32 protein-coding genes and 1 tRNA gene are annotated in these 44,184 nt (G+C 70.4%); 19 read left to right on the top strand and 14 right to left on the bottom strand.

Annotated features, from left to right (window positions below; all coding sequences use genetic code 11):
• Positions 1-274 precede the first annotated feature (274 nt).
• Positions 275-347 (top strand) — tRNA-Thr (locus tag ACFVX4_RS35115).
• A 64-nt stretch (positions 348-411) separates the two neighbouring features.
• On the opposite strand, the gene ACFVX4_RS35120 is transcribed toward ACFVX4_RS35115, so the two are convergent.
• Positions 412-3,045 carry a SpoIIE family protein phosphatase gene (locus tag ACFVX4_RS35120; protein ID WP_389985525.1) on the bottom strand — a complete coding sequence of 878 codons (2,634 nt, stop codon included), beginning with the start codon at positions 3,043-3,045 and terminating at the stop codon, positions 412-414.
• Between the two features lie 413 nt (positions 3,046-3,458).
• Between ACFVX4_RS35120 and ACFVX4_RS35125 the strand changes: the two genes are divergently transcribed.
• From ACFVX4_RS35125 to ACFVX4_RS35165, 9 genes are all read left to right on the top strand, one after another.
• Positions 3,459-8,612: a HAMP domain-containing protein gene (locus ACFVX4_RS35125; protein ID WP_389985528.1), complete on the top strand. Its 5,154-nt coding sequence runs from the start codon at positions 3,459-3,461 to the stop codon at positions 8,610-8,612.
• 244 nt (positions 8,613-8,856) lie between these two features.
• On the top strand, positions 8,857-9,525 hold the full coding sequence (locus ACFVX4_RS35130; RefSeq protein ID WP_389985531.1) for a two-component system response regulator: 669 nt from the start codon (positions 8,857-8,859) through the stop codon (positions 9,523-9,525).
• Positions 9,526-9,786: 261 nt separating this feature from the next.
• Entirely contained in the window at positions 9,787-12,552 is a 2,766-nt protein-coding gene (locus tag ACFVX4_RS35135) for a DNA translocase FtsK (RefSeq protein ID WP_389985534.1), read from the top strand.
• Between the two features lie 204 nt (positions 12,553-12,756).
• Positions 12,757-13,557, top strand: a complete 801-nt coding sequence (locus ACFVX4_RS35140) for a helix-turn-helix domain-containing protein (protein ID WP_389985537.1) — start codon at positions 12,757-12,759, stop codon at positions 13,555-13,557.
• 147 nt (positions 13,558-13,704) lie between these two features.
• Positions 13,705-15,180, top strand: coding sequence for a 30S ribosomal protein S12 methylthiotransferase RimO (gene rimO / locus ACFVX4_RS35145; RefSeq protein ID WP_389985540.1), 1,476 nt, complete (start codon positions 13,705-13,707; stop codon positions 15,178-15,180).
• On the top strand, positions 15,177-15,905 hold the full coding sequence (gene pgsA, locus ACFVX4_RS35150; protein WP_389985543.1) for a CDP-diacylglycerol--glycerol-3-phosphate 3-phosphatidyltransferase: 729 nt from the start codon (positions 15,177-15,179) through the stop codon (positions 15,903-15,905). The genes rimO and pgsA overlap by 4 nt, the downstream gene beginning before the upstream one ends.
• Positions 15,902-16,411, top strand: a complete 510-nt coding sequence (locus ACFVX4_RS35155) for a CinA family protein (RefSeq protein ID WP_389985546.1) — start codon at positions 15,902-15,904, stop codon at positions 16,409-16,411. Before pgsA ends, ACFVX4_RS35155 begins: the two co-directional genes overlap by 4 nt.
• Before the next feature lie 109 nt (positions 16,412-16,520).
• Positions 16,521-16,904, top strand: a complete 384-nt coding sequence (locus tag ACFVX4_RS35160) for a helix-turn-helix domain-containing protein (protein WP_018105285.1) — start codon at positions 16,521-16,523, stop codon at positions 16,902-16,904.
• Between the two features lie 262 nt (positions 16,905-17,166).
• A complete protein-coding gene (locus ACFVX4_RS35165) occupies positions 17,167-17,361 on the top strand; it encodes a CsbD family protein (RefSeq protein WP_389985548.1) in 195 nt (64 codons plus the stop codon).
• Positions 17,362-17,991: 630 nt separating this feature from the next.
• On the opposite strand, the gene ACFVX4_RS35170 is transcribed toward ACFVX4_RS35165, so the two are convergent.
• The 3 genes from ACFVX4_RS35170 to ACFVX4_RS35180 form a co-directional block, all read right to left on the bottom strand.
• Positions 17,992-18,756 (bottom strand): SDR family NAD(P)-dependent oxidoreductase, encoded by a 765-nt coding sequence (locus tag ACFVX4_RS35170; protein ID WP_389985551.1) that lies wholly within the window; start codon positions 18,754-18,756, stop codon positions 17,992-17,994.
• Positions 18,757-18,792: 36 nt separating this feature from the next.
• Positions 18,793-19,599 carry a DNA-formamidopyrimidine glycosylase family protein gene (locus ACFVX4_RS35175; protein ID WP_389985554.1) on the bottom strand — a complete coding sequence of 269 codons (807 nt, stop codon included), beginning with the start codon at positions 19,597-19,599 and terminating at the stop codon, positions 18,793-18,795.
• A gap of 95 nt (positions 19,600-19,694) precedes the next feature.
• A complete protein-coding gene (locus ACFVX4_RS35180; protein WP_389985557.1) occupies positions 19,695-24,362 on the bottom strand; it encodes a DEAD/DEAH box helicase in 4,668 nt (1,555 codons plus the stop codon).
• Positions 24,363-24,443: 81 nt separating this feature from the next.
• Between ACFVX4_RS35180 and ACFVX4_RS35185 the strand changes: the two genes are divergently transcribed.
• Genes ACFVX4_RS35185 through ACFVX4_RS35195 form a run of 3 tightly spaced genes read left to right on the top strand, consistent with a single transcriptional unit; the run spans position 24,444 to position 26,408 of the window.
• Positions 24,444-25,313 (top strand): AraC family transcriptional regulator, encoded by an 870-nt coding sequence (locus ACFVX4_RS35185; RefSeq protein ID WP_389985560.1) that lies wholly within the window; start codon positions 24,444-24,446, stop codon positions 25,311-25,313.
• 10 nt (positions 25,314-25,323) lie between these two features.
• A complete protein-coding gene (locus ACFVX4_RS35190) occupies positions 25,324-26,106 on the top strand; it encodes an AzlC family ABC transporter permease (RefSeq protein WP_389985563.1) in 783 nt (260 codons plus the stop codon).
• A complete protein-coding gene (locus tag ACFVX4_RS35195; RefSeq protein WP_093539376.1) occupies positions 26,103-26,408 on the top strand; it encodes an AzlD domain-containing protein in 306 nt (101 codons plus the stop codon). Before ACFVX4_RS35190 ends, ACFVX4_RS35195 begins: the two co-directional genes overlap by 4 nt.
• A 205-nt stretch (positions 26,409-26,613) precedes the next feature.
• On the opposite strand, the gene ACFVX4_RS35200 is transcribed toward ACFVX4_RS35195, so the two are convergent.
• Both ACFVX4_RS35200 and ACFVX4_RS35205 read right to left on the bottom strand, forming a co-directional pair.
• Positions 26,614-27,966: an MFS transporter gene (locus ACFVX4_RS35200; protein WP_389985566.1), complete on the bottom strand. Its 1,353-nt coding sequence runs from the start codon at positions 27,964-27,966 to the stop codon at positions 26,614-26,616.
• Positions 27,963-29,360 carry an alkyl sulfatase dimerization domain-containing protein gene (locus ACFVX4_RS35205; RefSeq protein ID WP_389985569.1) on the bottom strand — a complete coding sequence of 466 codons (1,398 nt, stop codon included), beginning with the start codon at positions 29,358-29,360 and terminating at the stop codon, positions 27,963-27,965. The genes ACFVX4_RS35200 and ACFVX4_RS35205 overlap by 4 nt, the downstream gene beginning before the upstream one ends.
• 151 nt (positions 29,361-29,511) lie before the next feature.
• On the opposite strand from ACFVX4_RS35205, the gene ACFVX4_RS35210 reads away from it, so the two are divergent.
• Positions 29,512-30,789, top strand: a complete 1,278-nt coding sequence (locus ACFVX4_RS35210; RefSeq protein ID WP_389985572.1) for a PucR family transcriptional regulator — start codon at positions 29,512-29,514, stop codon at positions 30,787-30,789.
• Between the two features lie 29 nt (positions 30,790-30,818).
• Here ACFVX4_RS35210 and ACFVX4_RS35215 read toward each other — a convergent pair whose 3' ends face one another.
• On the bottom strand, positions 30,819-31,733 hold the full coding sequence (locus ACFVX4_RS35215) for a hypothetical protein (RefSeq protein WP_389985575.1): 915 nt from the start codon (positions 31,731-31,733) through the stop codon (positions 30,819-30,821).
• Positions 31,734-31,812: 79 nt separating this feature from the next.
• Here ACFVX4_RS35215 and ACFVX4_RS35220 point away from each other — a divergent pair, with 79 nt between their 5' ends.
• From ACFVX4_RS35220 to recX, 4 genes are all read left to right on the top strand, one after another.
• Positions 31,813-32,007, top strand: coding sequence for a DUF3046 domain-containing protein (locus ACFVX4_RS35220; RefSeq protein WP_114247022.1), 195 nt, complete (start codon positions 31,813-31,815; stop codon positions 32,005-32,007).
• A 263-nt stretch (positions 32,008-32,270) separates the two neighbouring features.
• On the top strand, positions 32,271-33,443 hold the full coding sequence (locus ACFVX4_RS35225) for an AI-2E family transporter (protein WP_389985596.1): 1,173 nt from the start codon (positions 32,271-32,273) through the stop codon (positions 33,441-33,443).
• A 407-nt stretch (positions 33,444-33,850) separates the two neighbouring features.
• Entirely contained in the window at positions 33,851-34,978 is a 1,128-nt protein-coding gene (gene recA / locus ACFVX4_RS35230; protein WP_266427597.1) for a recombinase RecA, read from the top strand.
• A gap of 3 nt (positions 34,979-34,981) precedes the next feature.
• Positions 34,982-35,713, top strand: a complete 732-nt coding sequence (gene recX / locus ACFVX4_RS35235; protein WP_389985578.1) for a recombination regulator RecX — start codon at positions 34,982-34,984, stop codon at positions 35,711-35,713.
• Between the two features lie 207 nt (positions 35,714-35,920).
• Here the strand turns inward: recX and ACFVX4_RS35240 are convergent, their stop codons facing one another.
• On the bottom strand, positions 35,921-36,583 hold the full coding sequence (locus ACFVX4_RS35240) for a hypothetical protein (protein ID WP_389985581.1): 663 nt from the start codon (positions 36,581-36,583) through the stop codon (positions 35,921-35,923).
• Positions 36,584-36,894: 311 nt separating this feature from the next.
• Between ACFVX4_RS35240 and ACFVX4_RS35245 the strand changes: the two genes are divergently transcribed.
• The gene (locus ACFVX4_RS35245) at positions 36,895-39,501 is read left to right on the top strand and encodes an FtsX-like permease family protein (RefSeq protein ID WP_389985584.1); all 2,607 of its coding nucleotides are present in this window, start codon (positions 36,895-36,897) and stop codon (positions 39,499-39,501) included.
• 114 nt (positions 39,502-39,615) lie between these two features.
• On the opposite strand, the gene ACFVX4_RS35250 is transcribed toward ACFVX4_RS35245, so the two are convergent.
• The 6 genes from ACFVX4_RS35250 to ACFVX4_RS35275 form a co-directional block, all read right to left on the bottom strand.
• Positions 39,616-40,023: a rhodanese-like domain-containing protein gene (locus ACFVX4_RS35250; protein ID WP_389985587.1), complete on the bottom strand. Its 408-nt coding sequence runs from the start codon at positions 40,021-40,023 to the stop codon at positions 39,616-39,618.
• On the bottom strand, positions 40,020-40,541 hold the full coding sequence (locus ACFVX4_RS35255; RefSeq protein ID WP_389985590.1) for a cysteine dioxygenase: 522 nt from the start codon (positions 40,539-40,541) through the stop codon (positions 40,020-40,022). The genes ACFVX4_RS35250 and ACFVX4_RS35255 overlap by 4 nt, the downstream gene beginning before the upstream one ends.
• Before the next feature lie 103 nt (positions 40,542-40,644).
• Positions 40,645-40,731, bottom strand: coding sequence for a putative leader peptide (locus ACFVX4_RS35260; protein WP_311605579.1), 87 nt, complete (start codon positions 40,729-40,731; stop codon positions 40,645-40,647).
• A 32-nt stretch (positions 40,732-40,763) separates the two neighbouring features.
• The gene (locus ACFVX4_RS35265) at positions 40,764-42,377 is read right to left on the bottom strand and encodes an FAD-dependent monooxygenase (RefSeq protein WP_389985593.1); all 1,614 of its coding nucleotides are present in this window, start codon (positions 42,375-42,377) and stop codon (positions 40,764-40,766) included.
• Between the two features lie 209 nt (positions 42,378-42,586).
• Positions 42,587-43,498 carry an amino acid ABC transporter permease gene (locus tag ACFVX4_RS35270; RefSeq protein ID WP_266800116.1) on the bottom strand — a complete coding sequence of 304 codons (912 nt, stop codon included), beginning with the start codon at positions 43,496-43,498 and terminating at the stop codon, positions 42,587-42,589.
• Positions 43,495-44,109, bottom strand: a complete 615-nt coding sequence (locus tag ACFVX4_RS35275; RefSeq protein WP_389985599.1) for an amino acid ABC transporter permease — start codon at positions 44,107-44,109, stop codon at positions 43,495-43,497. The genes ACFVX4_RS35270 and ACFVX4_RS35275 overlap by 4 nt, the downstream gene beginning before the upstream one ends.
• Positions 44,110-44,184: the final 75 nt, after the last annotated feature.

The raw sequence follows: 44,184 nt of genomic DNA on the forward strand, positions 1-44,184 counted from the left end.
TACTGCAGGGGGGACCCTGTGGGAGAGTAGGACGCCGCCGAACTCCTTTTACGGGAAAGCCCCGTGCCCTTGTGGCACGGGGCTTTTCTGCGTTTACGGTCGGCTGCCCGATGGAGTCGTACGGCCGGGGCCGGCCTTGTCGGGGCAGGCCCCGCGTCGTGATGGGAAGGACGGCGCGGGGTCCCGTGAGAGCCCGTCAGAGTCTTCTGTGGTCAGTGGTTTTGAGCATCCCTGAGTTCGGGGTATGCTTTACCTCGTTGCCACAGCGCAGCAGGCCCCAATAGCTCAGTCGGTAGAGCGTCTCCATGGTAAGGAGAAGGTCTGCGGTTCGATTCCGCATTGGGGCTCAGAAGAACAGGAAAGGCCCCCGCCAGCTGGCGGGGGCCTTTCCTGTTTGTTGGTGCCGCCGTATTAGGCGGTGGGGGGTTCAGGCACACGCATGGCGAGGATGGCCATGTCGTCCGAGGCCGGCTCGGCGGCAAAGCGCTCCACCGCTCGTAGGATGCGAGCCGCCACCGCACCCGCCGTGAGGCCGGTGCAGGTTGCCAGGACGTCCGCCAGACCGTCGTCGCCCAGCATGCGAGTGCCCTCCCGGCGTTCCGTGACGCCATCGGTGACGCACAGCAGGACATCGCCCGGGGCGAGGGTGAACGTCTGCTCGTACAGCTCGAGTTCCTCGATGACGCCCAGCAGGGGCTGAGGCTCGGCCGCTGCCTCCACCGAACCGTCCTGACGCAGGCGCAGCGGCAGCGGGTGCCCTGCGCACACCACCTTCAGAAGGGCGCTGCCGTCCTCCTGGGGCCACAGCTCGCCGTACAGGAGGGTCAGGAAGCGGCTGCGGGCGCCCTCGTCCAGGATGGCGGCGTTGAGGCGCTCCAGGACGGCGGGGCCGCCGAAGCCCTCGCGGGCGAGGAGGCGCAGGGCGTGGCGGGCGAGGCCCGTGACGGCCGCGGCCTCCGGGCCCGTACCGCATACGTCGCCGATGGCGAAGCCGTAGGCGCCGTCGCGGATCGGGAAGACGTCGTAGAAGTCGCCGCCGACCTCGTTGCCCTCGCCGGCCGCGCGGTAGATGACCTCGATCTCGACATTGGGGACCTCGGGCAGCCCCGGCGGCAGCAGACTGCGCTGCAGGGACTGGCTGATCGCCATGCGTTCCGAGTAGAGGCGGGCGTTGTCGAGGGCGAGTGCGGCGCGGCGGGAGAGGTCCTCGGCCAGTTCCAGGATCTCCTGGCGGAAATGGTCGTCGGAGGGCTTGCCGAGCGTCAGCATGCCGATGACGCGGTTGCGGGCCACGAGTGGCAGGACCACCGTCTCCCCGCCGACGGCGGCCGCGGTGGCGAGCGTCGTACGGATGCCGGAGCCGAGCCTGCCCGGTTCGCCGAGCCTGCCGTTCTCACCGAGGCCGAGGGTGCGCATCGAACTGCGCAGGGCCGCCTGGTGGGCGGCCTCGGACGGGGCGGCCCAGACACGGGCGCCGGGGGTCGGCACGGGGTCCGGCGGTGCGATCTTGGAGAGCAGGGCCTTGAGGCCGTCGATGCGCTCCTCGTCCTCGTGCAGGACGTAGGAGAGATACGGCTCGGACGACTGGTCGGCGATCGTGTACACGGCGCACCAGGTGGCCAGGGTGGGGACCGTCATCTGGGCCATCAGCGCCAGGGTCTGGTCCCGGTCGAGGGTGCCGGCCAGCAGGTCGGAAGCCTCGACGAGGAAGGAGAGGGAGCCGCGGCGGAGGCGTTCCAGCTCGCCCAGGCGGGCCGACTCGACCGCCAGCGCGATCCGGTCCGCGGCGAACTGCAGGCGCAGGGCCTCCTCGTTCGAGTAGCGGCCGGCTGCTTCGGCGGCGACGCCCAGCGAGCCCGTGAGCCGCCCTTCGACCTTCAGCGGGACGGTGACGACGGAACGCATCCCGGTCCCGCCGAGCAGCGGGACGGCGCCCGGAACGTTGTCGAGGTCTTCGTGGACGGCGGGCATCCGGGCGGATCCGTATCGTCCGGTACCGGCTTCCACCGGGACGCGGGCGAAACGCTGGCGGGCGGAGGGCAGACCTGTGGTGGCCCGTACCTCCAGTTCCGTTTCGTCGTCCGTCGCCAGCAGCAGAAAGGCCGCATCGGCGTCGAGCATGTCGCGGGCCCGTTCGACCGTGCGCTGGAGCAGGCCGTCGAGGTCGTCGGGGGCGGGGGAGCCGATGAAGATCTCGAACGGGTCGGTCTTGCCGCTCTCGGCGTTCGTGTCGGACACCGGTGTGCGGGCCGGCGACTGGAGCACGGCGCGTTCGTAGTCGCGGACGAGCAGACAGACGGTCGAGGGCTCGCCGTGGGTGTCGCGGACCCTCAGGTGCGAGGCGTAGACGGGGATGATCCGGCCGTCGGCGCCCCGGATTCCGTAACTCCCCTCCCAGCGCGAGAGCTGGAGGGCGTCGACGATGCCCGTGTTGGTGCCGGGAGTCTGGGGCCAGGCGGTGAAGTCGGTGAGCTGCTTCCCGGTGACCTGATCCGCGGTATGGCCGAATAGGAACGAGGAGTCCTCGTTCCAGGCCGCGATGGAGCCGGCGCTGTCGATCTGGACGACCGCCACCCGGACGCGCTCGTCGGCGACGGGGAGCAGCCCCACGGGCAGCAGCGGGCCCGCCGAGCGAATGCCCACCGGGCGTTCGGGGAGATCGAGCTGGAACCAGACATGTTTATGGGTGGGCGAGTACTCCACGCCCCACCGGGTGGCGAGTGCCGCGCAGAGCAGCAAGCCGCGGCCATTCTCGCGGTCCGGGCTGCCGAAGTCCGGGCCCGCGCTCTGGAGCGGGATCTCGCGCTCCGGATAGTGGTCGGAGACCTCGATGCGGACGCCGTCCTCCGTACGCAGGCACAGCACGTCCGCGGCGGTGCCCGCGTGGACCACGGCATTGGTCACCAGCTCGCTGGTGAGGACGACCGCGTCGTCGACGACGTCCGTGTAGCCCCACCCCTGGAGGGTGTCGCGGACAAAGGCGCGGGCGGTCGCGACGGAGCGTCCGACCGGGTCGAAGGTGGCGGCCGCGCGCGCGGTGATCACAGCACTCCCCATATGGTGTCTCGTCGCTTCCCCGAGTCCTGTGCCCGTTTCTCGCCGCTTCGATTCGCCTGCCAGGCTAGACGCTCGGTCTTGGTGCCGGATACACGAGGGGCGACTTCGGGCAGGAGCGACCCGGAACCGACCTGTGACCGGACAAGTGTGGGCTTCTCAACAGAGGGATGTGGGACAACCCTTGGAGGTTGCACCCCGGCTGCTTCGGGCCTGGTACGTTTCAACGATTTGACGTCCCCATGGTCACCCGTCGACGGTGGGCTGTGGCGGTGAGCCAAAGAAGAACTGGGCAAGCTCCCAGATAAGGCCCGAGCGATACGGTCAACCCCTGCGGGAGGGACACGGTGGAGTCTGGCGTGGCGGCGCGGGGATCAGGCACGCGCACAAAAGGCGGACAGTCCGTGAAGAAACAGCGCAATGGAACCATCGACGTCGACGCGGCGGTGCTCAACAGACTGCTGGCGGGCCTGGTGGCGATGCGCGACGGGAATTTCCGCAGGCGTCTGACCGTCTCGGGCGACGGTGTGATGGCGGAGATCGCGGCAGTCTTCAACGAGGTCGCCGACCGTAATCTGCATCTCACCGGTGAGCTGGCCCGGGTGCGGCGGGTGGTCGGACGCGAGGGGAAGCTCACCGAGCGGCTGGAGACGGGCGCGTGCGAGGGCTCCTGGGCCGCCGCGATCGACGCCTCGAACGAGCTGGTCGACGATCTGGCACGCCCGGTCTCGGAGGTCGGGCGGGTGCTGTCGGCGGTGGCCGACGGTGATCTCGAACAGCGGATGGAACTGCGGTCGCACACGTCCGACGAGACGGTACGGCCGCTGCGCGGCGAGTTCCTGAAGGTCGCCCGTACGGTCAACAGCCTCGTCGACCAGCTGTCGGCGTTCACCGAGCAGGTGACGCGGGTCGCGGTCGAGGTGGGTACCGAGGGCAAGCTGGGCGGTCAGGCCCAGGTGCGCGGGATGTCCGGGTCGTGGAAGGACCTCACGGACTCCGTGAACACCATGGCGTACCGGCTGACCGCGCAGGTGCGCGACATCGCCCTGGTGACGACGGCGGTCGCCAAGGGGGATCTGTCGCGGAAGGTCACGGTCCATGTGGCCGGCGAGATGCTCCAGCTGAAGAACACCGTCAACACGATGGTCGACCAGCTGTCGTCGTTCTCCTCCGAGGTGACCCGGGTCGCCCGTGAGGTGGGTACGGAGGGCGAGCTCGGCGGGCAGGCGACCGTGCCGGGTGTGGCCGGGGTGTGGAAGGACCTCACCGACTCCGTCAACACGATGGCCGGGAACCTCACGTCCCAGGTGCGCGGGATCGCCGAGGTGACCACGGCCGTCGCCAATGGCGACCTGTCCCAGAAGGTCACGGTGAGCGCCCGCGGCGAGGTCGCGCAGCTGGCCGAGACGATCAATCAGATGACCGACACGCTGCGGCTCTTCGCGGACGAAGTGACCCGGGTGGCCAGCGAGGTCGGTGGCGAGGGTCTGCTCGGCGGTCAGGCGAAGGTGCCGGGTGCGGCGGGGACCTGGAAGGACCTCACCGACTCGGTGAACACGGTCTTCAGGAACCTGACGACCCAGGTGCGGGACATCGCGCAGGTGACCACGGCGGTGGCCAACGGTGACATGACGCAGAAGGTCACCGTGGACGTGGCCGGCGAGATGCTGGAGCTGAAGAACACCGTCAACACGATGGTGGACCAGCTCCAGGCCTTCGGTTCGGAAGTGACCCGGGTGGCCCGGGAGGTCGGCGTCGAGGGCCGGCTCGGCGGTCAGGCCGAGGTGCCGGGTGCGGCGGGGACCTGGAAGGACCTCACCGACTCGGTGAACGCGGCGTTCCGCAACCTCACGGGGCAGGTGCGCGACATCGCGCAGGTGACGACCGCAGTGGCCAACGGCGACCTGTCGCAGAAGGTCACCGTGGATGTCGCGGGCGAGATGCTGGAGCTGAAGAACACCGTCAACACGATGGTGGCTCAGCTCTCGAACTTCGCCGACCAGGTGACGCGGATGGCGCGTGACGTGGGTACCGAGGGCCGCCTCGGCGGCCAGGCCCGGGTGGACGGTGTTTCCGGCACCTGGAAGGAGCTCACCGACTCCGTCAACTTCATGGCCGGAAACCTGACTTCGCAGGTGCGCCAGATCGCCCAGGTGACCACGGCGGTGGCGCGCGGTGACCTGTCGCAGAAGATCGACGTGGACGCGCGTGGCGAGATCCTGGAGCTGAAGAACACCATCAACACGATGGTCGACCAGCTCTCGAACTTCGCCGAGCAGGTGACCAGGGTCGCCCGTGAAGTGGGTACGGAGGGCATCCTCGGCGGCCAGGCCGAGGTGCAGGGGGTGTCCGGTACGTGGAAGGACCTCACCCAGTCCGTCAACGGCATGGCGAACAACCTGACCATGCAGGTCCGCAACATCGCCGAGGTCACCACCGCGGTCGCCAACGGCGACCTCTCCAAGAAGATCACCGTCGATGCCAGGGGCGAGATCCTCGAACTGGTCACGACCGTCAACACGATGGTCGACCAGCTGCTCAACTTCGCCGACGAGGTGACGCGGGTCGCCCGCGAGGTGGGCACCGAGGGCATCCTCGGCGGTCAGGCCCGGGTGCCGGGTGCGACGGGCATCTGGAAGGACCTCAGCGACAACGTCAACCTGATGGCCAACAACCTGACGAGTCAGGTGCGGAACATCTCCCGGGTCTCCTCGGCGGTCGCCAACGGCGACCTGCGCAAGAAGGTCACCGTCGAGGCGCGCGGCGAGGTCGCCGAGCTCGCGGACACCGTCAACACGATGGTGACGACGCTGTCCTCGTTCGCCGACGAGGTGACGCGCGTCGCCCGAGAGGTGGGTACGGAAGGCGAGCTGGGCGGCCAGGCGCGGGTGCCCGGGGTCTCCGGTACGTGGAAGGACCTCACCGAGTCGGTGAACTCGATGGCGTCCAATCTGACCGGTCAGGTGCGGCAGATCGCCGCGGTCACCACCGCCATCGCCAAGGGCGACCTCACCAAGAAGATCGACATCGACGCGCGCGGTGAGATCCAGCAGCTGAAGAACACGATCAACACGATGGTCGACCAGCTGTCCTCCTTCGCCGAGCAGGTGACCCGGGTGGCCCGCGAGGTGGGCACGGAGGGGCAGCTGGGCGGCCAGGCCCGGGTCCGGGACGTCGACGGCACCTGGCGCGACCTCACCGAGTCGGTGAACGAGATGGCCGGAAACCTCACCCGTCAGGTGCGGGCCATCGCGGCCGTCGCCACCGCGGTGACCCGCGGCGATCTCAACCTGAAGATCGACGTGGACTCGGCCGGCGAGATCCAGGCCCTGCAGGACAACATCAACACCATGATCGCCAACCTGCGCGACACCACGGCGACCAACAAGGAACAGGACTGGCTCAAGGGCAACCTCGCCCGGATCTCCGGTCTGATGCAGGGGCGTCGCGATCTGGACGACGTGGCCTCGCTGATCATGAGCGAGCTGACTCCGGTCGTATCCGCACAGCACGGTGCGTTCTTCCTGGCCATGCCGACCGGCGACACCGGCGCGGTGGGCCCGGACAGCGACAAGGACGGCTCGTACGAACTCTGCATGAGGGGCAGTTACGGATACTCGGCGGGCTCGATGCCGACGTCCTTCCGGCCGGGCGAGACGCTCATCGGCACGGCCGCCGAGGAGAAGCGGACCATTCAGGTGGACAACGTTCCGCCGGGGTATCTGAAGATCTCCTCCGGGCTCGGGGAGGCGCCGCCCGCGCATGTGATCGTGCTGCCGGTGCTTTTCGAGGGGAAGGTTCTCGGCGTGATCGAGCTGGCGTCGTTCCAGCCGTTCACCCACATCCAGCGGGACTTCCTCAACCAGCTCGCCGAAATGATCGCGACGAGCGTCAATACCATCAGCGTCAACACGAAGACCGAGAAGCTCCTGGAACAGTCGCAGGAGCTGGCCGAGCAATTGCGGGACCGTTCACAGGAGTTGGAGAACCGGCAGAAGGCGCTCCAGGCCTCCAATGCCGAACTGGAGGAGAAGGCCGAACTGCTGGCCCAGCAGAACCGCGACATCGAGGTCAAGAACACCGAGATCGAAGAGGCCCGGCAGGTCCTGGAGGAGCGCGCCGAGCAGCTCGCGGTCTCGATGCGTTACAAGTCCGAGTTCCTGGCGAACATGTCGCACGAGTTGCGTACGCCGCTCAATTCGCTGCTCATTCTGGCCAAGTTGCTCGCGGACAATGCCGAGGGCAATCTCTCGCCGAAGCAGGTGGAGTTCGCCGAGACGATCCACGGGGCCGGTTCCGATCTGCTTCAGCTGATCAACGACATTCTCGATCTGACGAAGGTCGAGGCGGGCAAGATGGACGTCAGCCCGACCCGGATCGCGTTGGTCCAGCTGGTGGACTACGTGGAGGCGACTTTCCGCCCGCTCACCGCGGAGAAGGGACTTGATTTCTCCGTACGGGTCTCGCCGGAATTGCCCGCGACACTGCACACGGACGAGCAGCGGCTGTTGCAGGTGCTGCGCAATCTCCTCTCCAACGCGGTGAAGTTCACCGACAGCGGGGCGGTCGAGCTGGTGATCCGGCACGCCAACGAGGATGTGCCGAATGCCATCCGTGAGCAGCTCCTGGAGGCCGGCTCACTGCGTGACGCGGACGCCGACCTGATCGCGTTCTCGGTCACCGACACCGGTATCGGGATCGCCTCCAGCAAGATGCTGGTGATCTTCGAGGCGTTCAAGCAGGCGGACGGTACGACCAGTCGCAAGTACGGCGGCACGGGGCTCGGGCTGTCCATCAGCCGGGAGATCGCCCGGCTGCTGGGCGGCGAGATCCACGCGGCCAGCGAGCCGGGCCGAGGCTCGACGTTCACGCTGTATCTGCCGTTGCATCCGAGCGAGTTGCCGCCGCAGGGTTACCCGCAGATCGGCCCCGGGCCCATCGAGGCACATGGCGCCGTGGTCGAGGAAGGGCTGCTGCCGGAGGCCGGTCCGGGTGCCGACCCGGCGGCCACGGCACCGGGTTCGGCCGGTGCGGCCGGCCTGATGCGGCGGCGCCGCAAGAGCCTGGAGAGCGCGGAGCGGCGGCCCGCGCTGCCGCCCCGGAGTACCGCTCCGGCTGCTCCGCAGGAGCCGTGGAAGCTCGCCGGGCAGGAGGAGCCGGCGGTCCGCAGGACGTTCCGGTTCCGTGGCGAGAAGGTGCTCATCGTCGACGACGACATCCGTAACGTCTTCGCGCTCACCAGCGTGCTGGAGCAGCACGGTCTCTCGGTGCTGTACGCGGAGAACGGGCGCGTGGGTATCGAAGTCCTGGAACAGCACGACGATGTGACGGTCGTACTGATGGACATCATGATGCCGGAGATGGACGGCTATGCCACGACGGCGGCGATCCGCAGGATGCCGCAGTTCGCCGGGCTGCCGATCGTCGCGTTGACCGCGAAGGCGATGAAGGGTGACCGGGAGAAGGCGATCGAATCAGGCGCTTCCGACTATGTCACCAAGCCTGTCGACCCTGATCATCTTCTTTCTGTAATGGAGCAGTGGATGCGCGGAGAGTGATCATTATCTGAGCGAATCGCGATGAGTTGCTGATCGACTGTGCCCGCAGGGGTGTGAGAAGGCGCTGTACGGGGAACCTTCTGGTCCCCCACCGCGTTTCTGCTGTGTGCACAGTGACATCGCGGTGACAGGGTGTGGCGACGGGCGGGGTGCGGCTACCATGACCGGCACAAGGACGGACGGCGTAAGGGAGTCGTCCCCTGGGGCGGCGCCCGGTGAAATTCCGGGGCGAGGAGGACGGGCCATGGTGCAGAAGGCCAAGATCCTCCTGGTCGATGACCGGCCGGAGAATCTGCTGGCGCTGGAGGCCATCCTCTCTGCGCTCGATCAGACACTGGTACGGGCATCGTCAGGGGAGGAAGCGCTCAAAGCGCTGCTCACGGACGACTTTGCGGTCATTCTGCTGGACGTCCAGATGCCGGGCATGGACGGTTTCGAAACCGCCGCGCACATCAAGCGGCGGGAACGGACCCGGGACATCCCGATCATCTTCCTCACCGCGATCAATCATGGTCCGCATCACACCTTCCGGGGTTATGCGGCGGGCGCGGTGGACTACATCTCGAAGCCGTTCGACCCGTGGGTGCTGCGGGCCAAGGTCTCGGTCTTCGTCGAGCTGTACATGAAGAACTGCAAGCTGCGCGAGCAGGCGGCGCTGTTGCGGTTCCAGCTCGAGGGCGACGGCGCGGACCACGAGAACGAGCCCGCGGGGCTGCTGGCCGAGCTCTCGGCGCGGCTCGCGGCCGTCGAGGAGCAGGCCGAGGCGCTCTCCAAGCAGCTCGACGACGAGTCGGCGGACGCCGCGGCGGTGGCCACCGCCGCCCATCTGGAGCGCAAGCTCACCGGGCTGCGCCGGGCGCTCGACGCCCTGGAGCCCGGTACCGGAAGCGGCGCGGCCACCCTGCCCTCGTAACGCCGCAGCCGCACCGTCGTGATTCCGCAGCACGGGGAAGGGCCGGGTGCGCGGCGGTCCGGCGGTGCGACTTCCGGCCGGGGGCGGGCGGTTGTCCTGAGCGCCGGCCCAACTGCCCCTTCCGCTCCGGCGCTCGACGGCCCCGGAGCAGGGCATTCGGCGGTGAGGTCGCGTCAGTTTGCGGCCCCTGTACAGCGACACGGTCGGGTGAAGCGGCAGTCGCACGTGTTCACGGCCGTCGACACCGGTAACCTCGGCACCATGGCCTCACGTACGTCCGGCAAGGGTTCCCAGGGCACGGCGGGCACCGCGAAGCGCGTCGGCCGTACCGCGGGGCCGGCCAAGAAAGCCGCGCCCGCGAAGAAGACCGCCGCCAAGAAGACCGCGCCCGCGAAGAAGGCCCCCGCCAAGAAGGCGGCGGCGAAGAAGGCGGCCCCGCCCCAACCCGCCCCGTCACCCACCGGCGGTGTGTACCGCCTGGCGCGCGCCGTCTGGCTCGGTACGGCCCACGCCGTCGGAGCGATGTTCCGCGGCATAGGGCGTGGTGCCAAGGGGCTCGACCCCGCACACCGCAAGGACGGCGTCGCGCTGCTGCTGCTCGGGCTCGCGCTGGTCGTCGCCGCGGGCACCTGGTCGAATCTGCGCGGACCCGTCGGCGACCTGGTGGAGATGCTCGTCACCGGGGCCTTCGGCCGGCTCGATCTGCTCGTACCGATACTGCTCGGCGCCATCGCCGTACGGCTGATCCGCTACCCGGAGAAGCCCGAGGCCAACGGCCGCATCGTCATCGGGCTCTCCGCCCTCGTCGTCGGGGTGCTCGGGCAGGTCCACATCGCGTGCGGATCGCCCGGCCGGGAGGACGGCACCACGGCGATGCAGAACGCGGGCGGGCTCATCGGCTGGGCGGCCTCCAAGCCGCTGATCTACACGATGGGCGAGGTCCTCGCCGTACCGCTGCTGTTGCTGCTCACCGTCTTCGGGCTGCTGGTCGTCACCGCCACCCCGGTGAACGCCATCCCGCAACGGCTGCGGCTGCTCGGCACCAAGCTGGGCCTCCTCCACCCGGAGTACGACCCCGAGGCGGACGAGAACGACGACGAGCGCTACGACGAGCAGTGGCGCGAGCAGCTTCCCGCCGGCTCCCGTCGCTCCCCGGCACGCCGTTCCGAAGCGCCCGCCGAGTACGACCCCGAGCAGGCCGAGGCCGATGCGCTCTCCAAGCGCCGCCGGCCGCGCAGGCCCTCCGTGCAGCCCGCGATGAACCGCACCATGGACGCGGTGGACGTGGCGGCCGCCGCGGCCGCAGCCCTCGACGGGGCCGTGCTCAACGGCATGCCGCCCTCGCCGGTCGTCGCCGACCTCACCCAGGGCGTCTCCGCCGAGCGCGAGCGTCCGGGCACGCCGGTCCCCGGCGCCCGGGAGGGCGAAGCCTCCTCCGGAGGAGGGAAGCGGCCCGCACCCTCGGGCGGCGTACCCGATCTGACGAAGCCCGCGCCCGACTCGCAGTCCCAGCCGCTGCCGGCCCGCGCCGAACAGCTCCAGCTCTCCGGCGACATCACCTACTCGCTGCCCTCGCTCGACCTGCTGGAGCGCGGTGGCCCCGGAAAGACCCGCAGCGCCGCCAACGACGCGATCGTCGCCGCGCTGACGAACGTCTTCACCGAATTCAAGGTCGACGCCGCCGTCACCGGCTTCACCCGCGGACCGACGGTCACGCGGTACGAGGTCGAGCTCGGCCCCGCGGTGAAGGTCGAGCGGATCACCGCGCTCGCCAAGAACATCGCCTACGCCGTCGCCAGTCCCGACGTCCGGATCATCTCCCCGATCCCGGGCAAGTCCGCCGTCGGCATCGAGATCCCCAACACCGACCGCGAGATGGTCAACCTCGGCGACGTGCTGCGCCTCGCGGACGCCGCCGAGGACGACCACCCGATGCTGGTCGCGCTCGGCAAGGACGTCGAGGGCGGCTATGTGATGGCCAACCTGGCGAAGATGCCGCACGTGCTGGTGGCCGGTGCGACCGGTTCCGGCAAGTCGTCGTGCATCAACTGCCTGATCACCTCGGTCATGGTGCGGGCGACCCCGGACGACGTCCGGATGGTGCTGGTCGACCCGAAGCGCGTCGAGCTGACCGCGTACGAGGGCATCCCGCACCTGATCACGCCGATCATCACCAACCCGAAGCGCGCCGCCGAGGCACTCCAGTGGGTCGTACGGGAGATGGACCTGCGGTACGACGACCTCGCCGCGTTCGGGTACCGGCACATCGACGACTTCAACCAGGCCGTCCGCAACGGCAAGGTCAAGCCGCCGGAGGGCAGCGAGCGCGAGCTCTCGCCCTACCCGTATCTGCTGGTGATCGTCGACGAGCTCGCCGACCTGATGATGGTCGCTCCGCGTGATGTGGAGGACGCCATCGTCCGGATCACCCAGCTGGCCCGTGCCGCCGGTATTCACCTGGTGCTCGCGACCCAGCGGCCCTCGGTCGATGTCGTCACCGGTCTGATCAAGGCGAACGTGCCCTCCCGGCTCGCCTTCGCGACCTCGTCGCTGGCCGACAGCCGAGTCATCCTCGACCAGCCCGGCGCCGAGAAGCTCATCGGGAAGGGTGACGGTCTGTTCCTGCCGATGGGGGCGAACAAGCCCACCCGTATGCAGGGCGCCTTCGTCACCGAGGACGAGGTCGCGGCCATCGTCCAGCACTGCAAGGATCAGATGGCGCCGGTCTTCCGCGAGGACGTGGTGGTCGGCACCGCCAAGAAGAAGGAGATCGACGAGGACATCGGCGACGACCTGGATCTGCTCTGCCAGGCCGCCGAACTGGTCGTATCCACCCAGTTCGGGTCCACCTCGATGCTTCAGCGCAAGCTCCGGGTCGGCTTCGCCAAGGCCGGCCGGCTGATGGACCTGATGGAGTCGAGGAACATCGTCGGGCCCAGCGAGGGATCCAAGGCCCGCGACGTCATGGTGAAACCCGACGAGCTGGACGGGGTGTTGGCACTGATCCGCGGGGAATCCGCTCCGTAGGTGAAGTACGGGCAACCGTTTGGCCGGGTCGTACGTCAACTTGGAGGGAGGGGCGGCAGAATTGTCCTTCCCGGGACGGTCCGGGGAATCGGACGGTGTTCGAGTCCGATGGAGGACAAAGTCCTTCCTCCCGGTTGCCCCACCCTTTCGTACCCCCCCTAGACTGAACACCCAGCAGGTGGCTCACGCTCGAAAGGCGCCCCCGTGTCCATCGGCAACTCCCCCGAAGACGACCGGCCTTCGATCGGTCGAGCGCTCCAGCAGGCTCGCATCGCCGCAGGTCTCACGGTCGAAGAGATCAGTTCGTCCACCCGGGTGCGCATCCCCATCGTGCACGCGATCGAAGAGGACGACTTCTCCCGCTGCGGCGGCGACGTGTACGCGCGCGGCCATATCCGTACGTTGGCGCGTGCCGTCGGGCTCGATCCGGAACGGCTGGTTTCGCAGTACGACGCGGAGCACGGCGGCCGTCCCGCGCCCACGCCCGCGGCACCGCTGTTCGAGGCCGAGAGAATCCGTTCCGAACCCCGTCGGCCCAACTGGACGGCGGCCATGGTCGCGGCGATCGTCGCCGTCGTCGGTTTCGTCGGCTTCACCTTCTTCAAGGGCGGCGACGACACCCCCACGGCCACCCAGCTGGCGGAGGGCTCGGCACCCAACACGAAGAGCCCCAAGCCGAAGACCGACAAGCCCGTCGACCCCAAGCCGGCGCCCTCCGACAGCGCCATCGCCGCGGCACCCAGGGACAAGGTGACGGTGCGGCTCAACGCCAACCAGGGCAAGAGCTGGATCTCCGCCAAGGACCACAACGGTCGACTGCTCTTCGACGGTCTGCTGCTGCAGGGCCAGACGAAGACCTTCCAGGACCAGGAGCGGGTCGACCTCGTCCTCGGGGACGCCGGCTCGATCGAGCTCTTCGTGAACGGCAAGAAGGTCGAGGACAAGTTCCAGCCCGGCCAGGTCGAGCGGCTCTCGTACACGAAGGGCGACCCGGCGGTCGGCTGATCCGTACACGCGCCGTCTCCCCAGGCGGCATCGACGACATGGCGAGCGCCCGGCAACTCCGCCGGGTGCTCGCCGCATTTGTTACTCGGTGTAACGGTGGAACCCTGCGCGGCAGGGCGAGTGCCGGGACAAAGTAGTCTTGAGCCCATGCCCGAACGCCGTACCGTCGCCCTTGTCACTCTTGGCTGCGCCCGTAACGAGGTGGACTCGGAGGAGCTCGCAGGCCGCTTGGCAGCGGACGGCTGGGAGCTCGTCCAGGACGCCTCCGACGCGGATGTCGCCGTCGTCAACACCTGTGGATTCGTCGAGGCCGCCAAGAAGGACTCCGTCGACGCCCTGCTCGAAGCCAATGATCTGAAGGACCACGGCCGGACCCAGGCCGTGGTCGCCGTCGGCTGCATGGCCGAGCGCTACGGCAAGGACCTCGCCGAGGCCCTGCCCGAGGCGGACGGTGTCCTCGGCTTCGACGACTACGCCGATATCTCCGACCGCCTCCAGACCATCCTCAACGGCGGCATCCACGCCTCCCACACCCCGCGAGACCGCCGCAAGCTCCTGCCGATCAGCCCGGCCGAGCGGCAGGACGCGGCCGTGTCCCTGCCGGGGCACGCCCAGGAGGCCGAGCCGGCCCCCGCGCCCGAGGACCTCCCCGACGGTGTCGCCCCGGTCTCCGGGCCGCGGGCGCCGCTGCGCCGGCGGCTGGGCACCAGCCCCGTCGCCTCGGTGAAGCTCGCCTCCGGCTGCGACCGCCGCTGCTCCTTCTGCGCCATCCCGTCCTTCCGCGGATCCTTCATCTCGCGGCGCCCCTCGGACGTGCTGCAGGAGACCCGCTGGCTGGCCGAGCAGGGCGTCAAGGAGGTCATGCTGGTCTCCGAGAACAACACCTCGTACGGCAAGGACCTCGGCGACATCCGGCTGCTGGAGACGCTGCTGCCGGAGCTCGCCGACGTCGAGGGCATCGAGCGGATCCGGGTCAGCTACCTCCAGCCGGCCGAAATGCGGCCCGGCCTCATCGACGTACTGACCTCGACGCCGAAGGTCGCGCCGTACTTCGACCTGTCCTTCCAGCACTCGGCACCCGGCGTGCTGCGGGCGATGCGCCGCTTCGGCGACACCGACCGCTTCCTGGAGCTGCTGAACACCATCCGCAGCAAGGCGCCGCAGGCCGGTGCCCGCTCCAACTTCATCGTGGGCTTCCCCGGTGAGACCGAGGCCGACCTCGCGGAGCTGGAACGCTTCCTCACCGGCGCCCGGCTCGACGCCATCGGCGTCTTCGGCTACTCCGACGAGGAGGGCACCGAGGCCGTCGGCTACGAGAACAAGCTGGACGCCGACGTCATCGCGGAGCGGCTCGCGCACATCTCGCAGCTGGCCGAGGAGCTGACCTCGCAGCGTGCCGAGGAGCGCCTGGGCGAGTCGCTCCAGGTGCTCGTCGAGTCCGTGGACGACGAGGACGGCGCGGTGGGGCGTGCGGCGCACCAGGCACCCGAAACGGACGGCCAGGTGCTGTTCACCACACGCGAGGGCCTCGTACCCGGCCTTATGGTCGAGGCAAAGGTCGTGGGCACCGAAGGAGTGGATCTGGTGGCCGAGTGTTCCGAACTCGTGGAGGCGGCCAGATGACGGGAGTCCCGGCATCCGCGGCAGGCGGCTCCGGCGCGAAGCCGGTCCGCGGCGGCAAGCTGGGCACTGCGGCCGTCAATCAGGCCAGCCTGTGGAACATCGCCAATCTGCTCACCATGCTGCGGCTGGTGCTGGTGCCCGGCTTCGTGCTGCTGCTGCTGCACAACGGCGGGTACGACCCGGCCTGGCGGTCGTTCGCCTGGGCGGCCTTCGCCGTCGCCATGATCACCGATCTGTTCGACGGTCATCTGGCGCGCACCTACAACCTGGTCACCGACTTCGGGAAGATCGCCGACCCCATCGCGGACAAGGCGATCATGGGCGCGGCGCTGATCTGTCTCTCGTATCTCGGCGATCTGCCCTGGTGGGTCACGGGCGTGATCCTCTTCCGCGAGATCGGCATCACGCTGATGCGCTTCTGGGTGATACGGCATGCGGTGATTCCGGCCAGTCGTGGCGGGAAGATGAAGACTCTGGCGCAGGGGACGGCCGTCGGGATGTACGTCCTGGCGCTGACCGGTCCGCTGGCCACCCTGCGCTTCTGGGTGATGGCGGTGGCCGTCGTGCTGACGGTCGTCACCGGGCTCGACTATGTGCGTCAGGCCGTCGTACTGCGTCGCAAGGGGCTCGCGGCCGAACGGGCCGCCGCGGCGGCGACCGCAGGGGGCACGGGACCGGTCCCGGGTGCCACGGGAAGTTGTGATTCGGCGGAGGCCGAGCGGTGACCGCCGCGGCCAGGGTGCTGGAGCTGCTCGTGGAGCGGGGTGAGACCCTTGCCGTCGCCGAGTCGCTGACCGGCGGTCTGGTTGCGGCGGAGCTGACTTCCGTGCCGGGTGCCTCGCAGTCCTTCCGGGGCTCCGTGACGGCGTACGCGACGCCCCTGAAGCGGGATGTCCTGGGTGTGGACGGCGTTCTGCTGACGCAGCGCGGTGCGGTCGACCCGGAGGTGGCGCGGCAGATGGCAGCCGGTGTGCGCCGCGTTCTCGGGGCGGACTGGGGCATGGCCACCACCGGGGTCGCGGGCCCCGAACCGCAGGACGGCAAGGCCGTGGGCACCGTCTACGTCGCGGTCGCCGGACCGGACGGCGTGGAGAATATGGCCGAGCTGAGGTTGAACGGCGGACGGGCGGACATCCGTAGAGCGAGCGTACGGAGCGTGCTCGAGCTGCTCTCCGCCGAACTCGGCAAGAATGCAAGGGCACAGGATACGGAACAGAACGGGGGGAATTGATGTTTGCAGCCCTGAGTGAACACGACATCGCTCCCCGCACGGCCGCGGCGCGAGGCGGTACGGTGGGGCGTGAAGGATGCGGCTACGCGGTCCGAGGAGGGAGCCACCGATGATTCTGCTCCGTCGCCTGCTTGGTGACGTGCTGCGTCGGCAGCGCCAGCGCCAAGGCCGTACTCTGCGCGAAGTCTCCTCGTCCGCCCGAGTCTCGCTCGGCTATCTCTCCGAGGTGGAGCGGGGGCAGAAGGAGGCATCCTCCGAGCTGCTCTCCGCCATTTGCGACGCGCTTGACGTACGGATGTCCGAGCTCATGCGTGAAGTGAGCGATGAGCTGTCGCTGGCCGAACTGGCCGAGTCGGCAGCAGCCAGTGATCCGGTGCCTGTGCCGGTCCGGCCAATGCTCAATTCCGTCTCCGTGACGTCGGTGGCAGGTGTGCCGACGGGACGGGTGACCATCAAGGCGCCCGCGGAAGCGGTGGATGTTGTCGCCGCCTGACCCGCGCGGTCCGGTGTGAAACCGAGCCCCGGTCGTCCCCCTTGAGGGGGCGGTCGGGGCTTCTGCGTGTCCGGGGGAGGGAGGGGAGGACGGGGGTCGGGTGTTCCGGCGGCGGGCTCGGGCAGCAGTCTCAGGGGGCGGGCTGAGACGGCCTGCTCGGGCGGCGGCTCGGACGGTTCTCCCGAATGACCGTTCTATGCAGTTTGTGTCATGGTGGGTGGTGCCGAACGGGAGAGTCGTTCCCCTACCCGAAGGAGTCACAGTGGTTGACGAAGGCGCCAAGGACAAGATCAAGGGCAAGGCCAAGGAAGCCATGGGCAAGATGACCGGCGACCGGCGCAAGGAGGCCGAGGGCAAGATGGACCAGGCCAAGGGCCGTGCCAAGGGCACCATGAGCGGCGCCCAGGAGCGCGCGGAGGGCATGAAGGACTCTCTGCGCCCCGACGACGAGCGCTGACCGCGTACACCGAGCCCCCACCCGAAACGGTGGGGGCTCGGTGGTGCCGCGGTACCGTCCGTTCTGGATGCGGCCCGAGCCCAGCCGGGCGAGACTGCGGAGAGCGGAACGTCGGCCGGTGGGATCGCGTCGTGATCGCGCACTCCGGTCCCGCGCCGGAGAGCCTCCGGCCGGAGCGGGGTCACGGTCCGGCATGTCATGCCCGGGAGTTCCGGGCGAGAGCGCGCAATGGTCCGCGGCTGTGCACATCGCGCCGGTGGTGCGCCGATGCGCCCTCCCGTCGGGCCAGCGCGCCGCACTAGGTTCGGCCGGAGGAGGCAGCCATGGTACGGCGATGGGTGCCGGCGCTCGTTCTCGGCGGGGTGTGGTGGTGGGCCGTGCTGCGGCTCGTGCTGGAGCCGGCTCATGCCGGGTTTGTCGAGGGTGTGGTGGCGGCGGGTGGATGGGGGCTGAGCCTGCTGCCCGTCCATGTGGCGGCGACCGCCGGGTCGGCGGGGGCGGGCGGTCGCGGTGCGAAGGCAGGCGGAGGGGGTGTGCGAGCGGGCGCGGCCCGGTGGTCGGCTGTCGGGGAACGGTGGGCGGGCCGCTGGTTCGATGTCGGAGCTCGGTGGGTGGAGCGGGGGCGGCGGGCTACCAGGGCATGGCTACGCCGCCGTTCGGGCGGAGGATCTGGCCGGTCATGAAGGCCGACGCGTCGGAAGCGAGATGGAGCACGGTGTGGGCCACGTCCTCGGGTTCGCCCACGCGCCCGAGCGGGGAGATCCGCGCCATCGTCGCCTCCACCCGGTGCTGCCGGTCCGCGTCGTGGCGGGCGGTCATGGGTGTACGGATCCAGCCCGGGGCGACGGCGTTGACGCGGATGGCGTGCGGCCCCAGTTCGGTCGCCAGCGTCTTCGTCAGCTGGACGACCGCCGCTTTGGCCGCGCTGTAGCAGAGCAGTCCCGGGCCGGCGGAGTCGACCGCTCCCGAGGCCATGGTGATCAGTGAGCCGGGGGCGCCGCGCGCGATCATGCTGCGGGCCACTTCCTGACAGGCGTACAGCACGCCCTTGAAATTGACCGCGAGAACGCGGTCGAGATCCTGGTCCGTGGTCTCCAGGACGCTGCTCGAATGCATGATTCCGGCGACGGCGGCCAGGATGTCGAGGTCGCCCGCGGCGGCCACCGCGGCCTCGACCCGACTGCGGTCGGTGACATCGAGGACGTGGATGTGGGATGCGCCACCCGCCTCGGTGATCAGCTCGCGGGTTTCCAGCAGGCCCTTCTCGTCCAGGTCGGCGCAGTGCACGGTGGAGCCCGCGGCCGCGAGCAGGATGGCGCAGGCTCGGCCGATGCCGCCTGCCGCGCCGGTGACGAACGCGGTGCGGCCCGTGAGGTCGTACGCGGTGAGGGACATGACCGGACGGTACGGCCGTATCTGACGGATCGTCAACTAGTGTGTGGGGCCTGACTGGCAGCGCGGACACCAGTAGGTGGGGCGGGTGTCCTGATCCGCGGAGCGGATGGGTGTACCGCAGCGCAGGCAGGGGCGGTTGGCCCTGCCGTAGACCCAGAGCCGTTCCTTCGGGCCGTATCCACGCGGGGCCGTGCCCGTGGTCGTGGTTGTGCGCATCGGGCGGTCGCGGTTGGCTTCGAGCAGCTGTTTGGCTGTCGTGACCAGGCGGGCGGCGGTGGGGGCGGCCAGGTCGCCGACGGGGAGCCAGGGGGTGGCGCGGGCCAGGAAGCAGAGCTCGGCCTTGTAGATGTTGCCGATTCCGGCCAGGTTGCGCTGGTCCAGCAGGGCTTCGCCGAGGGGGCGGCCGGGCTCGGCGAGCAGATTGTGCAGAGCGGTGTCGGGGTCCCAGTCCGGGCCCAGCAGATCGGGGCCGAGATGACCGACCGCCTTCTCCTCGTCCTGGGTGCGGAGGAGTTCGAGGACCGGCAGTCGGTAGCCGACGGCGGTGTGCTCCGCGTTGGCGAGGACGGCACGGATCTGGTGGGCGGGGCCACCGCGCCAACGCTCGCCCGCGGCGTAGACGCGCCAGGCACCGTCCATCCGGAGGTGGCTGTGAAGGGTGAGGCCGCCCTCGATACGGGTGAGGAGATGCTTGCCGCGCGAGATGACATCCAGAACCGTCCGGCCGGTGAGGTCGGCGGTGGCGAACCGGGGCACGCGCAGGTCGGAGCGGGTGAGGACCTGACCGGCGAGTGCGGTGTGCAGACGTTTGGCCGTCTGCAGGACGGTATCTCCTTCGGGCATGCCTCCATGATGCGGGGCGGGGAGGGGGTGTGGGCTGGTGTGCGTGGTGTGGGGATGCGCGGTGCGGTCTACGAGGAGTGGGGTGCGCCGGTGGTTCAGGCGCGCAGGCGGAGCCCCCTCGGGGTGGCGAGGAAGCCGGCCGCCTCCAGCGTGCGGCCGAGCGGGGAGGTCAGGGACGGTGCGCCGTTGGTGCGCTCCACCGTGACCGTGCCGAGCGCCCCCGCGCGGGCGGCCGCCGCCAGCGCTCCAGCCGCCGCGAGGAGAGCGGGGTCGTCCGGGTCGGTGGGCCAGGCCAGCAGCGTCTTGCCGCCGCGCTCCATGTACATCGCCAGCTCGCCGTCTACCAGCACCACCAGGGCGCCCGCCTTGCGGCCGGGCTTGTGCCCGGCCCCGTCCGGCGGCTCGGGCCAGGGCAGGGCCGCGCCGTACGCATTGGCCGGGTCCGCCGCGGCGAGGACCAGGGCACGGGGCGCGGCGCCCGGCTCCGTACGGTCGCGGGCGGTGGACGTGGCACGCAGCCGGTCCACCGCGCCGTCCATCGCGAACTGTGCCGCCCCCAGCCCTTCGACCACGTAGCCGCGCCGCGCCTGCCCGTTGTCCTCGAAGGCGGACAGGATGCGGTACGTCGCGGAGAAGCCGCCTTCGACGCCCTCGGCCTGGACCGCGCCGCGGGTCACCACTCCGTGGCGGTCGAGGAGTGTGCGGGCCAGGGCATGGGCACGGTGTGTGGGGTCGGGTTCGGTGGCGGGCAGCAGGGACCAGCGGCCCGAGACGGTGGGCGGGCCGGTGCGGGACGCGGGCCGGGCGGCGGCGGTGAGCGAGCCGTAACGCCCGCGCGGGACACTGCGTCTGGCGCGGTGGGCGGTCGACCCCGCCGTACGACCGGAGCCGAGGAGCGAGCGCAGCGGGGCGAGCGTGTCATTGGTGAGCCGGCCCGACCAGGCCAGCTCCCAGACGGCATCGGCCAGTTGCGGATCGGTGCAGTCCGGATGTGTGGTGGCGCGGACCTGATCGGCGATCTGCCGGAAGAACAGCCCGTACCCGCCGCTCAGGGTGGTCAGGACGGATTCGTGCAACGCGCTGAGTTCCAGCGGGTGCGGGGGCGGGAGGAGCAGGGGTGCGCTGTCGGCGAGGTAGAGGGACAACCAGCCGTCCTTGCCCGGGAGGGCGCCGGCGCCGGCCCAGACGACCTCGCCGGTGGTGGTGAGCTCGTCGAGCAGCGCGGGGGTGTAGCCCGTGACCCGGCCCGGCAGGATCAGCTTCTCCAGCGCCGACGCCGGGACGGGCGCGCCCTGCAACTGCTCGATGGCGCGGGCCAGTCCGTCGATTCCGCGCAGGCTGTTGCTGCCCAGGTGCTGCCACTGGGGAAGGAAGCCGGCGAGTGCGGCAGGCGGGACCGGCTCCAGCTCGTGGCGGAGCGCGGCGAGCGAACGGCGGCGCAGTCGGCGCAACACAGTGGCGTCGCACCACTCCTGGCCGATACCGGCGGGATGGAACTCGCCCTGGACGGTCCGGCCGGACGCGGAGAGCCGTTGCAGCGCCCCGTCCGTGACAGCGGTGCCGAGGCCGAAGCGGGTGGCGGCCTCGGTGGAGGTGAACGGGCCGTGCGTACGGGCGTATCGGCCGAGGAGATCGCCCAGGGGGTCCTTCACCGGCTCGGTGAACGCCTCGGGGACGCCGACCGGGAGGGCGGTGCCCAAGGCGTCCCGCAGGCGGCCCGCGTCCTCGATCGCGGCCCAGTGGTCCGCGCCGCCGATCCGGACCCGGATGGCCCGGCGGGCCGCGGACAGCTCCGGCGCCCATGACGGGCGGGCGCCGCGCTCCGTCAACTCCTCGTCGGTGAGCGGGCCGAGGACCCGCAGGAGGTCGGCGACGCCTTCGATGTCCTTGATCCGGCGGTCCTCGGTCAGCCACTGGAGCTCCTGCTCCAGCTCGGTCAGGACATCGGCGTCGAGCAGCTCGCGCAACTCCGCCTGGCCGAGGAGCTCCGCCAGCAGATGGGAGTCGAGGGAGAGGGCGGCGGCCCGCCGTTCGGCCAGGGGCGAGTCGCCCTCGTACAGGAACTGGGCGACGTAGCCGAACAGGAGCGAGCGTGCGAAGGGCGAGGGCTCGGCGGTGGTCACCTCGACCAGCCGGACACGGCGTGCTTCGAGATCGCCCATGAGCTCCGTGAGCCCGGGGACGTCGAAGACGTCCTGGAGGCATTCGCGGACCGCTTCCAGGACGATCGGGAAGGAGCCGAACTCCGACGCGACCTGGAGAAGCTGCGCGGCACGCTGGCGCTGCTGCCACAGCGGGGTGCGCTTGCCGGGGCTGCGACGCGGGAGCAGCAGGGCGCGGGCCGCGCACTCGCGGAACCGGGAGGCGAACAGCGCCGAACCGCCGACCTGGTCGGTGACGATCTGGCCGATCTCGCCCTGGTCGAACGTCACGTCCGCCGCGCCGACGGGTGGTTGTTCGCTGTCGTACGAGGGGCCCGGCAGCGGTGCCGGGTCCTGGGCCGGGGTCTGGGCGAGGTCCAGCGCGGGATCGAAGTCCAGGAGGTCCAGACCCATCAGGTCGGCGTCGGGCAGCCGCAGCACGATGCCGTCGTCGGCATGCATCACCTGGGCGTCCATGCCGTACCGCTCGGAGAGGCGGGCGCTCAGCGCCAGCGCCCACGGCGCGTGCACCTGCGCGCCGAACGGGGAATGGACCACGACCCGCCAGTCACCCAGCTCGTCACGGAAACGTTCGACGAGGATGGTCCGGTCGTCCGGCACATGGCCGCAGGCGCGGCGCTGTTCGTCGATGTACGACAGGGTGTTGTCGGCGGCCCAGGTGTCGAGACCGGCGGCGAGCAGACGCTCCCGGGCGTCCTCCGGCGGCAGTCCGCCGATCTCGCGGAGAAACGCCCCGAGCGCGCGCCCCAGCTCCAGCGGGCGGCCCAGCTGGTCGCCCTTCCAGAACGGCAGCCGGCCGGGAACGCCGGGGGCGGGCGAAACCAGGACCCGGTCGCGGGTGATGTCCTCGATCCGCCAGGACGTGGTGCCGAGGGTGAAGACATCGCCGACCCGGGACTCGTACACCATCTCCTCGTCGAGCTCACCGACCCGGCCCCCGCCCTTCTTGGGGTCGGCTCCCGCGAGGAAGACCCCGAAGAGCCCCCGGTCGGGGATCGTTCCCCCGGAGGTGACGGCGAGCCGCTGTGCCCCCGGGCGGCCGGTGACCGTACCGGCCACCCGGTCCCAGACCACACGCGGGCGCAGCTCGGCGAAGGCGTCGGAGGGGTAGCGGCCGGCGAGCATGTCCAGCACGGCGGTGAACGCGGACTCGGGCAGGGAGGCGAAGGGCGCGGCGCGGCGGAACACCGCCAGCAGGTCGTCCACCTGCCAGCTGTCCAGAGCGACCATGGCGACCAACTGCTGGGCCAGCACGTCCAACGGGTTGGACGGGACCCGGAGCGCCTCGATGGAACCCTCGCGCATCCGCTCGGTGACCACGGCAGCCTGCACCAGATCGCCCCGGTACTTGGGGAAGACCACTCCGGTGGAGACCGCGCCGACCTGGTGTCCGGCCCGGCCGACCCGTTGCAGGCCGGAGGCGACCGAGGGCGGCGACTCCACCTGGATCACGAGGTCGACCGCTCCCATGTCGATGCCCAGCTCCAGACTGGAGGTGGCGACGACGGCCGGCAGCCGGCCTGCCTTGAGGTCCTCCTCCACCTGGGCGCGCTGTTCCTTGGAGACCGAACCGTGGTGGGCGCGGGCGAGCAGCGCGGGGGCGTCCTTCGCCGTACCGGACTCGGCCATGATCTCGGCGGGGGAGTGGGACTCGGCGAGCGTCTCGCCGGTGAGCCGCTCGTACGCGATCTCGTTGAGGCGGTTGCACAGCCGCTCGGCGAGGCGGCGGGAATTGGCGAAGACGATGGTGGAGCGATGCTGCTGGACGAGGTCGACGATCCGCTCCTCGACGTGGGGCCAGATCGACGGCTTGTCCGCCTGGCCGGCCTGGTCGGTGTCGGTGGCGGGGGAGCCGCCGAGCTCACCCAGATCCTCGACCGGCACGACCACCGACAGGTCGAACCGCTTGGTGGACGGCGGCTGGACGATCTCCACCTTGCGCCGGGGCGAGAGGAAGCGCGCCACCTCGTCGACCGGACGGACCGTCGCCGACAGGCCGATCCGCCGTGCGGGACGCGGCAGCAGCTCGTCGAGACGCTCCAGCGACACGGCGAGATGGGCGCCCCGCTTCGTGCCCGCGACGGCGTGGACCTCGTCGAGAATCACCGTCTCGATACCGGACAGCGCCTCCCGGGCGGAGGAGGTCAGCATCAGGAACAGTGATTCGGGCGTGGTGATCAGGATGTCCGGCGGCCGGGTCGCCATCGAGCGGCGCTCGGCGGGCGGGGTGTCGCCGGAACGGATTCCCACCCGGACCTCGGGCTCGGGCAGCCCCAGGCGCACCGACTCCTGGCGGATGCCGGTCAGCGGGGAGCGGAGGTTGCGCTCGACATCGACCGCGAGTGCCTTGAGGGGTGACACGTACAGCACGCGGCAGCGCTTCTTCGCCTCGGCAGGCGGCGGGACGGATGCCAGGGTGTCCAGCGCGGCGAGGAACGCGGCGAGGGTCTTGCCGGAACCGGTCGGTGCGACGACCAGCACGTCCGAACCCTCGCCGATCGCGCGCCAGGCGCCCTCCTGCGCCGCGGTGGGCGCGCTGAAGGCACCCGCGAACCAGCCGCGGGTCGCGGGTGAGAACGAATCGAGCGCAGAGCCGACCATGTCCCCCATCGTGCACCCCGCCACTGACAACGGCCCCGACCACCCTCGGCGGCCCCGCCCCGGAGCTGCGAGAATTCGTTCATGGCGGTGATACCGGAGTCGGGATCGGGGGAGTGGGCGAGGTACTGGCAGTACGCGGAACTGCCCGACCTCGATCTGCTGCGCGCCCGGTACGTGCGCCACACCTTCCCGCGCCACAGCCACGAGGGCTATGTCTTCGGCACCATCAGCCGCGGGGTGGAGGACGTCGGGCTGCCGGGCGGCACCGTCCACGCCGGCCCCGGCACCGTGGTCATGATCAACCCGGAGGTTCCGCACACCGCCCGCGCGGGTGTGCCCGAGGGCTGGGTGTACGCCACGCTGTACCCGTCCTCGCAGGTGGTCAACGACATCGCGGCCGACACGACGAGCCTGCGCGGCACGGTCGGATTCAGCGAGGCCAGCGTCGTGGACCCGTACGCGGCCCGGCTGATCGGCGAGGTCCACCGGGCGGCCGAGGAGGGAAACGCGCTCGCCGCCGACACGGTGCTGCGGGTCATGGTCACACGGCTGCTCAGTCGGCACGGCAGCGTGCTGCCCGCCCGCGCGCCCCGCTCGGCGGGCGCGCGCGACGCGGCGCGGGCACGTGCGGTGCTGGAGGGCAGGATGGCTGCGCCGCCCACCCTGGAGGCGCTGGCGGCGGAGCTGGGCACCAGTCCGTTCGCGCTGCTGCGGGCCTTCAAGAAGCAGTACGGCATGCCGCCGCACGCCTGGCTCACCGATGCCCGGGTGCGGGCGGCGCGCCGGATGCTCGACGCGGGGACGGCGCCCGCGCAGGCGGCCGCCGAGGTCGGCTTCACCGATCAGCCGCATCTCAACCGTCACTTCACCCGGATCGTGGGAGTACCACCCGGCGCGTACCAGCGCGAACGTGCAAGAACGTACAAGACCGGTCCCGATCTGCCCACGTAGCGTTCCGGTCGTGGCAGAACAGACAACACTCCCAGAGGGCGTCGGCGCATCGGCCAGCGCACCCCACGGCAGCGCGGCCGGCCCCGGGGCGAAGCCGGACGCGGCCGTCGTACGCGATGCGCTCGGTGTCGGCATAGCCGTCGGACTCTCCGGCTTCGCCTTCGGCGTGACCTCGGCCGGTTCCGGACTGAGCCTGCTGCAGACCTGCGCGCTCAGCCTCGCCGTCTTCACCGGCGCCTCGCAGTTCGCCCTCGTCGGCGCCCTCGCCGCGGGTGGCAACCCCTACACCGCGGCTGCCGGAGCCTTCTTCCTCGGCGTGCGCAACTCGTTCTACGGTCTGCGGCTGTCGCAGCTGCTGGCGCTCCCGCGGGCGCTCCGCCCTTTCGCAGCCCAGTGGGTCATCGACGAGACGACCGCCGTGACACTGCCGCAGCCGACCCGGCGGGCGGCACGGATCGGCTTCACCGTCACCGGACTGACCCTGTACGTGCTGTGGAACCTGACCACGCTGCTGGGAGCCCTCGGCGCCGAGGCGCTCGGCGACACCGACACCTGGGGGCTGGACGCGGCCTCACCCGCGGTCTTCCTCGCCCTGCTTGCGCCGATGCTGAAGAGCACCGCAGAACGCGTCACCGCCGCGCTCGCGGTCCTGCTCGCGCTCGGCCTGCTGCCCGTGCTGCCCGCGGGCGTCCCCGTCCTGCTGTCGGCGCTCGCCGCCCCCGCCGTCCTCTTTCTGAGCGGACGCCGGAAGGGCACGAGCCGGGAAACGGCCGTCACGGAGGAGAACCGATGAACGTCTGGATCGCCATCGCGCTGACCGCCGTCGGCTGCTACCTCGCCAAACTGCTCGGACTGCTGGTGCCCGCCGGTGTGCTGGAACGCCCGCTCGCCCAGCGTCTCGCCGCGCTCCTGCCCGTGGCACTGCTGGCAGCCCTCACCGCGCAGCAGACGTTCGGCGACGGGCAGCACCTGGCGCTGGACGCCAGGGGTGCCGGGCTCGCCGCGGCGGCGCTCGCGCTGGTCCTGCGTGCGCCCTTCCTCGTGGTCGTGGGCTCCGCTGTGGTCGTCACAGCGGGAGTACGTGCCCTCGGTTAGACCCCACGTGGGGGCCTGCCGTGCGGGTCGCCCGTACGGACCTTCCGTGCAGAACTGCCATGTAGGCCTCCCGTGCAAACCTCCCGTACAAACCTTCCGTACAGGCCTCCTGTACGGGGTAGGCATCTGATAGGGGCATGCGTTCGGTAAGGGGCCCGGTCCATTGGCCCGAGCCCCTTACACAGGCGCCCTTGGACGGCCGGTCTCAGTGCGCCGCCGGACCTGCCGGCGGGGTCTCCGTCACGCTCAGCCGTGCCGCGTCCCTCTCCGGCCGCAGGAAGCACACGGCGAGCACTCCGGCCACCGCCACGAGCCCGGCCATCAGCACATACGCCGAGTGGTAGCCCGTGGGCACGGATGCGGCCGCATCCACCATCCGCCCCGTGACCAGCGGAGAGAGGATTCCGGCGAGTGCGTAGACGAAGGCCAGGGCACCCAGCACCACCCCGCGCTGCCCAGCGGGCGTGATCCTGGCGACGGCCGTCTGCGAGACGGTGAGGATCACATTCGTCAGCGCCATCGGACCGACCATCAGCGCGATCTTCACACCCACGGAGTCCACCTCGGCGAACACCGCGATCGACAGGGAGGCCACGCACATCAGGAGACCACCGCCGAGTCCCGCCGGAAGCCGGGGCGCGGTCCCCCTCCGGGAAGCCCGCCGTGCCAGCAGCCCGTGCGTCAGCAGCACCGCGGCGTTGCCGACGGCGGTGGCCGTCACCACTGCTCCCGACTGCTTCGCAGTCAGTCCCGAGACCTCGTGCAGATAGTCGGGCGCCCAGGTCAGTCCCGCCGAGAGCATCCAGTAGGCGGCGAACGCGCCGAAGGCCGCCGTCAGCCAGGTGCCGGAGAGCAGCAGTCCGCGATACGGAACGGCCCGGCCGGTCCCCTCGGAGCCGGCGGAGTCGGCCGTCCCCGGTGGTGGTGCGAGCGGCCCCTCCTCGCCCCGTGCGTACCAGCACACCGCCCACACCAGTCCGGCCAGCCCGACGACGCCGAAGGCCCAGCGCCATCCCCACGCATCGATCACCAGCGTCAGCAGCGGGGCGGACAGCGCCACCCCGCCAGCCGCGCCGACCATCAGTACGGCGGTCGGCAGGGTCCGTTCCTTCTGCCCGAACCAGCCGTGAAGATGGTGCACCGCCACCGGTGCGGCCGGTCCTTCGGCCGCACCGAGCAGCACCCGGGTCGCCACCAGCGTGCCGAAACCGGCGGCGCCGAGCAGCATCGGCAACTGCGCCACCGACCACAGCAGCGCCATGCCGAGCAGCAGCACGGTGGTGCGGACCCGGCGGGTCAGGAACGACACCCCCAGTGCGGCCAGACTGAACAGGGCGAAGAACGAGGACTGCGCGGTGCCGAACTCACCCCGGGTCAGCCCCAGATCGTCGCGGATCGGGTCGGCGGCCAGGCCCATGACGGTCTTGTCGGCGAAATTGACCAGCATGAAGGCGAGCAGCAGCCAGGTGGTGCCCCAGGCGCCCTTGTGCGTCCGCTCCTCCACCGCGGTTGCGCCGCCCGCCCGGAGCCGGCCGACGGCCCCGGCGGGCGTGGTCACCCGTCCTCCCCGGATGCTCCGCAGCCGCACCCGTCCTCGTCCGCGACACCCACGCTGATCATTCCGGCGGCCCGCTTCCGGCCGTCGGCGGAGCGGGTCAGCTCGGTCTCCAGATCGGTTCCCTCCGCCACCGCGGCCGACTCCGCCGCCGCCCAGTTGAACACCCCCCGCGCCATGGTCGACGTCTCGGACGCCGCCCGCTGCCCGTAGACCCGTGCGCGTACCCCTGCCACCTCCACATCGGCCGGCGCCGCCAGCGCGGCGGTCTCCGCCAGATGCGAGGCGAGCCTCGGCTCACCCTCCTCCAGCAGCTTCAGCGCCCGCTGCGCCAGCACGGACGCGCCGCCCGCGGCGTTCGCGAACTCGGTGGCGACCGCGGCGTCCGGGGCCGGCTTGAGGTGCGCCGGATTCTGGTCGTACCAGCCGCCCCACAGCCGCCACAGATTGCGTACGACGAACTCCGGCTCGTCGTAGGCGGGATGCAGATAGGGCTTCCGGAGCAGTTCCTGGGGCACCCGTACACCGTGCAGCACGGCATCGAGCCGGTGCCCGGCGTTCATCAGGTCCCGGGTCTGCTCGCAGAGCGACTCCAGGAGCCGGGCCGTGTCGTCGAGCGCCTGGTGCACCCGCTCCCTGCCGACGATCGGCACACCGTGGCCGGGCAGCAGCAGTTCGGCGCCGAGCTCCTGCATGGCACGCAGCGCACGCGCCCAGTCCTCCGGATACCGCTGCACCTTCTGAGGATTGCCCGCGTTGGGGGTGTTCCAGATGAAGAGGTCACCGGTGCACAGCGTCTTGAGCTCGGGGACCCACACATAGGTGCTGTCGTCGGTCTCGCCCTTGGCGTGCACCAGCTCGAAGGTCAGATCGCCGCGCGCGACGGTCATCCGGTCGCGGTAGGTGGTGTCGGGGTAGCGGTAGGTGGACGGCCAGTTCAGCGACGGTACGCCGAACTGCCTGCGGTTGATCCAGGTGTTGTAGCCCGCAGTGCTGACGTAGCGGTCGAAGCGGGCCGTGACCGCCTCGTGCGCGATCACCTCGGGACGGGGGCGACCCTCGCTGTCGGCCTGCTCGTCGAAGGGCGCGACACCGAAGACATGGTCGACATGGCCGTGCGTATAGACGACGGTACCGACCGGCTGTTCACTGAAGGCGCGGACCGCCTCGTGCAGCGGAGCCGCAGTCCGTATGTCGCCGGAGTCCACCAGCACCAGTCCGTCGCCGGTGTCGAACACCGCCACATTGGCGAAGGCGGGCAGGAAGCCGACCCGCTCGCGCACGGTCACCAGCTCCGCGCCGGAGTACGCCCCGGACAGGTGCGCCAGCAGTGTGTCCTCGCCGTGCCAGACCCGGTCGATATAGCTGAGATAGTCCGTCGGCTTGTGCTCGGTCATACCTGTGGCTCCTTCGGTGCAGTGCGGGCGGATGGCCCGGAACCCGAGTGTCGGCCCCGTAGGTGACCTGCGACACCCGTCCTCGTCACACCTCGACGGGCTGCGTACTGTGACGCGTCACAGAAACCCTTCACGGAGAAGGAGCACGGACGTGACACTGTCCGACAGGGCCAGGGTCCTCGCTCTGCGTTGCGAGCCCAGGGTCAATGAGCTGGCGCGGCACATGGCCCGTGAGTCCTTCGAGCAGCTGCCCGGGTATGCGGGGCTCCCGGACGATGTGAAGGACCTGGAGATCGCCGCGACCGTCCGGCACGGCGTACGCCTCTTTCTCCGCCGCGTCACCGAACCGCACCCCGGTCCGGGCGGGCTCCGCCTCTTCCGTGAGCGGGCGGCACAGCGCGCGGAGGAGGGCATGCCGCTGCATCTGCTGCTGCGCAGCCACGCGCTCGGCGTCTACGTCCTGTGGCAGTTGCTGCGGGAGACGGCGGAGCCCGGCGAGGAGGACGCGCTGATCGAACTGGTCGATCTGCTGCTCCGGTCGCACCACTCCCTGATCGGTGCGGTGGCCGAGACCTATATGGACGAGCGGTCCGCGCTGGAGGCGGAACAGCGCGAGCGGCGTCGCTCCCTGGTACGCGGTTTTCTCGACGGAACGCTGGAACCCGGCCGCGCCCTGCTGGAGCAGCTCGGCCTCGACGGGCCCGCGCTCGTGCTCGCCGTCGCCCTGGAACCCTCGGCCGACGCCGGTGAGGCTCCGGGGAGTGAGGCCTCGGGGGGTGCTGGTCCGCATGGTCCGGAACCGGGCGGTCCGGAACCGGGGAACGCGGTGACCGTACGGCGCCGGATGCGGCGCGTCCAGACCGTGCTCGACCAGGCATTCGGCGCGGAGCTGCTCTTCCTCTTCGACGCGGGGGCCGGGCGGGTCGTCGTACCACGCGGAGGTGAGCCACCGGGTGACCTGGCCGAGCGGCTGACGCGGGCCTGCGGGGCCGAAGTCCGGATCGCCGCCGCCGCGGCGGCGACGCCGGAGGCGGTCCCCGAGGCGTCCCGGACGGCCGTGGAGATCCTCCGGGTCGCCCGCACCTGCGGGCTGCCGCCCGGACTGCACGTTCTGGACGACGTGCTCCTCGAATTCCATCTGTCCCGCCCCGGCCCCAGCAGCCACCGCATCGCCGCTCTGCTGGACCCCGTCGCGGGCCGCCCCGAACTGCTGCGGACCCTCCGCACCCACCTGGCGCAGCACCAGGACCGACGCCTCACGGCGGCTCTGCTGGGGCTGCATCCCAACACCGTCGACAACCGCCTGGCCAGGCTCACCGAGCTGACCGGCCTCGATCCGTCATCGCCACGCGGCGCCGCGCTGGCCATCGCGGCCCTGCTGCTGCGCGACACCGCTGCCGGACCCGACGGAGCTTCCGCAGCCGGCTGACCGTCGGCAGCCGCACCGACAACCGGGTCTCAGTCGAGGCTGCGTCCATGGGCGCGCAGTGTCAGAAGCGCCTTGAGCGTCACGATGGGCCGTCCCTCCAGAGCCGTCCCCGGTGCCCACTGCCGCCAGTTGACCGGCCAGCCGCCGTCCGCCTGCTGCTCGGCCGCGAGATGGTCGAGTGAACGGGACAGCTCCTCGTCGGTGAACCAGTGACGGGCGAACGACTCGGGTGTACGGGCGTAGTCGTACGGAAAGTGCTGCTCACCCGGCGCGTATCCGGCTGCGACGGGGTACTCGGCGCGCCGCTCCGGATCCAGTACGGCGAGCCGCTGATCCCGCACCAGCCGCCCGAGCCGGTCGGCCGCCGCCTCCGCCCGTGCCCGGTCCGGGGCGCCGTCCAGAAAGGCGAGCGCCGCCTCGATCTCGTACGGGTGCGACCGGTCCAGGGCGTCCACCGCGGCCCAGCAGAAGTCGGTGGCCCGAAACAGCCAGGCATGCCACACCGCGTTGCGGTGCAGGAGCCCGACGACGGGCCCGGTGGCCAACAGCTCCGCGGGAGGATCGTCGACGATCGGGATGAACGGCGCGGCGGGATAGCCGCGCTGCGTCGGCAGGAGGGCGGGCAGCGCGCCCTCCTTGGTCGACACCTCGGTGAGGAAGCGGCAGATCCGCTCCACCCGCAGCCCGTCGCAGCGCCCGATGGAGTCCAGCACATTGAGCGCGTGCGCGGTGTGCAGTGGCTGACTGACGGGGCCGCGCAGATCGGGTTCGAGCGCGTTCCCGTAGCCGCCGTCCTCGTTCAGATAGGCGGCGAGTGCGGTTTCCACGGCGTCCGCACTTCCTTCCAGGAAGTGATGGGCGAACCGCCGCTGTTCCAGGACACGGGCCGTGAGCCAGATGAACTGCTCGGCACGGTTGAGGGGACTTGTTCCGGTTCCAGCCATGGACCGACCGTAGGCCGGTAAGCGCTCTCAACAAGACGTAGCGGCCCGGCTGCACTCTCAGGAGCGGGATACTGAGGTCATGCGGTTGACGATTTTCTGGGAACGGATGGCAGACCACTTCGGCGCGGGGTACGCCGACTCCTTCGCGCGCGATCATGTGATGGCCGAGCTCGGCGGGCAGACCGTGCACCAGGCGCTGGCCGCGGGCTGGGAGACCAAGGACGTCTGGCGCGGCGTCTGCACGGCGGTCGGCATCCCCGCGGACAAGCGCTGACTCCAGGTTCGTATCCCCGGTTCGCCCACGGCCCACCTGCATAGATTTCCGGCCCGTCAGCGGCCGGACGGTGCACCGACTCCCGGCCCGTCGGCCGCCGGACCCGTGCTGTTGTCCGGGGTGGGCGGTTGCTCGTCACAGCCGTAGGCGAGACTGGAACCGTGGCACCGACAGACGAGACAGCACAGACCCAGCCGCCTTCCACACCGCCCGTCCCGCCGGCCGCGCCACCCGCCGCGCCCGCCGGCAACGGGCCGGTACGCATGCCCGCGTGGCTGCCACGCGCCATGGTGCTGGCCCTGGCGCTCTACGCCTGTTTCCGGCTCGGCAGCTGGGCGTTCGACCAGCTCATCGGGTTGCTGATCAACGTTCTGATCGCGTTCTTCCTGGCGCTTGCCATCGAGCCGGCGGTGAGCCGGATGTCGGCGCGCGGTATGCGCCGCGGCCTCGCCACCTTCCTGGTCTTCCTCATGGTGCTGATCGCCGGGGTGGGCTTCGTCCTGCTGCTCGGCTCGATGCTCGCGGGCCAGATCGTCGACATGGTCGAGGAGTTCCCGAAGTATCTGGACTCGGTGATCAACTGGGTCAACCAGACCTTCCACACCGACCTTTCCAGGGTCGAGGTCCAGGACAGCCTGCTCCACTCCGACTGGCTGCAGAAGTACGTCCAGAACAGCGCGACCGGAGTGCTCGACATCTCCACCACCGTGCTCGGTGGGCTGTTCCGTCTGCTGACGATCTTCCTGTTCTCGTTCTACTTCGCGGCCGACGGCCCCAGGCTGCGGCGCGCCCTGTGCTCCGTGCTGCCGCCCGCCAAGCAGGCAGAGGTCCTGCGGGCCTGGGAGATCGCGGTCGACAAGACCGGCGGATACCTCTACTCGCGCGGCCTGATGGCCCTCATCTCCGGAATCGCGCACTACATCCTGCTGGTGATCCTCGGGGTTCCGTACGCGCCCGCGCTCGCCGTCTGGGTCGGGCTGGTCTCCCAGTTCATCCCCACGATCGGTACGTATCTGGCAGGCGCTCTGCCGATGCTGATCGCGTTCACCGTCAACCCCTGGTACGCGGTGTGGGTGCTCGGCTTCGTCGTGGTCTACCAGCAGTTCGAGAACTACGCCCTGCAGCCCAAGCTCACCTCCAGGACCGTCGACATCCACCCGGCGGTCGCCTTCGGATCGGTCATCGCGGGCACGGCCCTGATGGGCGCCGTGGGCGCGCTGATCGCGATCCCGGCCATCGCCACACTCCAGGCGTTCCTCGGCGCGTACGTGAAGCGGTACGACGTGACGGACGACCCGCGGATGCACGGCCGGAGCCCACGGCGCGGCGAGCCGGTGCTCACACGGCTGCGCCGCTCCTGGCGGGCCTCCGGGAGCGACGGGGGCGAGGGCGGAGAGGGCGGTGCCGGGGTGCGGGAGGCCCCGGAGCGCGCCTGACCTTCTCGCCGGCAGGGCTTTCCGGCTCTCGGGTCTCTCGGGCTCCGCTCCTCAGCGGTGGTTCGTTACGTCGATGGGGCGGCCCGCGCCCGTGTCATCCAGGCGGCCAAGACCACATTTCCTGCCGGTTTTGTACCCGTAAGGAAGGAATTCGTCATGGTGTCGATCGCTTGTTCTTGACTGCCCGAAAGCGAGGTACTCGGGGGCTACTCTGGGTGCAGATCGGTCCGGCGTGGTGTGCTTGACATCAAAATCGAACATCCATTCTCATGGGATTCCGGCCGGGTTTTCCCGGGCCCGACCGTGGAGTTGTCCACAGGCCGGGAGGACGTCGAGGCCCATTGTCAGTGGCAGGGGTTAGCGTCTTTGACGTGAAGCGATCGACTCAAGCAAATCGGGTGGAACCCATGGCAGGAACCGACCGCGAGAAGGCGCTGGACGCCGCACTCGCACAGATTGAACGGCAATTCGGCAAGGGCGCGGTGATGCGCCTCGGTGAGCGGCCGAACGAGCCCATCGAAGTGATCCCCACCGGGTCGACCGCCCTCGACGTGGCCCTCGGCGTCGGCGGCCTGCCGCGCGGCCGTGTGGTGGAGGTGTACGGACCGGAGTCTTCCGGTAAGACGACGCTGACACTGCACGCGGTGGCGAACGCGCAGAAGCTCGGCGGCTCGGTCGCCTTCATCGACGCGGAGCACGCCCTCGACCCCGAGTACGCGAAGAAGCTCGGCGTCGACATCGACAGCCTCATCCTGTCCCAGCCGGACAACGGCGAGCAGGCCCTTGAGATCGTGGACATGCTGGTCCGCTCCGGCGCCCTCGATCTGATCGTCATCGACTCCGTCGCGGCGCTCGTGCCGCGTGCGGAGATCGAGGGCGAGATGGGCGACTCGCACGTGGGTCTGCAGGCGCGTCTGATGAGCCAGGCGCTCCGGAAGATCACCAGCGCGCTCAACCAGTCCAAGACCACCGCGATCTTCATCAACCAGCTCCGCGAGAAGATCGGCGTGATGTTCGGCTCGCCGGAGACCACGACCGGTGGCCGGGCGCTCAAGTTCTACGCCTCGGTGCGCCTCGACATCCGCCGGATCGAGACGCTGAAGGACGGCACCGACGCCGTCGGCAACCGCACCCGCGTCAAGGTCGTCAAGAACAAGGTGGCGCCGCCCTTCAAGCAGGCCGAGTTCGACATCCTCTACGGCCAGGGCATCAGCCGCGAGGGCGGTCTGATCGACATGGGCGTGGAGCACGGCTTCGTCCGCAAGGCGGGTGCCTGGTACACCTACGAGGGCGACCAACTCGGCCAGGGCAAGGAGAACGCCCGTAATTTCCTCAAGGACAACCCCGATCTCGCCAACGAGATCGAGAAGAAGATCCTCGAGAAGCTGGGTATCGGCGTCAGGCCCGACGACAGCGCCGCCGAGTCCGGTGCGGACGCGGCGGGCGGTGCCACGGCCCCGGCCGACAGCGCGAAGTCGGTGCCCGCTCCGGCTGGCAAGACCAAGCCGGCCAAGACCGCGGCGGCCAAGAGCTAGGCCGTGACGCGTCGCACGGAGTGGCCGGTCGGCGCCACTGACCAGCACGCCGGTCCCGGCCACGCATTCGCCGCCGGGCACATGACCGAGTCCGAGGATGCGTACGAGCCGGAGGCCGGTCCCGGTCGCGGCACGGGCTCGGGCGCCGGATCCGGCGAGGGGGCGGGCCGTCGTGCCCGTTCCCGCACCAGGAGCAGCGGTTCCCCCTCCTCGTCGAGGGCCGGGAAGGGGGAGCCGCGAGACCCGGTCGAGCAGGCGCGCAACATCTGCCTGCGTCTGCTCACCGGGACCCCGCGTACCCGGAAGCAGCTTGCCGACGCGCTGCGCAAACGCGAGATTCCGGACGAGGCGGCCGAAGAAGTGCTTTCGCGCTTCGAGGATGTCGGGTTGATCGACGATGCGGCGTTCGCGGACGCCTGGGTGGAGTCCCGGCATCACGGACGCGGACTGGCCCGCCACGCCCTCGTCCGTGAGCTGCGCACCAAGGGTGTGGACTCCGCAGTGATCGACGAGGCCGTCGGGCAGCTCGACTCGGAGCAGGAGGAGACGACCGCCCGCGAGCTGGTCGCGCGCAAGTTGCGCTCCACTCGTGGCCTGGACCGCGACAAGCGGTTGCGCCGCCTTGCGGGCATGCTCGCGCGCAAGGGGTACGGGGAGGGCATGGCCCTGCGCGTCGTGCGGCAGGCGCTGGAGGAAGAGGGCGAGGACACGGAAGGTCTGGACGAGCCCTTCTGACCGGGTTCGGACCGGGCGGGGGCATGCGGGGTGTCCGAGAAAACAACGGGGCGCCCGAAGGAGCAACGGGGCGCGCGAGGAACACGGGGCGCGATCCGGGACGGTGGGACATCGGAGCTGGGGGGAGCCGTGGGGCGAGGGGAGCGCCTCGGGTAGGGCCCGCCGTGCGCCAGGAGGACTGCGGGGGGAGACGCGGTGATGCGGTGATCACTGCCCGGCGTGGGCGGCGCGCGTGATGGTGGCGTCGATCAGGGCGAGCGCATCTGCGGCGGTGCGGCCGGGGCAGCGGTTCCAGGGCCCGATCAGCCCGGTCCAGCCCTGGGAGCGGAGCTCGGCGACGAGCCAGGCACCGGCCCGGTCCACGGTGTCGAGGGAGCCGTAGCCCAGGCGGTGCGCAGTGAGAAGGGCGCCGCAGATGCACCGTGCGCCGCGGGCGTTGCGGAGCCGGTACGGGGTGTTCTGCCAGCCCCATTCGGCCAGGATCTGCCTTGCGTAGGCGAGATGTGTGGAGGGCCGTACCTCGGGCTGGCCGATGCGGCGCCAGGAGTGGAGCCGGTCCGGGAGGACCGCGCCCAGACGTCCGGGAAGCGGCCGTTCGCGCGGGGCCGTCGCAGGCAGGGCGCGGACGGAGTCGGCGATGAGCTGGTCGACCGGTACGGACAGCAGGTCGCGCCAGTCGGCCGGCCGACGGTCCGGCGGCTGTTCCGCGGCGTCGGGGGAGGACGGCCGTACAGGGGCCGGGGCGGACGGCCGCACGGGGGCGGGGGCCGTGATGTCCCAGCCGGTGATGATCTGCTGCCATGCCTCGGTGTCATGGAGGCGAGCGGCCTGAGCGTCCAACTGGTCGGGGGTGAGGGTGGGGGTCGGCATGGGTGCGAGGCCTCCGTCACGTCGGTCCTTGGCGTTGAGGTGAATGTCCGTCGGATACGGGGATCGCTCCACCGGAGCGTGGCGTTCGGGTGTGTCGGGGCGGATTCGGGGGAACGGCCGGCGGCATACGGGGGGCAGCCCCCCGCACGAACACACGGGCACACTCCAGTGCGCAGGCATCCGTGCACGGAGCACTGTGTGACGCATGACGGAGAAGCCGCACACTGCCGGGGTCCCGGCCCCGGCCGGACCCCGGCACCGCCGTCGGCCGTGACCCCGGAGCACGACAACGGAAGAAAGACGGACGCACGATGATGCTGCGCTATGCCTTACAGACGATCCGGGACCGCAAAGGCGGGTTCCTCGGTGCCTTCCTGGCTCTCCTGTGCGCCGCCGCTCTGATCACTGCCTGCGGCACGCTGCTGGAGACCGGCCTGCGCGGAAGGATCGCCACCGAGCGCTACGCGGCCGCGCCGCTCGTGGTCTCCGCCGACCAGAACGTCCACCGCACCACGGTCAAGCACAAGGGCAATGGAAAGACCAAGGTCAAGCACAAGGCGAAGCCGGTTGCCGAGCGTGCCTGGCTCCCCGCAGACGTCGTCGACCGGGTCAGCGCCCTGGAAGGCGTGGACAAGGCCGTACCCGAGCTGACCTTCATGGCTCAGCCCATGAGCAGCCAGCCCATGAGCAGTCGGTCCATGAGCAAGCGCGTGGCCCAGTCCGAGCCCCGCCCCTCGGCCCACCTCTCCGCTCGTCCCTCCTACGGCCACTCCTGGGCCTCCGCCCCGCTGACGCCCTTCCGTCTCGTCGCGGGCCGTGTTCCCTCCGCCGATGACGACGTGGTGATCGACCGGGCCCTCGCCGAACAGAACAGCCTGAAGACCGGGGACCGGCTCACCGTCCAGTCCACCAGCGCTCCCCGCCCGTACCGCATCAGTGGGATCGCGGCCCCGGCCGGGCGGAGCGACCTCCGGCAGCAGACCTCGCTCTTCTTCTCCTCCGCCGAGGCGGAGCGCCTCGCCGCCCGCCCCGGCCGGATCGCCGCTCTCGGCGTGACGCCAGCGCCCGGAACCGACCTCGCGCGGCTGAAGCAGCAGGTCGAGCAGGCGCTCAAGGGAACCTCCGCCCAGGTCGCCACCGGTGAGGCCCGGGGCCCCGTCGAATTCCTGGACGCCGCAGGCGCCCGTATCAAGCTGGTCTCCATGGGAGGCGCCATGGGCGGCACGTCCCTCCTGGTCGCGGTCCTCGTCGTGGTCGGGACCTTCGCGCTCTCCATCCAGCAACGCCACCGTGAACTGGCCCTGCTCCGCGCCATCGCCGCGACCCCGCGCCAGATCCGCCGCCTCCTCGGTCGCGAGGCCCTGGCCGTCGGAGCCGCAGCCGGTGTGCTCGGCGCGCTCGCCGGACTGCCCCTCGCCGGCTGGCTGCACAGTCGATTCATCGACATGGGCGCAATTCCGGTCACTCTGGAACGCACCGCAGGCATCTTCCCGGCCTGCGCGGCGCTCGCCGTCACCCTTGTCGGTGCCTGGGCGGCGGCAAGGATCTCCGGCCGCCGTATCGCCCGTATCCGGCCCGCCGAAGCCATGGCCGAGTCCGCGGTCGAGCGTGGTCCGGCCCGGGGCCGGATCGTGGCGGGGCTGGTGCTGCTCGCGGGCGGAGCCGTTCTCGTCGGCGTACTGACCGTGCTGCGTACCGAGGCCGCCGCGACCCCTGTCACGTTCCTCGCCGTCGTCGTATCGGCCACGGCCGTGTCACTGCTGGGGCCGTACCTGGTGAGGTTCGCGTCCGTGCTGCTCGCGGGGCCGCTCCGACTGGCGGGTCCGGGGGGACCTCTCGCGACCGCCAACATCCGTGGGAACTCCGCCCGGATGGGTTCCGTCGTCACCCCGCTCACCCTGCTCATCGGGATGACCTGCACGGTTCTCTTCGTTCAGCCGACGCTCGGCGACGCCGCCCGAGCCCAGGCCCACGACGGCGTCCGCGCCACCTGGGTACTGGCCGCACAGGGGCCAGGCGTCCCGTCCGCGGCCGCCGAGACCATTCGTAGGACGCCGGGTGTCACGGCCGCCACCGAGGTCGTACGGACCACCGTGCGCGTCGGCCTCGACAAGTACCCGGCCCAAGGCGTCACCCAGGCCGGACTCGCCCGCACTTGGGACCCTGACGTGACGAGCGGATCGCTCGCCGCGTTCACCGCCGGCCCCGGCACCGCCGCGATCAGTGAACTCGCTGCCGACCGGCTCGGCCTCCACCCCGGCAGCAAATTGAAACTCCACCTCGGCGACGGCACCCCCGCCACCCTCACTGTGGCCGCCGTCTACAGCCGGGGCCTGGGCTTCGGCGACCTGACCCTGCCCCATGAGCTGCTCGCCCGCCACATGGACAACCCTCTTGCCGCCACGGTCCTGGTCGCCGGGGACAGCGGGCGTGACGAACTCGGCGCCGCACTCAAACAGTTCCCCGGCGTCTCCGTACTCGCCCCGGCGACCGCCGACCGGCTCCAGGCGGACCGACAGCAGGAGAATGCGGCGGTCAACCATCTCGCCATGGGCCTGGTCCTGGCCTTCACCGCCATCGCGGTCGTCAACACTCTTGCCATGTCCGTGTCCGAGCGCATCAGGGAGTTCGCCATGCTCAGGCTGGCCGGCGCGACCCGGCGTCAGGTCCTGCGGATGCTCCGCATCGAGGCCCTGTCGATCCTGCTGATCGCCACTGCCCTCGGCAGCGGTATCGCTCTGGCTGTACTGACCGCCTTCAGCATCGGCATGACCGGCAGTGCGGCGCCCGCGGTTCTGCCGCTGGTGTACGCGACAGTGGTGGGCGCCGCCGCACTGCTGGCACTGACCGCCACGGCGCTGCCCGGCCGACTGGCACTCAGGGTCCGCCCGGTGGAGGTAGCCACGTCAAGGCAGTGAACCTCCGACGGGATCCGGCTGGGCGTCCTCCGGAGGGGACGCCCAGCCGGACTCCGCCCCACCGCCGTCCTCCGGCCGGACGCTACCGTCCCTGCCCCGTCCCAGCGCCGTCCGTCAGGCCTCGACCGGAAGTCCTGCCGCACGCCACGCCTGGAACCCGCCGATGAGATCGGTCGCCCGGTGCAGCCCCAGCTGCCGCAGGGACGCGACGGCGAGACTCGACGCATAGCCCTCGTTGCAGACCACCACGATCTGGAGATCGTGGCTCACCGCCTCCGGGGCCCGATGGCTTCCCTGCGGGTCGAGCCGCCACTCCAGCTCGTTGCGCTCGACGACCAGCGCCCCCGGAATCAGTCCGTCCCGTTCCCGCAGCTCCGCATAGCGGATGTCCACGAGCAGCGCCCCGTCCGCGGCGGCGGCGACGGCCTCCTGCGGGCCGACCCGGACGAACCCGGCCCGGACCCGTTCCAGCAGTTCGTCGATCCCGACCGGTTCCGTACCGCCCCGACGGCTGTCGCTCACTGCCAGTCCTCGGGCTGTTCGACCTGCTCGAGACGGAGCACCGCACCGGTACGGCTGTAGCGCCGGATCTGCGGCAGCGGTGGGTAGTACGCATGGACGGAGACGGCGTGCTGCGTGCCGGACTCGTTCACCACCTCGTGGACGTGGTGGCGGCCGAATGCCCTGCCCTGGCCGGTGGCCAACTGCCGGGAACGGTCGATGCCCTCGGCGAGTTCCAGGGTCTTCCAGCCGTCGGTGGGCAGCCGGGCGGCGAGCGACAACTCCTTGAGGGTGCCGACCGCGGTGGTGAAGGCGCCGATCGAGTCGGCGTGGTCGTGCCAGCCGGTTCCGGTACCCGGCGGCCAGCCGATCAACCACGCCTCACTGCCGCCCGGTCCTTCGAGCTGGACCCAGGTGCGGCCCTCGGGATCGAGGGGGAGCGAGGCGACGATCTCGGCGTCGGCGGCGACACGGCGGACGAAATCGAGCAGCTCCGCGGCCGTCGGACCGGTAGCACCGTCGGCGGCGGAGGAGGACATGTGTACAGAGTGTGACGAAGGGGCAGACACAGAGACCGTCCTGAGGGTTCGCGCGGATGCACGGCCGCACGACAGAGCGCACGGCGCGGCAGAAGGGGGCGGTTCAGCAGGACGGGCGACACACGCAGCCCGCATAGCGGACGAGGTCCATATGGACCCTCCGCCACAGGCGCACATCGGTGTCGGTCACGACTCGGAGTACACCATGTGCGCCTGCGACGGTCAATTGATGTCCGCTGTCAGGTCGGAGCGTACGGAGGCCCGTGCCGCGCCGCCGCGCGTCGCGTCCGCCGCCGCGAAGAGCTCCCGGGGCCGTACCCCGCCGAACGACGCCACCAGGTGACCGTCCGGCCTGATCAGCAGCACGGTGTGCGCCGACGCCCCCGGATAGTTCTCGGTCACCAGCAGCTCGCCCTTCACCGGCAGCGCGTCGACAGCCGCGACGAGGCGGGGCATGACGCCCGCGGTCATCCAGTGCCGCCGGTCCCACACCCCGGTTCCGGGCGCCACCAGGACCACCAGCAGATGCCCCTGCCCCAGCCGCTCGCGCAGCCGTACGGTCGTGCCGTCGGGTGCTGTCACCCGTACATCGGTGACCGGCGCACCGGGGGGCGTACCCACAGATGTGTGCGCCTCGGCGCGTGCGGGCGCAAGAGGCGAGTGCGAGTACGAGGGGGGCGCACCGAGGGGGCCGGACCCCAGATGTCCGTCGGTGAGCAGTGAATCGTGCCCCCGTGCGCTCCCCGGTACCAGGGTCCGCAGACCTCCACCGCCGCGCAGTATCGGCAGCGACTGGTCCGCGGCGCGCAGCCGCGCGGCGACCGCGGCCCGGCGCTCCGCCTGGTAGCTGTCGAGCAGTACGTCGGAGGCGCCGTGGTGCCAGGCCTGGGCCAGCTTCCAGGCCAGGTTCTCGGCGTCCCGCAGCCCCTCGTCGAGCCCCTGGGTGCCCAGTGCGCCCAGCAGATGGGCGGCGTCCCCGGCCAGGAAGGCCCGGTCGACCCGCCAGCGCAGGGCGAGTCGGTGGTGCAGCGTGTACACACCCGTGTCCAGCAGTTCGTACGGAGGTGTCTCGCCGCACCAGCCCGCCAGGGTGTCCCGGATCCGGGTGATCAGGGCGTCCGGAGTGACGAGCTCGCCACGCGGGGGCAGCAGCCAGTCCAGCCGCCAGGCGCCGTCCGGCAGCGGCCGCGCGGTCACCTCCGCGCCGCCGGTGCGCCATGGCGGCAGTCGGTGCAGCACGGCCTGCCCGGGCCAGGGAAGTTCGGTGCGCAGCGCGGCGACGGCATGCCGCTCCACCGCCGTACGTCCGGGGAAACGGATATCGAGGAGCTTGCGTACGGTGGACCTGGCACCGTCGCAGCCCACCAGGTAACTCCCGCGCCACCAGGTCGCGTTCGGCTCCCTGGTGTGCACCGTGACCCCGTCCGGGTCCTGCTCCAGCGTGTCGATCCGGCTGTACGGAGCCACCCGCACCAGCTCCTGCGCGGCCACCGCGTCCCGCAGCCCGCGCGTCAGGACGTGCTGCGGCAGATGGATGGGGGCCGGCGACGGATCGCCCTCGGGGGCGGCCTCGCCGAGCGGCAGCTCGCGCACCAGCTGCCTGCGCCGCATGGACCGCCAGCCGGACCACCGCATGCCTTCGTGCCGGAGCGCTTTGCAGCCGAGCCGCTCCACCAGGGCCGCTGTGTCCTCGCGCAGCACCACCGTACGGGCGGGGCGCGTCTCGTCCTTGGCCGGATCCTCGTCGAGAAGGACGGAAGGGACGCCCTGTGCCGCGAGGGCGAGCGACAGCGCCAAGCCGACGGGCCCGGCGCCGACGACGATCACCGGGTCCACGACGAGGCTCCTCGAATGCGTGCGGACAGTGCAGGCGAAAGGAGTGAAACGGGCGTAGGGGGCGGAGGAGGTGTGGCGGCGGGGGCTCGGTGCGCGATCACAGAACGTATGCAACCTACTGCCGGTGCTTGCGTCAAGCGACCCCGGAACGCGGCGAGGGGCGGTGGCGGATGCGCCACCGCCCCTCAGGGAGGAATTTCGACGAGCCGTCAGACGGCGCGTCCGTCATCGACTTTGAGCACCGGAGCACCGATGGTCTCCAGACCGCCCCCGGGCGCGGCGCCGACCACTGCGCCCGTGCCCTTCTTCGTGCGCCGGAGCCGCCGCTCCAGCCAGCTCGCGAACGACGTGAGTGCGAAGTTCACGGCGATGTAGATCAGGGCGACGATCGTGAAGCACGCGATGGTGTTCGCGCCGTAGTTCGCGCTCATCGGGCGGACCGACGCCAGCAGTTCGGGGAAGGTCAGCACCGCGCCGCCGAGGGCGGTGTCCTTCACGATCACGACGAGCTGGCTGACGATCGCGGGCAGCATCGCGGTCACCGCCTGTGGCAGCAGCACGAACACCATGGTCTGGCCCTTGCGCATGCCGATCGCCTTGGCCGCGTCCGTCTGGCCCTGCGGCAGGGAGTGGATACCGGCCCGCACGATCTCGGCGAGCACCGAGGCGTTGTAGAGGACCAGGCCGGTCACCACGGCGTACAGCGGACGCGCATCGGTGCTGATGTTCGTGTACTCGGAGTACGCCGCGTTCGCGATGATCATCAGGATCAGCACGGGGATGGCGCGGAAGAATTCCACGACCGCACCGGCCGGCATCCGCATCCACCGGTGGTCCGAGAGCCTGCCGATCCCGAACAGGGCGCCAAGCGGCAGCGCGATGATCAGGGCGAAGAACGCCGCCTTGAGCGTGTTCTGGAGGCCCGGCCAGATGTACGTCTCCCAGGGCTGGGAGCTGGTGAAGAAGGGCTTCCACTTGATCCAGTCGAGCTGGTTCTTCTCCGCGAGGCTGTCGTACACCCACCACACCACGGCTGCGGCGCACAGGACGAACAGCACCGTGTACAGGATATTGCGCTGCTTGGCGCGCGGTCCCTGGGCGTCGTAGAGGACGGAAGTCATCGCTTCACCGCCACCTTCTTGCTCACCCAGCCGAGGATCAGGCCGGTCGGGAGGGTCAGAACGATGAAGCCGAACGCGAAGACCGCGGAGATCAGGATCAGTTGTGCCTCGGCCTCGATCATGCCCTTCATCAGGTACGAGGCTTCGGCGACCCCGATCGCGGAGGCGACCGTGGTGTTCTTCGTCAGCGCGATCAGCACATTGGACAGCGGGTTGACGACCGCACGGAATGCCTGCGGGAGGACGATCAACCGCAGTACCTGGGTGAAGCTCAGCCCGAGGGCACGTGCCGCCTCGGCCTGGCCCACGGGGACCGTGTTGATGCCGGAGCGCAGCGCCTCGCACACGAACGCGGCGGTGTAGGCGACCAGCGAGAGTACCGAGAGCCGGAAGTTGATGCCCGGAATGTCGTTCGCGCCGAGGCTGATGCCGAGCGTCAAGTACAGGCCCAGCGAGGAGAACACAATGATCACGGTCAACGGAATGTTCCGGACCACGTTCACATAGCCGGTCGCGAAACCGCGCATCAGGGGGACCGGGCTGACCTTCATGCCGGCCAGGAGCGTTCCCCATCCCTGGTCTTCGCAGGGAATCCGGGACTGTAAAACGATCGGTGTAACTCCTGATCAAGGAAGATGCATCGATGACCAGTGAGAACGTGACCGAGGCCGAGTCCGTCGAGCCGT

The organism is Streptomyces sp. NPDC058240, from assembly GCF_042882135.1.
Classification (GTDB): Bacteria; Actinomycetota; Actinomycetes; order Streptomycetales; family Streptomycetaceae; genus Streptomyces.

Coding starts and splice junctions, on each gene's coding strand:
- ACFVX4_RS35240 (WP_389985581.1), bottom strand. CDS start 36,583: ATGCCGACCCCCACCCTCACCCCCGACCAGTTGGACGCTCAGGCCGCT.
- ACFVX4_RS35225 (WP_389985596.1), top strand. CDS start 32,271: ATGCCCGCGTGGCTGCCACGCGCCATGGTGCTGGCCCTGGCGCTCTAC.
- pgsA (WP_389985543.1), top strand. CDS start 15,177: ATGACGGGAGTCCCGGCATCCGCGGCAGGCGGCTCCGGCGCGAAGCCG.
- ACFVX4_RS35160 (WP_018105285.1), top strand. CDS start 16,521: ATGATTCTGCTCCGTCGCCTGCTTGGTGACGTGCTGCGTCGGCAGCGC.
- ACFVX4_RS35205 (WP_389985569.1), bottom strand. CDS start 29,360: ATGACCGAGCACAAGCCGACGGACTATCTCAGCTATATCGACCGGGTC.
- rimO (WP_389985540.1), top strand. CDS start 13,705: ATGCCCGAACGCCGTACCGTCGCCCTTGTCACTCTTGGCTGCGCCCGT.
- ACFVX4_RS35180 (WP_389985557.1), bottom strand. CDS start 24,362: ATGGTCGGCTCTGCGCTCGATTCGTTCTCACCCGCGACCCGCGGCTGG.
- ACFVX4_RS35245 (WP_389985584.1), top strand. CDS start 36,895: ATGATGCTGCGCTATGCCTTACAGACGATCCGGGACCGCAAAGGCGGG.
- ACFVX4_RS35185 (WP_389985560.1), top strand. CDS start 24,444: ATGGCGGTGATACCGGAGTCGGGATCGGGGGAGTGGGCGAGGTACTGG.
- recA (WP_266427597.1), top strand. CDS start 33,851: ATGGCAGGAACCGACCGCGAGAAGGCGCTGGACGCCGCACTCGCACAG.
- ACFVX4_RS35195 (WP_093539376.1), top strand. CDS start 26,103: ATGAACGTCTGGATCGCCATCGCGCTGACCGCCGTCGGCTGCTACCTC.
- ACFVX4_RS35215 (WP_389985575.1), bottom strand. CDS start 31,733: ATGGCTGGAACCGGAACAAGTCCCCTCAACCGTGCCGAGCAGTTCATC.
- ACFVX4_RS35130 (WP_389985531.1), top strand. CDS start 8,857: ATGGTGCAGAAGGCCAAGATCCTCCTGGTCGATGACCGGCCGGAGAAT.
- ACFVX4_RS35170 (WP_389985551.1), bottom strand. CDS start 18,756: ATGTCCCTCACCGCGTACGACCTCACGGGCCGCACCGCGTTCGTCACC.
- ACFVX4_RS35175 (WP_389985554.1), bottom strand. CDS start 19,599: ATGCCCGAAGGAGATACCGTCCTGCAGACGGCCAAACGTCTGCACACC.
- ACFVX4_RS35220 (WP_114247022.1), top strand. CDS start 31,813: ATGCGGTTGACGATTTTCTGGGAACGGATGGCAGACCACTTCGGCGCG.
- ACFVX4_RS35255 (WP_389985590.1), bottom strand. CDS start 40,541: ATGTCCTCCTCCGCCGCCGACGGTGCTACCGGTCCGACGGCCGCGGAG.
- ACFVX4_RS35135 (WP_389985534.1), top strand. CDS start 9,787: ATGGCCTCACGTACGTCCGGCAAGGGTTCCCAGGGCACGGCGGGCACC.
- ACFVX4_RS35270 (WP_266800116.1), bottom strand. CDS start 43,498: ATGACTTCCGTCCTCTACGACGCCCAGGGACCGCGCGCCAAGCAGCGC.